Origin of the sequence: Demequina sp. NBRC 110055, from assembly GCF_002090135.1 — a bacterium.
GTDB lineage: Bacteria > Actinomycetota > Actinomycetes > Actinomycetales > Demequinaceae > Demequina.
Genome location: NZ_BBRL01000008.1, coordinates 1 through 56,375 on the forward strand (window position 1 = coordinate 1; position 56,375 = coordinate 56,375).

At 70.5% G+C, this 56,375-nt stretch carries 53 protein-coding genes and 1 tRNA gene; 21 read left to right on the plus strand and 33 right to left on the minus strand.

Annotated features, from left to right (window positions below; translation table 11 throughout):
• The first annotated feature begins 308 nt into the window (after positions 1-308).
• The 4 genes from B7K24_RS09175 to B7K24_RS09190 all read left to right on the plus strand — a co-directional run bounded on the left by B7K24_RS09175 (position 309) and on the right by B7K24_RS09190 (position 3,359).
• Positions 309-713, plus strand: a complete 405-nt coding sequence (locus B7K24_RS09175) for a molybdopterin-binding protein (RefSeq protein ID WP_084130047.1) — start codon at positions 309-311, stop codon at positions 711-713.
• Positions 714-793: 80 nt separating this feature from the next.
• Entirely contained in the window at positions 794-1,522 is a 729-nt protein-coding gene (modA, locus tag B7K24_RS09180; RefSeq protein WP_234986652.1) for a molybdate ABC transporter substrate-binding protein, read from the plus strand.
• Positions 1,519-2,373, plus strand: coding sequence for an ABC transporter permease (locus B7K24_RS09185; protein WP_084130049.1), 855 nt, complete (start codon positions 1,519-1,521; stop codon positions 2,371-2,373). Before modA ends, B7K24_RS09185 begins: the two co-directional genes overlap by 4 nt.
• Positions 2,370-3,359, plus strand: coding sequence for a sulfate/molybdate ABC transporter ATP-binding protein (locus tag B7K24_RS09190; RefSeq protein ID WP_084130050.1), 990 nt, complete (start codon positions 2,370-2,372; stop codon positions 3,357-3,359). The genes B7K24_RS09185 and B7K24_RS09190 overlap by 4 nt, the downstream gene beginning before the upstream one ends.
• Before the next feature lie 11 nt (positions 3,360-3,370).
• Here B7K24_RS09190 and B7K24_RS09195 read toward each other — a convergent pair whose 3' ends face one another.
• From B7K24_RS09195 to B7K24_RS09295, 21 genes are all read right to left on the minus strand, one after another.
• A complete protein-coding gene (locus B7K24_RS09195; protein ID WP_084130051.1) occupies positions 3,371-3,610 on the minus strand; it encodes a MoaD/ThiS family protein in 240 nt (79 codons plus the stop codon).
• Complete coding sequence (locus B7K24_RS09200) at positions 3,610-3,897, minus strand: DUF6457 domain-containing protein (RefSeq protein ID WP_144268228.1); 288 nt, start codon at positions 3,895-3,897, stop codon at positions 3,610-3,612. The genes B7K24_RS09195 and B7K24_RS09200 overlap by 1 nt, the downstream gene beginning before the upstream one ends.
• Entirely contained in the window at positions 3,894-4,484 is a 591-nt protein-coding gene (locus B7K24_RS09205; protein ID WP_084130052.1) for a molybdenum cofactor guanylyltransferase, read from the minus strand. The genes B7K24_RS09200 and B7K24_RS09205 overlap by 4 nt, the downstream gene beginning before the upstream one ends.
• A complete protein-coding gene (gene moaC / locus B7K24_RS09210) occupies positions 4,481-4,951 on the minus strand; it encodes a cyclic pyranopterin monophosphate synthase MoaC (RefSeq protein ID WP_084130053.1) in 471 nt (156 codons plus the stop codon). Before moaC ends, B7K24_RS09205 begins: the two co-directional genes overlap by 4 nt.
• The gene (gene glp / locus B7K24_RS09215; protein ID WP_084130054.1) at positions 4,948-6,135 is read right to left on the minus strand and encodes a gephyrin-like molybdotransferase Glp; all 1,188 of its coding nucleotides are present in this window, start codon (positions 6,133-6,135) and stop codon (positions 4,948-4,950) included. Before glp ends, moaC begins: the two co-directional genes overlap by 4 nt.
• Before the next feature lies 1 nt (position 6,136).
• Positions 6,137-6,856 (minus strand): HesA/MoeB/ThiF family protein, encoded by a 720-nt coding sequence (locus B7K24_RS09220; RefSeq protein ID WP_084130055.1) that lies wholly within the window; start codon positions 6,854-6,856, stop codon positions 6,137-6,139.
• Positions 6,840-7,529, minus strand: coding sequence for a sirohydrochlorin chelatase (locus B7K24_RS09225; RefSeq protein ID WP_084130056.1), 690 nt, complete (start codon positions 7,527-7,529; stop codon positions 6,840-6,842). Before B7K24_RS09225 ends, B7K24_RS09220 begins: the two co-directional genes overlap by 17 nt.
• Complete coding sequence (locus B7K24_RS09230) at positions 7,526-8,638, minus strand: uroporphyrinogen-III synthase (RefSeq protein ID WP_084130057.1); 1,113 nt, start codon at positions 8,636-8,638, stop codon at positions 7,526-7,528. The genes B7K24_RS09225 and B7K24_RS09230 overlap by 4 nt, the downstream gene beginning before the upstream one ends.
• Positions 8,639-9,868, minus strand: a complete 1,230-nt coding sequence (cobA, locus tag B7K24_RS09235; RefSeq protein ID WP_084130058.1) for a uroporphyrinogen-III C-methyltransferase — start codon at positions 9,866-9,868, stop codon at positions 8,639-8,641. It lies immediately after the preceding gene.
• Positions 9,865-10,242 (minus strand): nitrite reductase small subunit NirD, encoded by a 378-nt coding sequence (gene nirD / locus B7K24_RS09240; protein WP_084130059.1) that lies wholly within the window; start codon positions 10,240-10,242, stop codon positions 9,865-9,867. The genes cobA and nirD (B7K24_RS09240) overlap by 4 nt, the downstream gene beginning before the upstream one ends.
• Positions 10,242-12,821 (minus strand): nitrite reductase large subunit NirB, encoded by a 2,580-nt coding sequence (gene nirB / locus B7K24_RS09245; RefSeq protein WP_084130060.1) that lies wholly within the window; start codon positions 12,819-12,821, stop codon positions 10,242-10,244. The genes nirD (B7K24_RS09240) and nirB (B7K24_RS09245) overlap by 1 nt, the downstream gene beginning before the upstream one ends.
• Positions 12,822-12,945: 124 nt before the next feature.
• Entirely contained in the window at positions 12,946-13,344 is a 399-nt protein-coding gene (gene nirD, locus B7K24_RS09250; RefSeq protein ID WP_084130061.1) for a nitrite reductase small subunit NirD, read from the minus strand.
• A complete protein-coding gene (gene nirB, locus B7K24_RS09255; protein WP_084130062.1) occupies positions 13,341-15,914 on the minus strand; it encodes a nitrite reductase large subunit NirB in 2,574 nt (857 codons plus the stop codon). Before nirB (B7K24_RS09255) ends, nirD (B7K24_RS09250) begins: the two co-directional genes overlap by 4 nt.
• An 11-nt stretch (positions 15,915-15,925) precedes the next feature.
• Positions 15,926-17,386 (minus strand): FAD-dependent oxidoreductase, encoded by a 1,461-nt coding sequence (locus B7K24_RS09260; RefSeq protein WP_084130063.1) that lies wholly within the window; start codon positions 17,384-17,386, stop codon positions 15,926-15,928.
• Positions 17,383-19,557, minus strand: coding sequence for a molybdopterin oxidoreductase family protein (locus B7K24_RS09265; protein ID WP_084130064.1), 2,175 nt, complete (start codon positions 19,555-19,557; stop codon positions 17,383-17,385). The genes B7K24_RS09260 and B7K24_RS09265 overlap by 4 nt, the downstream gene beginning before the upstream one ends.
• 2 nt (positions 19,558-19,559) lie before the next feature.
• Positions 19,560-20,969, minus strand: a complete 1,410-nt coding sequence (locus B7K24_RS09270; RefSeq protein WP_084130065.1) for an MFS transporter — start codon at positions 20,967-20,969, stop codon at positions 19,560-19,562.
• 308 nt (positions 20,970-21,277) lie between these two features.
• Positions 21,278-22,576, minus strand: a complete 1,299-nt coding sequence (gene hemL, locus B7K24_RS09275; RefSeq protein WP_084130066.1) for a glutamate-1-semialdehyde 2,1-aminomutase — start codon at positions 22,574-22,576, stop codon at positions 21,278-21,280.
• Positions 22,573-23,508, minus strand: coding sequence for a porphobilinogen synthase (hemB, locus tag B7K24_RS09280; protein ID WP_084130223.1), 936 nt, complete (start codon positions 23,506-23,508; stop codon positions 22,573-22,575). Before hemB ends, hemL begins: the two co-directional genes overlap by 4 nt.
• A 41-nt stretch (positions 23,509-23,549) precedes the next feature.
• Positions 23,550-24,380, minus strand: coding sequence for a uroporphyrinogen-III synthase (locus tag B7K24_RS09285; RefSeq protein WP_084130067.1), 831 nt, complete (start codon positions 24,378-24,380; stop codon positions 23,550-23,552).
• Positions 24,377-25,297 (minus strand): hydroxymethylbilane synthase, encoded by a 921-nt coding sequence (gene hemC / locus B7K24_RS09290; protein ID WP_084130068.1) that lies wholly within the window; start codon positions 25,295-25,297, stop codon positions 24,377-24,379. Before hemC ends, B7K24_RS09285 begins: the two co-directional genes overlap by 4 nt.
• A 54-nt stretch (positions 25,298-25,351) precedes the next feature.
• Positions 25,352-26,017, minus strand: coding sequence for a copper resistance CopC family protein (locus B7K24_RS09295; protein WP_159449206.1), 666 nt, complete (start codon positions 26,015-26,017; stop codon positions 25,352-25,354).
• A gap of 117 nt (positions 26,018-26,134) precedes the next feature.
• On the opposite strand from B7K24_RS09295, the gene B7K24_RS09300 reads away from it, so the two are divergent.
• Genes B7K24_RS09300 through B7K24_RS09310 form a run of 3 tightly spaced genes read left to right on the plus strand, consistent with a single transcriptional unit; the run spans position 26,135 to position 29,273 of the window.
• The gene (locus B7K24_RS09300; protein ID WP_084130070.1) at positions 26,135-27,295 is read left to right on the plus strand and encodes a glycosyltransferase family 1 protein; all 1,161 of its coding nucleotides are present in this window, start codon (positions 26,135-26,137) and stop codon (positions 27,293-27,295) included.
• Positions 27,292-28,437, plus strand: coding sequence for a glycosyltransferase (locus B7K24_RS09305; protein WP_084130071.1), 1,146 nt, complete (start codon positions 27,292-27,294; stop codon positions 28,435-28,437). The genes B7K24_RS09300 and B7K24_RS09305 overlap by 4 nt, the downstream gene beginning before the upstream one ends.
• The gene (locus B7K24_RS09310) at positions 28,434-29,273 is read left to right on the plus strand and encodes a GDSL-type esterase/lipase family protein (protein WP_159449207.1); all 840 of its coding nucleotides are present in this window, start codon (positions 28,434-28,436) and stop codon (positions 29,271-29,273) included. The genes B7K24_RS09305 and B7K24_RS09310 overlap by 4 nt, the downstream gene beginning before the upstream one ends.
• On the opposite strand, the gene B7K24_RS09315 is transcribed toward B7K24_RS09310, so the two are convergent.
• The 3 genes from B7K24_RS09315 to B7K24_RS09325 all read right to left on the minus strand — a co-directional run bounded on the left by B7K24_RS09315 (position 29,270) and on the right by B7K24_RS09325 (position 31,541).
• Positions 29,270-29,857 (minus strand): hypothetical protein, encoded by a 588-nt coding sequence (locus tag B7K24_RS09315; protein ID WP_084130073.1) that lies wholly within the window; start codon positions 29,855-29,857, stop codon positions 29,270-29,272. The genes B7K24_RS09310 and B7K24_RS09315 overlap by 4 nt on opposite strands.
• 325 nt (positions 29,858-30,182) lie before the next feature.
• Positions 30,183-30,764: a DoxX family membrane protein gene (locus B7K24_RS09320; RefSeq protein ID WP_084130074.1), complete on the minus strand. Its 582-nt coding sequence runs from the start codon at positions 30,762-30,764 to the stop codon at positions 30,183-30,185.
• A gap of 168 nt (positions 30,765-30,932) precedes the next feature.
• The gene (locus B7K24_RS09325; protein WP_234986653.1) at positions 30,933-31,541 is read right to left on the minus strand and encodes a TetR/AcrR family transcriptional regulator; all 609 of its coding nucleotides are present in this window, start codon (positions 31,539-31,541) and stop codon (positions 30,933-30,935) included.
• 72 nt (positions 31,542-31,613) lie between these two features.
• Here B7K24_RS09325 and B7K24_RS09330 point away from each other — a divergent pair, with 72 nt between their 5' ends.
• Both B7K24_RS09330 and B7K24_RS09335 read left to right on the plus strand, forming a co-directional pair.
• Positions 31,614-33,869: a glycoside hydrolase family 3 N-terminal domain-containing protein gene (locus tag B7K24_RS09330; RefSeq protein ID WP_234986654.1), complete on the plus strand. Its 2,256-nt coding sequence runs from the start codon at positions 31,614-31,616 to the stop codon at positions 33,867-33,869.
• Positions 33,866-35,104 (plus strand): MFS transporter, encoded by a 1,239-nt coding sequence (locus tag B7K24_RS09335; protein WP_200808320.1) that lies wholly within the window; start codon positions 33,866-33,868, stop codon positions 35,102-35,104. Before B7K24_RS09330 ends, B7K24_RS09335 begins: the two co-directional genes overlap by 4 nt.
• 201 nt (positions 35,105-35,305) lie before the next feature.
• On the opposite strand, the gene B7K24_RS09340 is transcribed toward B7K24_RS09335, so the two are convergent.
• Entirely contained in the window at positions 35,306-36,934 is a 1,629-nt protein-coding gene (locus B7K24_RS09340) for a SulP family inorganic anion transporter (protein WP_084130076.1), read from the minus strand.
• Positions 36,931-37,260, minus strand: coding sequence for a metalloregulator ArsR/SmtB family transcription factor (locus tag B7K24_RS09345; RefSeq protein ID WP_084130077.1), 330 nt, complete (start codon positions 37,258-37,260; stop codon positions 36,931-36,933). Before B7K24_RS09345 ends, B7K24_RS09340 begins: the two co-directional genes overlap by 4 nt.
• A gap of 318 nt (positions 37,261-37,578) precedes the next feature.
• On the opposite strand from B7K24_RS09345, the gene B7K24_RS09350 reads away from it, so the two are divergent.
• The 5 genes from B7K24_RS09350 (at position 37,579) to B7K24_RS09370 (ending at position 41,304) form a co-directional block, all read left to right on the plus strand.
• Positions 37,579-38,766, plus strand: coding sequence for an LLM class flavin-dependent oxidoreductase (locus B7K24_RS09350; RefSeq protein WP_084130078.1), 1,188 nt, complete (start codon positions 37,579-37,581; stop codon positions 38,764-38,766).
• A gap of 7 nt (positions 38,767-38,773) precedes the next feature.
• Positions 38,774-39,259, plus strand: coding sequence for a MarR family winged helix-turn-helix transcriptional regulator (locus B7K24_RS09355; protein ID WP_084130079.1), 486 nt, complete (start codon positions 38,774-38,776; stop codon positions 39,257-39,259).
• Positions 39,256-39,933 carry a CE1759 family FMN reductase gene (locus tag B7K24_RS09360; protein WP_084130080.1) on the plus strand — a complete coding sequence of 226 codons (678 nt, stop codon included), beginning with the start codon at positions 39,256-39,258 and terminating at the stop codon, positions 39,931-39,933. Before B7K24_RS09355 ends, B7K24_RS09360 begins: the two co-directional genes overlap by 4 nt.
• Before the next feature lie 130 nt (positions 39,934-40,063).
• Positions 40,064-40,369 carry a GNAT family N-acetyltransferase gene (locus tag B7K24_RS09365; RefSeq protein ID WP_084130081.1) on the plus strand — a complete coding sequence of 102 codons (306 nt, stop codon included), beginning with the start codon at positions 40,064-40,066 and terminating at the stop codon, positions 40,367-40,369.
• Complete coding sequence (locus tag B7K24_RS09370) at positions 40,366-41,304, plus strand: pirin family protein (protein WP_084130082.1); 939 nt, start codon at positions 40,366-40,368, stop codon at positions 41,302-41,304. The genes B7K24_RS09365 and B7K24_RS09370 overlap by 4 nt, the downstream gene beginning before the upstream one ends.
• Before the next feature lie 3 nt (positions 41,305-41,307).
• Here B7K24_RS09370 and B7K24_RS09375 read toward each other — a convergent pair whose 3' ends face one another.
• Genes B7K24_RS09375 through B7K24_RS09385 form a run of 3 tightly spaced genes read right to left on the minus strand, consistent with a single transcriptional unit; the run spans position 41,308 to position 45,206 of the window.
• The gene (locus tag B7K24_RS09375) at positions 41,308-42,621 is read right to left on the minus strand and encodes a glycoside hydrolase family 43 protein (protein ID WP_200808321.1); all 1,314 of its coding nucleotides are present in this window, start codon (positions 42,619-42,621) and stop codon (positions 41,308-41,310) included.
• Positions 42,618-44,561 carry a family 43 glycosylhydrolase gene (locus B7K24_RS09380; protein WP_084130083.1) on the minus strand — a complete coding sequence of 648 codons (1,944 nt, stop codon included), beginning with the start codon at positions 44,559-44,561 and terminating at the stop codon, positions 42,618-42,620. Before B7K24_RS09380 ends, B7K24_RS09375 begins: the two co-directional genes overlap by 4 nt.
• A 9-nt stretch (positions 44,562-44,570) precedes the next feature.
• The gene (locus B7K24_RS09385) at positions 44,571-45,206 is read right to left on the minus strand and encodes an NADPH-dependent F420 reductase (protein WP_234986655.1); all 636 of its coding nucleotides are present in this window, start codon (positions 45,204-45,206) and stop codon (positions 44,571-44,573) included.
• A gap of 40 nt (positions 45,207-45,246) precedes the next feature.
• Here B7K24_RS09385 and B7K24_RS09390 point away from each other — a divergent pair, with 40 nt between their 5' ends.
• Positions 45,247-46,062, plus strand: coding sequence for an HAD-IIB family hydrolase (locus B7K24_RS09390; RefSeq protein ID WP_159449208.1), 816 nt, complete (start codon positions 45,247-45,249; stop codon positions 46,060-46,062).
• A gap of 157 nt (positions 46,063-46,219) precedes the next feature.
• Positions 46,220-47,683 carry an MDR family MFS transporter gene (locus B7K24_RS09395; RefSeq protein WP_084130086.1) on the plus strand — a complete coding sequence of 488 codons (1,464 nt, stop codon included), beginning with the start codon at positions 46,220-46,222 and terminating at the stop codon, positions 47,681-47,683.
• A 90-nt stretch (positions 47,684-47,773) separates the two neighbouring features.
• On the opposite strand, the gene B7K24_RS09400 is transcribed toward B7K24_RS09395, so the two are convergent.
• Both B7K24_RS09400 and B7K24_RS09405 read right to left on the minus strand, forming a co-directional pair.
• Positions 47,774-48,295: an NUDIX domain-containing protein gene (locus B7K24_RS09400; protein ID WP_084130087.1), complete on the minus strand. Its 522-nt coding sequence runs from the start codon at positions 48,293-48,295 to the stop codon at positions 47,774-47,776.
• 101 nt (positions 48,296-48,396) lie between these two features.
• Entirely contained in the window at positions 48,397-49,167 is a 771-nt protein-coding gene (locus B7K24_RS09405) for an SGNH/GDSL hydrolase family protein (RefSeq protein WP_084130088.1), read from the minus strand.
• Positions 49,168-49,264: 97 nt separating this feature from the next.
• Here B7K24_RS09405 and B7K24_RS09410 point away from each other — a divergent pair, with 97 nt between their 5' ends.
• The 5 genes from B7K24_RS09410 (at position 49,265) to B7K24_RS09430 (ending at position 55,498) form a co-directional block, all read left to right on the plus strand.
• Positions 49,265-50,650 (plus strand): sorbosone dehydrogenase family protein, encoded by a 1,386-nt coding sequence (locus tag B7K24_RS09410; RefSeq protein ID WP_084130089.1) that lies wholly within the window; start codon positions 49,265-49,267, stop codon positions 50,648-50,650.
• 10 nt (positions 50,651-50,660) lie between these two features.
• Positions 50,661-51,143 (plus strand): glutathione peroxidase, encoded by a 483-nt coding sequence (locus tag B7K24_RS09415; RefSeq protein WP_084130090.1) that lies wholly within the window; start codon positions 50,661-50,663, stop codon positions 51,141-51,143.
• A 102-nt stretch (positions 51,144-51,245) separates the two neighbouring features.
• Complete coding sequence (locus B7K24_RS09420; protein ID WP_084130091.1) at positions 51,246-52,292, plus strand: LLM class flavin-dependent oxidoreductase; 1,047 nt, start codon at positions 51,246-51,248, stop codon at positions 52,290-52,292.
• Entirely contained in the window at positions 52,289-52,951 is a 663-nt protein-coding gene (locus tag B7K24_RS09425; RefSeq protein ID WP_084130092.1) for an NADPH-dependent F420 reductase, read from the plus strand. The genes B7K24_RS09420 and B7K24_RS09425 overlap by 4 nt, the downstream gene beginning before the upstream one ends.
• 153 nt (positions 52,952-53,104) lie before the next feature.
• Entirely contained in the window at positions 53,105-55,498 is a 2,394-nt protein-coding gene (locus B7K24_RS09430; RefSeq protein WP_234986656.1) for a LamG-like jellyroll fold domain-containing protein, read from the plus strand.
• A 68-nt stretch (positions 55,499-55,566) separates the two neighbouring features.
• Here the strand turns inward: B7K24_RS09430 and B7K24_RS09435 are convergent, their stop codons facing one another.
• Together B7K24_RS09435 and B7K24_RS09440 are read right to left on the minus strand one after the other, a co-directional pair.
• Entirely contained in the window at positions 55,567-56,109 is a 543-nt protein-coding gene (locus B7K24_RS09435) for a GNAT family N-acetyltransferase (RefSeq protein WP_084130093.1), read from the minus strand.
• A gap of 90 nt (positions 56,110-56,199) precedes the next feature.
• Positions 56,200-56,272 (minus strand) — tRNA-Ala (locus B7K24_RS09440).
• Positions 56,273-56,375: the final 103 nt, after the last annotated feature.

The window sequence follows — 56,375 nt, forward strand, 5'->3', positions numbered from 1 at the left end:
GCGGCAAGGTTTGTTCGAGACTGAAGGCTTCACGCCGCCACAGTCTCGCCACCATTTCTCGACCGTCTTGAACGGCACGCCGACCTCGACGGCCACATCACGGACACGACGCCCTGCACCCATCAGCACCAGAGCTTGAACACGAACAGCACGCGGATACGTCATCCGCCACCTCCGAAAACAGAGGTGTTGCACTGGAAACTAGAACCCAAGCGCGCGACAAGCCGCAAATGCGGCCATTTGCGCCACAGGGGTCGCGGGCGTTACCGGCTTGTTTCTTCCGCAGATGCGCTACTAACGTGTCAACCATGCCGCATCTGCGTATTAGCGAGGCCGCGAACCTCCTGGGAGTGTCGGACGACACGGTCCGCCGGTGGGTCGACGCCCGCAACGTCGCCACGGTCAAGGACGCGGCCGGGCGGCTGCTGGTCGACGGCGTCGACGTCGCCCAGTACGCCTCCGAGCGCGCGGTCGGCAACGACGACGACTCCCCCACGGCGCGATCGGCCCGCAACCAGTTCGTCGGCATCGTCACTCGCGTGACGGCGGACGCGGTAATGGCGCAGGTCGAACTGCAATGCGGCCCTCACCGCGTGGTGTCCCTCATGAGCGCGGAGGCCGTGCACGACCTGGGCCTCGAGCCCGGGGTCGTCGCCACCGCCGTGGTCAAGGCCACGACTGTCATCGTTGAACGCTCCCGCGAGCGCGCATGAGCCGCGGCGGGACTCGCGCCAGCCACGCCGTCGGCGCGTGCCAACGTGGCCGCATCTGGCTTCTGGGGACCGTCGCCGTCATGAGCCTCGCGGCGTGTGCGAGCGATGCGGACGGCGCGGGCGAGCCCCAGGTCCTCACGGTCCACGCCGCGGCGTCGCTGACCGAGGTGATGGAACAGATCGGGGCCGACTTCGAGGCCGAACACGCGGGCGTCGAGGTGCGACTCAACCTGGGCGGCTCGTCGGGCCTCGCCACCCAGATCGTCGAGGGCGCGCCGGGTGACGTGTTCGCCTCGGCCGACCTGGCGCAGATGGGGGTGGTCAGCGACGCCGGCCTCGCGCCGGAGCCGCTCGCGTTTGCCGCCAACGCGCTCACCATCGCGGTGGCGCCAGGCAACCCGCGCGACATCACGGGGCTGCAGGACCTCACCGACCCCACCATCGACCTGGTGGTCTGCGCGCCGCCGGTGCCGTGCGGAGCGGTGTCCGCGGCGGTCGAAGACGCCGCAGGGGTGACCTTGTCTCCCGTCAGCGAGGAGCTGTCCGTCACCGAGGTGCTCGCCAAGGTCACCTCGGGCCAGGCCGATGCCGGGTTGGTCTACGTGACCGACATCGCCCGCTCACACGGCGAGGCCGAGGAGGTGCCCCTGGGCGGTGGCGACGAGGTGGCAATCGCGGCGAGCACTGAGTATCCCATCGCGACGCTCACGACCGCCGCGGACGCGGTGCTCGCGGACACCTTCGTGGCCCACGTGTTGTCCGAGTCGGGAAGACAACGTCTGGCCGCGGCCGGGTTCGGGACACCATGACCGCGCCCGCGCCCGCGGGGACCCGCACGCGCGACGGCGCGGCGAGCGTGCCGCGATGGCTCGTCCTCCCCGCGCTCGTGGGCGCCGGGCTCATCGTGCTGCCCCTGGTGGGCCTCGCGGCGCGTGTCGAGTGGGGCTCGCTTCCCGCCCTCGTCACGAGCGAGTCTGCCCTGGCCGCACTCGCCCTGTCGGCACGCACCGTCGCCGTGTCGACCCTCATCGTCGTGGCGCTCGGGGTTCCCCTCGCCTTGATGCTCGCACGGCTCGATTTTCGCGGCATGGTGGTAGTGCGCACGCTCGTCCTCGCACCCCTGGTACTCCCCCCGGTCGTGGGGGGCCTGGGCCTGCTGTACGCGTTCGGCCGTGGCGGGCTGCTGGGCGACACCTTCACGCTTTTAGGGCTCGATGTCGCGTTCACCACCGCTGCGGTCGTTCTCGCGCAGACCTTCGTCGCCCTGCCCTTCCTCGTGCTCGCGCTCGAGGGCGCGCTGCGCGCCGACGGCACCCGCTACGAGGCGGTCGCCGCCACGCTCGGGGCCGGCCCGTGGACCACGTTTCGCCGCGTCACCGTGCGCCGGGTCTGGCCCGCGCTCGTGGCAGGCACCGTGCTCGCGGCCGCTCGCGCCCTGGGCGAGTTTGGCGCCACGCTCACGTTCGCAGGCTCGCTCGAGGGCGTGACCCGCACCGTCCCTCTTGAGATTTATCTGCAGCGTGAGATGGACGCCGACGCCGCCGTGGCGCTGTCGCTGCTGCTGATGCTGGTGGCTCTCGTGGTCGTCGCCGCGGCCTACGGGGGCACCACGCGCGCCGCGCGCGCACGGACGTCGAGCACCTCTAGGGGAACGTCGTGAGGCTCGACGTGTCGGCGAGCGTTCCCGAGCGCGGCATCGCGGCCCGCCTGGTCGCCGATCCTGGCCGCACCGTCGCCCTGCTGGGACCCAACGGTGCGGGGAAATCGACCATGCTCGCGGTGGCGGCCGGGCTCCTGCGCCCTGACGACGCTCACGTCCGGCTCACGGGTGACGCGGAGCTCGTATGCCAGGACCAGCGAGCCTGGGTGCCGCCGCACCGCCGTCCACTCACGCTGCTCACGCAAGACGCGAGCCTCTTCGCGGGCATGAGCGTGCTCGACAACGTCGCCTTCGGGCCGCGCGCCGAGGGCTTGAGCCGCCGCCACGCACGCGCCGCCGCGCGCGACTGGCTCGATGCGGTGGGTCTCGCCGGCCTCGCTTCCTCCCGAGCCGAGACGCTCTCGGGGGGACAGGCGCAGCGCGTCGCCCTCGCACGGGCCCTCGCCACGGCACCGGCGGTGCTACTGCTCGACGAGCCCTTTGCCGCGCTCGACGTGGACGCGGCCGGAGCCATGCGCGCGCTCCTGGCTCAGCTGCTGCGCGACGTGACGGTCGTCATGGCCACCCACGACCTCCTCGACGCGGCGATGCTCGCCGACGATGTCGTGGTGATGCACGACGGGGCGGTCGCGGAGCGAGGGCCCCTGTCCGAGGTCCTCGCGCGACCGCGCCACGACTTCACCGCGTCCCTCGTGGGACGCGGCCTGGTGCGTCGCGATGACGGCACCTCGATTGCCCCCCGCCCGTCGCAGGTGCGGGTCACCACGGCCCATGCCACGCTCGCCTCTGGAGGCGGAGTCACCGGAGCGGTCAGGCGCGTCGAGGCGCACGCCGACGCCGTGCGCATCTGGGTGGAGGTGCCCGGCGGACGCCTCGGCGCGGACGTCGACCCCCTCACCGTCGACCCGAGGGTGCTGACGCCTGGCACCACCGTGACGTGCGTGGTCGCGGACGGCGTGGAGTCGTACGGCTCCTCGGCGGCGTGAGTCCGCGGCGATCAGCCCCCGGCGAACGGAGGGAGGACGTCGACCAGACTGTCACCGGCGACCGCGGCCGCGTCGTCGGCGCGCACGCGGTCCACGACGATCGAGCACTGGCGGAGCACCCGCGCAAAGTCCTCGCCCCAGCGCGCGGCAAGGTCCTCGCGCAGCTGACCGACCGTGCCGGGAGGCGCCAGCGTGAACTCGTCGACGCCGGCGGCCTCCGCGGCGGCGGCAAACAGCCGGACTCGCACCATCAGCCGGGCATCTCCTCGGTCCACGACGTCGCGAGCTGCGTCGCGACGGCAGTCGCGTTCTCGAAGGCCTCCTGCGCGGCGCCCTCGTCGAAGCCGTCCTCGCCGATGGCCGCCTGACCGACGGCGTACCCCACCAGGAAGGTCGTGAGGGGCGCGCTGGGACGGGCGACCGCGTGAGCCGCGTCCCGCGCGACGTCCAGAAGAGCCTGCACATCCACCACCGCGGTGTCGATGCCCAACTCCCCCGCGAGCGCCTCGACCCACACGTCCAGCTGCGTATCCGTCATGACATGTCCTCTCCCAGACTCCTCACATCGTCCCAGGTGTCGGCGTCCCGCGCGGCCCGAACCACGGGCACGTCCCCCATCTCCAACCGATGTGTCAGGTGGCGCATCGACGCGCCCACGGGCGTCTCCAGCGCGCTCAACGCCCGCTCGAGCGACTCGCGCCGGTACAACGCGAGGAGCGGTTGCGTGCGCCCGCCCTCGTCGACGGCCCACACGCCGTCGCCGGACGGACCGACCCTCACACTCGACTCGACGAGATCGTCCACGGCCTCGGCGGCGAACGGCATGTCGCACGCGAGCACCAACACCCACGGCGACGCGGGCCCCGGCAGCGCGGTCAGCCCGGCTGCGATCGCGGCCACGGGCCCCGACAAGGGCGGCTCCTCGCGCGTGCTCAGCATGTCCTGTGGCAGACCATGGGACGGTCCGACCACGATCGTCACCCGCGCGCGGCTCGCCGCGTCGACCGCACGGTCGAGCAAGGGCGCTCCACCCACCTCGACCGCGCCCTTGTCGACGCCACCCAAGCGAGATCCGCGACCGCCGGCCAGGACGATGGCGTCATAGGCGAGGCCAGCCGCACTCACGGCCGCTCCCAATCCCCCGACTTGCCGCCACGCTTGGACAGGAGCCGCACCTCGCGGATCGAGGTGGCCTTGTCCAGGCCCTTGACCATGTCGACGACGTTGAGGGCCGCGACCGAGGCGGCGGTGAGCGCCTCCATCTCGACACCTGTACGGTCCGCCGTGCGGCACGTCACCGCGATCCGCACTCCCGCGTCCTCCACCGCGGCGTCCACGGCGACCCCGTGCACCCCGATGACGTGCGCCAAGGGCAAGAGCTCGGGCGTGCGCTTGGCCGCCGCGATCCCCGCGATGCGCGCCACCGCAAGGACGTCCCCCTTGGGCACCGCACCGTCGCGTAGCGCGGCCACCACGGGCGCGGAGCACGCCACGAACGCCTCCGCGGTCGCCTCCCGCACCGTGGGCTGCTTGGCGGTGACGTCGACCATGCGCGCGTGGCCTGCGTCATCGAGATGGGTGAAGTCGCTCACGCGAGAATCTCCAGGTGGCTCATCATGAAGCCCACGGTATCGCCGGGCAGGACCTCGTCGACGTCGGCCGGGACGACCGCGAGCACGCGCCCCTTGGCGAGCGACGCGACCAGGTGCGACTGCGACCCGCGGACGGTCGCGGGGCGCACGGTCCCGTTGGGGTCGACCACGGCGGGCACGAACTGCGTCCGCCCATGCGGGCTATGCCACCCCACGGACGCGACCGCGCTCGTCATGATCGGCTCGGGCGCCTGCAGCATCGCCCGCAGCATCGCGCCCACGACGACCTGGAACGTCACCGCCACCGAGACGGGGTTGCCCGGCAGGCACGCGATCGGGATGCCGCGATAGACGCCGAGACCCTGGGGCTTACCCGGCTGCATCGCGACCGCATGAAAGGTGACGCCGCGGTCGCTCAGGGCGGCCTTCACCGGGTCGTAGGCGCCCACCGACGCGCCGCCGGCGGTCACAATGAGGTCGGCCTCGACTCCGTCGAGGGACGCGAGCACCGACTCGGGGGTGTCGCCCGCACGGGGCAGGACCACCGGCACTCCCCCGACGCCCAGCACCATGGCGGCGAGCAGGGTGGAGTTCGAGTCGACGATCTGTCCGGGACCCGGCACGGTGCCGGGGTCCACGAGCTCGTCGCCCGTGGTGAGCACCGCGATGCGCGGCGCACGGCGGACGTCGACGGTGGCGACGCCCGCGGACGCGGCCCCCGACAGCTGCCACGACCCCAGCTGCACCCCCGCCGCCACCACCACGTCGCCCGCGGTGACGTCCTCGCCGCGACGCCGGATGTGTGCGCCTGGCATCGGCGCGACATCGATGCGCACGGTCTCGAGTGCCCCGTCCGTCTGCTCGACCGGCACGATAGCGTCGGCGCCGGCGGGCACGGGCGCGCCCGTCATGATGCGTGCGGCGGTGCCCACGGCCAGCGGCGCGGGCAGGCCCGAACCGGCCGGGATGTCCGCGGCGACGGGCAGGACCGAGCCGGCCACGGCATCGGCCACCCTGACGGCGTAGCCGTCCATCGCCGAGTTGTCGAACGAGGGTCCGTCGAGCGTCGCGATCACGTCGCGCGCGAGCACACGGTTCATGCCCTGAAGGAGCGGGACCGTCTCGACGGCAAGGGGCGTCACCAGCGCGACGGCCTCGGCCAGGTGCTCGCTGAGCAGGCGCATGTCACCTCCCACTGTCGTGGGGCGCGAGCGCCACGTCGCGCCACCGTCCGGTCCTGCCATCGACGATAGCGAGGGTGCCGGCGAGGGTGCCAGGCAGCCCCGCGGCGAGTCGCGCCGCCTCGCTCGCCATCGCGGTGCCCACCTGCCCGCACAGCGGCCCCCACACCGCTCCACCGTCGCACGTGTCGAGGTCGACCGCATCGGGACCAGGAAAGACGTCGTCGAGCCGGTGAGCGGCGTCGAACACGGTGACCTGCCCGTGCCAGCCCAATACCGCGCCCCACGCGACCGGAAGACCCAGGGCGTGCGCGGCGTCCTCGATGACGCGGCGCACCGGCATCGTGTCCGTCGCGTCCACGACCACGTCGTGGCCATGAAGGAGGGCCGATGCCGTGGCTGAGTCGATCCTGTCCTCGACCGCGGTCACGGTACAGCCCGGAGCGAGGCGTGCCAGCGCATCGCGCGCGGCCTCGACCTTGAGACGCCCAATGTCATCCGGGCCGAATAAGATCTGGCGGTGCAGGTTCGTCACGGACACGTGATCGGCATCGATCAGCGTGAGCCGGCCGATGCCCGCCGCGGCCAGGTACTGCGCGACGGGGCACCCCAGTCCCCCGACACCAACAACGACGGCACTGGCCCCGGAAAGCGTGCGCTGCCCGTCGTCACCGAAGCCGCTAAGGCCCCGCTGACGCGTGAAGGGATCAGGTGTCGAGGACATCGGCAAAGCGGTCGGCGATGATTTCGAGCAGCATGGGGTGCGGCGCGAGGGGTCCGGTGACGTAGTCCGCTCCGGCCTCCTCGAGGCGACGCTGGAACAGCCCGGGTGCGAGGAGGTACGAAGCGACGGCCACCACCCCATCCTCGCCGTTGACGCGTGCCTCCGCTACAGCATCGGCCACCGACGGCTTGGGGCCCGCGGCGAAGCCCACCCGCACCGGACCGCCCCAGCGCTCCCGGAGCAGCTCCGCGGCGGCGGCCGTGTCGGCCTGGCTGCGAGGATCGGACGAGCCCGCGGCGGCCAAGACGACGGTCGCGTCCTCGGGCACTCCCTGCTCCTCGAGGCGCTGGTGGACGATGTCGAGCAGGCGCCCATCCGGGCCCAGCGCGTGCGCCGCGAGCACATCGGGGCGCTCCTCCACGGCGTCCGCAATGTCCACGTACACGTGATAGCCGCCCGCGAGCAGCAGCGGCACCACGACCGCGCTCACCCCGTCGCCCGCCTCGATGGCACCCACCACGTCGGGCAGCTCGGGGCCGTGCACGTCGACGTAGGCCTCGCGCACGTCCAGTCCGGTCGCCTCGCGCAACTGGTCGATGACGGTCGCGATGGTCGCGCGGCCTTCCTCGGAGCGGGTGCCGTGCGCGCAGGCGATGAGGATCGGGGAGGTCATGCGGTCACCGCCAGGGCGTAGCCGCGCTTGACGACCGTACGCACCAGGGCGCGGGACCCGGCATTTTCGCGCAGTCGATTGATCGCGGCCTCGACCGCGTGAGGCCCGGCCTGTGCGCCCGGGAGCAGGTCACCCAACTGATCGCGGGTGAGGACGTTGCCGCGTGCGGCGGCGAGCGCCTTGAGGATCTCGAGGCCCGTCGGCGTCAGCGGCAGCACGCGACCGTCGAGGATCGCGGCGGTCGCGCGGATGACGAGCGGGCCGTCGGGGGTCTGGAGTGCTGCGGTGTTCTCGCTGTAGTGCTTGACGAGCTCGCGCACGAGGGCACCCAGCCGCCAGCGGTCGGGCCAGTGGGCGGTGAGGCCCGCTTCCGTCAACGGCGCCGCCGTGATGGGTCCCACGCACGCGAGCACCAGCTCACCCGTCGCGGACTTCGCGGCGATGCGGTCCAAGACGCCCGCCTCGCGCACCCCGTCGAGCCAGGCGGAGGCGCCGGGAGCAGACGTAAACAGGACCGCGTCGGCGCAACCGTCCGCGGCCGCGACGATCATGTCGTGGTGAGGCACGGGGTCCAGCGGCGGGCCCCAGCCATAGACCACGAGGCTCTGCACCCGTGCGCCGGCGTTCGTGAACGCCTCGTCGAGCCCGTCCGAGCCGTTGCCGTGGTGCTGGACGGCGATGGTGAGCCCGGCGACGCCCTCGGCGAGCAGGTAGTCGCGCAGCTCCGCGGCCGTCTCCGACTCGGCCACCCAGTCCGCCTCGAGGCCGTTTTGCTGGATGGCCCCGCGCGCCTTGGGTCCGCGCGCGATGATGCGCGCGCCACGCATCGCCTCCAGCAGATCCTCGGCGAGCCCGGCGGCATCGGCCGCCTCGACCCAGCCGCGAAAGCCGATGCCTGTGGTCGCGACCACCACATCCGGCGGGTCGGCGATCACGGCCTGCGTGTCGGCGAGCAGTTGCGCGTCATCCAGGTGAGGGATGGTGCTGAGCGCCGCGGCATGGCGCACCGTGGCGCCGCGCCTTTCCAGGGCTGACGCGAGTTCGCGCTTGCGCCGATCGGCGGTGATGACCATCACGCATCCGGTCAGCGGCTCCCCCGCGTCGGTCATTCAGTCCCCCTTCGGCTCGGGCGTCGCGGCGACGGCCGAGGCCAGTAGGCCCGGTGTCGCGACGTCGCCCACGACGATAATCGCCGGAGGTTTCACCCCTGTTTCACTCGCAATACGGCTAATGTCCTCGAGCGTGCCGCGGGTCACGCGCTCGCGTGAGGTGGTCCCGTTCTCGACGATCGCGACCGGCAGCGACGGGTCGCAGCCGGCGCTCAGCGCCGCCTGAACGATGTCGGGCAGGGCGCTGACACCCATCAAGATCACCACGGTGGCGCCGGCGGCCATCGCGGCGCGGGCGGCGGGGTCTGCCCCCGCGTGACCCGTCGTCACCAGCAGCGACGTGGCAACGCCGCGCTGCGTCACCGGGATGCCCGCGAGCGCAGGCACGGACAGCGCGCTCGTCACGCCGGGCACCACCTCGACGTCAACGCCCGCCTCGACGCAGGCGTGCACCTCCTCGCCGCCGCGGCCGAACACGTACGGGTCGCCTCCCTTGAGGCGCACCACCGTCTTTCCCGCGAGCGCACGGTCCACGAGGATCGCATTGATCTCGTGCTGCGGCACGGGATGGTGGGTGGGGCTCTTGCCGACGTTGACGACCTCGACGTCGTACGGCACCGTCACCAACAGTTCGGTGGCACCCAAGCGGTCGGTGACCACGACATCGGCCTCCGCCAGGGCCTGCCGGCCGCGCACGGTAATGAGGCCGGGATCGCCGGGGCCCGAGCCGACCAGGATGACGCGCCCCGCGCCAGCACGCTCGCGCCGCATGTCCATCTCTCCCGCGTCCAGCCGCGCGGCGATCTGGTCGCGCACCTTGCGAATGCGTCCGGGATCGGGCGCACCGGTGGACAACACGCCGATGCTGACCTCGCCGTGGCGGCTCATCGCCGCCTGGCGCGCGGTGCCGCGGGAGGCGTCCGAGGCGTCGATGCACCACACGCGGCGGTCCTCGGCCCATCCGGCCACGGTGTCGTTCAGCGCCTTGTCATCGGTGGCGGCCAGCACGAACCAGGCCTCATCGAGGTCGGCGGCTTCGACGCCGCGGCGCACGAGCGTCACGTCGCCATGGAGCGCGTGACGCTCGAGGTCCTCGTCGATGTCCGGCGCCACCACGGTGACCAGCGCGCCCTCCGTCACGAAGCGACGCACGCGGCGCGCGGCCACGCTGCCGCCTCCCGCGACGACCACGCGACGCCCGCGCAGGTCGAGGCCGAACAGGGCAGTCACGCGGCGCTTACCAGGTCGATGATCACCTGCCCATTGTCGACGGTGACGGGGTAGACGGCCAAGTCGGCGGCGTGTCCCGCGCGCGGCTGCTTGTCCATGGTGACGAGGCACTCCCCTGTGATCAGCGAGAACACCTGCTTGTAGATGGGCGACGCGATCGTGGGCACGTCTCCTCGCGACCCCGTAATGCCGCGGCTCATGACGTGAGCGTCGGAGAACGGGTCGAGGTTCTGCACGGCGCGCACGGAGCCGTCGTCGAGGCGGAACAGCGCGACCTGGACGCCACCCACGAGGGCGGCGACACCGAGGTCGGGGGTGAGGTCGTCGTAGGCGCACACGACGGTACGGGTGGCGATGGCCGATGCGGGGGTCATCAGTTCTCCTCGGGGTGGGTGGTGGCGGTGGCGGCGCCGACGAGCTGAACCTTTTCCGATGCCGTGGCGGGGCGACGCTGGCCGCGCTCCTCGACGTAGGCGAGGGACGGGTCGGCGGTGTCGGGGGCGTTGACGAAGCTGGTGAACTGCTTGAGGCGGTCGGGGTCGGCCAGCACCGCGGCCCATTCGTCCTCGTAGGTGTCGAGGTGGTGGACCATGTGGGCGTCGAGGTCCGCGCAGATGCCCAGCGAGTCGTCGAGGATGACCTCGCGGATCGCGTCGAGCCCGCCCTCGTACTCGGCCTGCCACGGGGCCGTGCGCTGCAGGCGGTCCGCGGTGCGGATGTAGAGCATGAGGTAGCGGTCGATGGCGCGGATCGCGGTCTCCTCGTCCGCGTCCTCGACGAGCAGTTGCGCGTGCACCGGCGCGAAGCCGCCGTTGCCGCCCACGTACACGTTCCAGCCCTTCTCGGTGGCGATGACGCCCACGTCCTTGCCACGCGCCTCGGCGCATTCGCGTGCGCATCCCGAGACGCCCACCTTGATCTTGTGGGGACTGCGCAGTCCGCGGTAGCGCTCCTCGAGGCGGATCGCCATACCGGCGGAGTCCTGGACGCCGAACCGGCACCACGTGGAGCCCACGCAGCTCTTCACGGTGCGCAGCGACTTGCCATAGGCGTGGCCGGACTCCATGCCGGCGTCCACGAGCCGCTGCCAGATCTGCGGCAGTTGTTCGAGGCGCGCGCCGAACAGGTCGATGCGCTGGCCGCCGGTGATCTTCGTGTACAGGTCGAAGTCCTTGGCCACCTGCGCGATCACCAGCAGCTTGTCGGGGGTGATCTCGCCGCCGGGGATGCGTGGCACCACGGAGTACGTGCCGTCCTTTTGCATATTGGCCATCACGCGGTCATTGGTGTCCTGCAGTGCGGCACGGTCGTCGGCCAGGACGTGGCCGTTGTAGATCGAGGCGAGAATCGAGCCGATGGTGGGCTTACAGATGTCGCAGCCGTGGCCCGTGCCGAAGCGCTCGAGGATCTCCGAGAAGGTCGTGAGCCCGGCCACCTGGATGGCGCTGAACAGCTGCGCACGCGACAGCTCGAAGTGCTCGCACAACGCCTGGGACACCTCGATGCCGGCCTTGCCCAGCTCGGTGGTGAGGATCTTCTTCACCAGCGGCAGGCACGAGCCGCAGGCGGTGCCTGCGGTGGTGCACGCCTTCAGCTCGCCCAGGTCATGCACGCCGTCCTCGTTGACCGCGTGACGAATGGTGCCCGCGGTGACGTTGTTGCACGAGCACACCGTCGCCTCGTCGGGCAGCTCAAGTTCGGGGCGCGGGGCGGCTCCCTCGGGAAGGATCCAGCTGCTGGGGTCGCCGGGCAGCTCCGCGCCCACCATGGGGCGCAGTTGGGCGTACGCCGAGGCGTCGCCCACGAACATGCCGCCCAGCAGTGTCGAGGCGTCGTCCGTCATGACGAGCTTCTTGTAGGCGCCGGAGAACGGGTCCGAGTAGACGACCTCGAGCGCCCCTGGCGTGGTCGCGAACGCGTCGCCGAAGGAGGCGACGTCCACGCCGAGCAGCTTGAGCTTGGTCGCCGTGTCGGCGCCGAGGTAGGCCTCCTCGCGGCCGAGCAGGCGGTGTGCGGTGACGTCGGCCATCGCGTTGCCGGGTGCGATGAGGCCGATCGACAGGTGGCCGTCGGCCGCGGCCGCGGCGCATTCGCCGATGGCGCTCACGCGCGGGTCCTCGGTGAGGCACGTGTCGTTCACGACGATGCCGCCGCGCTCGCCGACCGCCAGGCCGGCACCGCGGCCCAGGTCGTCGCGCGGGCGAATGCCGGTGGCGAACACGACGACGTCAACGAGTTGCTCGGAGCCGTCGGAGAACCTCAGTGTGCCCGCGCGCCCCTCGGCATCGGCCACCACCTCGGTGGTGGCGAGCGAGGTCTTCACCTTCACGCCCAGTCGCTCGATGAGGCTCTTGAGCGCCTCGCCGCCGGACTTGTCGACCTGCAGCGCCATGAGGCGGTCGGCGAATTCGACGACGGTCGCGGTCGCGCCCATGGACTGCAGGGCGCCAGCGGCCTCGAGGCCCAGCAGGCCGCCGCCAATGACGGCGCCACGGACCGGGCGACCCACGACGGCCTGGCGCTCACGCACCCACGCCTGCATCCCCGCGACGTCGTCGAGGGTGCGGTACATGAACACGCCGGGCAGGTCGATTCCTGGCAGCGGCGGTGCCCACGCGGACGACCCGGTCGCGAGGACCAGGTGGTCGTACGTGAGGCGTTCGCCGGTGTCGAGGCTGACGGTGGCGGCCTCGCGGTCCACCGCGGTGGCGCGGGTCGAACGTCGCAGCGTCACCGCGGGGTCGTCCCACAGCGCCTGGTCGCCGAGCAGCAGGTCCTCGGGCCCGGCCTTGGAGAAGAAGCTCGTGAGCGCGACGCGGTCGTACGGGGCGAAGGTTTCCTCGCCGATGACGTCGATGGCGTAGCGGCCCTCAGCGTCCCCGGCTCGCAGGGACTGCACAAAGCGCTGGGCGACCATACCCGCGCCGACGACGACGACCTTCTCGGCACCCATCGGGGCCCTCCTTCCCCGGAGACCTCGCGGGAACGGCCGGGCCGCATGCGACGCGCGGCTTTCGCGCGTGTCCGGGTACGTCGAGACTAAGCGCGGGACGCGGCCACATGCCGTGACCTTGTCCCTACATCGCGCCTGGCACATCGACGTACACGAGCCCGTCGTGCACGGTCACCGCGAACACGGTCAGGCGTGGGTCGAGGCCCTCGCGCGGCGCCTTGTCCATGGTGACCAGGCACTCGCCGCTGAGCAGGGAGAACACCTGCTTGTACAGGGGCGAGGCGATGGTGGGCTCATCGCCCCTGGTGCCCGTAATGCCGCGACTCATGACGTGAGCCCCGGAGAACGGGTCGAGGTTCTGCACCGCGTGCACCGTGCCGTCCGCGAGGCGGAAGATGGCGACCTGGACGCCGTCGATCAGGGCCGCCACCCCCAGGTCCGCCGTCAGCCGGTCGTAGGCGCAGACGGCCGTCCGGTCGGTCGATGCCGTGGGCACCGCGGCGCGCTGACTCACCGTGGTCATGAGCGCACCTCCAGTCGAGTCGGGGCGATCAGCACCGCGGTGTCGCGGCGCTCGGATTCCGTGGCCGGCCGGCGCTGGCCGCGCTGCTCGACGTAGGCTAGGGACGGGTCGGGGTCGTCGGGGGCGTTGACGAAGCTGGTGAACTGTCGCAGCCGCTCGGGGTCGTTCAGGACGGCCTTCCACTCGTCCTCGTAGGAGTCGATGTGGCGTGCCATGTGCGCGTCGAGGTCGTCGCAGATTCCGAGAGAGTCGTCCATGATGACGGCCTTGATGGCCTCAAGCCCGCCCTCGTGGTCCTCCTGCCACGGCGCCGTCCGCTGCAGCCGGTCCGCGGTGCGGATGTAGTACATGAGGTAGCGGTCGATGACCTTGAAGACGGTCTCATCGTCCACGTCCTCGACCAACAGCTGGGCGTGCCTGGGGGTGAAGCCGCCGTTGCCGCCCACGTACACGTTCCAGCCGTGGTCGGTGGCGATGACGCCCACGTCCTTGCCGCGCGCCTCCGCGCACTCGCGGGCGCAGCCGGACACTCCCAACTTGAGTTTGTGGGGGCTGCGCAGGCCGCGATAGCGCAGCTCGAGCGCGATGGCCATGCCCACCGAGTCCTGCACGCCGTACCGGCACCAGTCGGAGCCGACGCAGGACTTCACGGTGCGCAGGCTCTTGCCGTAGGCGTGGCCGGACTCCATCCCGGCGTCGACGAGGCGCTGCCAGATCTGCGGCAGCTGCTCGAGGCGCGCGCCGAACATGTCGATGCGCTGGCCGCCCGTGATCTTCGTGTACAGCCCGTAGTCCTGGGCGATCTGGCCGATGAGGATGAGGTGCTCGGGAAGAATCTCGCCGCCGGGGACGCGCGGCACCACGGAGTAGGTGCCGTCCTTCTGCATGTTCGCCATCACGCGGTCGTTGGTGTCCTGCAGCGCGGCGCGGTCGGCCGCGAGGACGTGCTGGTTGTAGATCGACGCGAGGATGGACCCGACGGTGGGCTTGCAGATGTCGCAGCCGCGGCCGGTGCCGAAGCGCTCGATGATCTCGGAGAAGGTCTGCAGTTCGCTGACCTGGATGGCGTTGAACAGTTGCGCGCGCGACATGTCGAAGTGCTCGCACAGGGCGTTCGACAGCTCGATGCCGGACTTCTCCAGTTCCGAGCCGACGATCTTCTTCACCAGGGGTAGGCACGAGCCGCATGAGGTGCCGGCCTTGGTGCAGGCCTTGACCTCGCCCAGCTCATGACAGCCCTGCTCGGTGACCGCGTGACGGATCGCGCCGGCCGAGACGTTGTTGCACGAGCACACGCCGGCCTCGTCGGGCAGTTCCACGTTGGGGCGCTCGATGGAGCCCTCGGGCAGCAGCCACGCGGCGGGGTCGCCGCCGAGTGCCGACCCGACGAGCGGCCTGAGGCTCGCGTACGCGGAGGCGTCACCGACGAGGATGCCGCCGAGCAGCGTGCGGGCGTCGTCCGTGACGACCAGCTTCTTGTACACGCCCGCGACAGGGTCGGCGTAGGTGAGTTCGAGCGCGCCGGGGGTGGTCGCGAACGCGTCGCCGAAGGAGGCCACGTCCACGCCGAGCAGCTTGAGTTTCGCGGCCGTGTCGGCGCCGGGGAAGGTCGCTTCTCCGCCCAGCAGGCGGTCGACGGCGATCTCCGCCATGGTGTTGCCCGGAGCGATGAGGCCGATGCACGCGCCCTGAATGCAGGCGACCTCGCCGATCGCGCTGACGGCGGGGTCCTCGGTGAGGCACGTGTCGTCGACCACGATGCCGCCGCGCTTGCCGATCGTGAGACCCGCGTCGCGGCCCAGCTCGTCGCGCGGTCGCACGCCCGTGGCGAACACCACGACGTCGACCAGCTGCTCGCCCTTGTCGGCGAACTTCAGCGAACCCACGTGGCCGTGCTTGTCGGGGCGGATCGCCTCGGTCGCGGTGTTGCAGCGCACCTTCACGCCGAGGTTCTCGATGAGGCGGCTGAGGGCCTGGCCACCGCCCTCATCCACCTGGAGGTTCATGAGGCGATCCGAGAACTGGATGACGGTGCTGGTGGCGCCGAGCTCCTGCAGGGCGCCGGCGGCCTCGAGGCCCAACAGGCCTCCGCCGATCACGGCGCCGCGCACGGACCGGCCCAGCTCCTTGCGGCGGCGCTCCACATAGATGCGTAGCGCGGCCACGTCGTCGATGGTGCGGTAGACGAAGACGCCGGGCAGGTCCGCGCCCTTGACCGGCGGAGACCACGCGTAGGAGCCGGTGGCCATGATGAGGTGGTCGTAGGGGTGGACCACGCCGTGGGCGTCCGTGACCTCGCGTGCGTCACGGTCGATGGCGACGGCCTTCGCGTCGCGCCTGAGCGTGACGAGGCCGTCCTCCCACAGGGCGGGATCGCCCAGCGCCAGGTCCTCCGGGTCCTTGCCGGTGAAGTAGCTGGTGAGCGCCACGCGGTCGTAAGGGGCGCGCGGCTCCTCCGCGAGCACCGTGACGCTGTAACGGCCGTCGGTGTCGCGGGCACGCATGGCCTCGGTGAAGCGGTGGGCGACCATGCCGCCGCCGACGACGACGATCTTCTGAGTGTCGGTCATGGTGATCCTCCTCAACCCGCGAGCGCGGGAACCTTGGTGTCGTGGGCGGCTTCGATGAGCCGGGTCACGTTCGTGCGGCAGTCGCCGCAGCCCGTGGATGCGCGGGTGGCCTTGGCGACGTCCTCGACGGAGTCGCAGCCCTCGGCGATGGCGGCGCAAATACGCCCCTTGGTGACGGTGTTGCATTGGCAGACGGTGTCGGCGTCGTCCATGTCCTCGACGCTTGCCGCAGCCACCGGTCCGGCGCCCGCGAGGGGCCGGATGATGAGGTGGGCGGGGTCGGCGGGCACCGGGGTCATGCGGGTGTACATCGCGGACAGCTGCGCGGCGCAGTCCTTGTCCCCCACCACGGTCGCTCCCACCAGCAACCCGTGCGAGACGACGACCTCGACGAAGCGGCCGATGCTGGGGTCGGCCAGCCGCACGGCGCGCAGCTCCCGCTCGCCGTGGTCGAACTTGCCCGACAGTCCCATGGTGACGACCTCGAGACCGGAGGCCTTGACGCGCACGATGCTCGTGGGGTCGTCGGCGGCGGGCCGCGTGACCGGCACCGACGCGCCGGTCCAGCCGTCGACCAGGCGGGTGGCCTGGTCCCAGCCCTGGGCCACCAGCCCGGATCCGCCCTCGGGCGGCTGGGCGCAGTCGCCGATGGCGAAGATCGCGGGGTCGGTGAGGCTCGCGAGGTCGTGGCCGACGACGATGCCGCGCTCGCAGGTCAGTCCCGCGCGACGGGCGAGCGTCGCCTCGGGGATGGTGCCCGCGCACATCACCAGCAGGTCGGTGAGCACCTCGGAGCCGTCAGTGAGCCGGACCGCGCTGAGCTGTCCGCGCCTGTCGATCGCCTGCGCCACGGAGACGCCCGTCACCACGTTCACACCCAGGCGGTGCAGCGATCCGGTGGCGATCTGCGCGGCGGCATCGCCGAGCTGACGCTCCATGACGCGGTCGGAGTGGTGGACGAGCGTCACGCTGAGGCCCCGAGCTGCCAGGCCCGTGGCGACCTCGAGGCCCAGCACGCCGGCGCCGAGGACCACCGCGCGGCGTGCCTTCGGAAGCCTTGCCAGGATGCCCTCGGCATCGGCCAAGTCCTTCAGCACGCTCACGCCGGGCACGAGCCCGCGGTCGGTGGCGATGCCGTGAATGTCCGGGATGCGGGCGGCCGAGCCGGTCGCGAACACCAGCCGGTCATATCCGTGGACGTCTCCGCGCGAGTCGGTCACGGTGCGGGCGGCACGGTCGATGTCGATGGCGTGGACGCCGTCCAGCACCTCGGCACGCTCGGAGTCGACGGCGCTCATCGCGAGCATCGCGGGGTCGGATTTTCCCGCCACCACGCTCGACAGCAGCACGCGGTTGTAGGGCCCCTGCGGCTCGCGACCCAGGATGGTCACGTGGGCGTCCGCGTCGCGGGCGATGAGGTCTTCCACGAACCGCGAGCCGACCATGCCGTGTCCGATGACGACGATGTTCATGCGAGGGCTCCTTCCGTCACGCGCGCGGGCGCGATGGACACGGCGGTGACCTTGAACTCGGGCATGCCGCTGATCGGGTCGGTGGCGTCGTTGGTGAGGCGGTTGGCGCTGCCCTGGCCGCCCCAGTGGAACGGCATGAAGACCGTGTCGGGCCGGGTCGCCTCGGTCACCCGCACGGCCGCGAATCCCTCGCCGCGCGCGGTGGTGAGCACAGCGACCTCGCCCTCGGCCAGCCCGAGGCGGTCGGCCAGGAGGGGATGCATTTCGACGAACGGCTCGGGCTGCGCGGCATTGAGCTCCGCGACCCTGCGGGTCTGCGCGCCGGACTGGTAGTGCTGCAGCACGCGGCCGGTAATGAGGTACAGCGGCCAGCCCGCACGGACGTCGTCGTGGGGCGCGTGGTGGTCGACGGCGATGAGCCGCGCCTTGCCGTCGGGGGTCGGGAAGCCGTCGAGGAACACCCGCGGCGTTCCTGCATGACCTGCGCCGCGCACGGGCCAGTACAGCGCCTCGTCGCGGTCCAGTCGCTCATACGTCACGCCCGAGTAGTCGGCCTTGCCGCCGGCCGATGCCGCCGCGAGCTCCGTGAACACCGTCGCCGCGTCCGTGGGGAACCCGCGCTCCACGCCCAGGCGGGCGGCGAGTCGGTTGAGGATCCACAGTTCCGACCGTGACTCGCCGGGTGCCTCGACGGCCTGGCGGCGGCGAATGATGCGGCCCTCGAGGCTGGTCATGGTTCCCTCCTCCTCCGCCCACTGGGTGACGGGGAGGATGACGTCCGCGAGCAGCGCGGTCTCCGAGGGGACGAGGTCGGCGACCACCAGGAGGTCGAGGCGGCCCAGGGCCTCGCGCACCTTGTCGGCGTTCGGGGCCGAGACGACGATGTTGCTGCCGTGGACCAGGAGGGCCTTGGGGCCGTCCGCGGTGCCGAGCGAGTCGAGCAGCCGGATCGCGGGCACGCCGGGGCCGGGCAGCGAGTCGGGGTCCACTCCCCACACCGCGGCCACATGCGCGCGGGCGGCGGGGTCCGTGATCATCCGGTAGCCGGGCAGCTGGTCCGACTTCTGGCCGTGCTCGCGCCCGCCCTGGCCATTGCCCTGGCCCGTGACGGGCCCGAATCCCGAGCCCTCGCGGCCGATCAGCCCCAGGAGCAGCGCGAGGTTGATCGCGGCGGTCACGCCCGCGGTGCCCTGGCTCATCTGCTCGAGCCCGCGTCCGGTAAGGACGTAGGCGCCGCGTCCGCCGTGCGAGGGCGAGGCGGCGGCGAGCAGGCGCGCCGTGCGGCGCAGTTCGTCGGCGGGGATGCCGCACACCTGCTCGGCACGCTCGGGCCACCAGGCAGCGACCGAGCGGCGCACGGCATCGAGCCCCGTGGTGCGTGCGGCAAGGTAATCGGTGTCCTGGAGACCCTCGGCGAGCACCACGTGGGCCAGGGCGAGCAGCACCACGAGGTCGGTGCCGGGCACGGGCGCGAGGTGGATGCCCTTGTCCTCGTGAGTGAGGCGTGCGGTGACGGTCTCGCGGGGATCGATCACGACGAGGCCGCCGCGCTCGCGGGCGCCGGCGAGGTGCTGCACGAAGGGCGGCATGGTGACGCCCATGTTGGAGCCCACGACGAGCACGGCATCGGCCCCACCCAGGTCAGACAGCGGGAAGCCGAGCCCGCGATCCAAGCCGAGCGAGCGGTTGGAGGCCGCCGCGGCCGACGACATGCAGAAGCGACCGTTGTAGTCGATGTACGGCGTACGCAACACGGTCCGCGCGAACTTGCCCAGCGCATACGCCTTCTCGTTGGTGAGGCCCCCGCCGCCAAAGACCGCGATCGAGTCGCGGCCGTGCGCCGCCTGTAGCGCCGTGATGCGGCCGGCCACGAGGCCGAGCGCCTCGTCCCAGCCAGCCTCGCGGAAGCCGCCATCGGCGGTGCGGATCATGGGCGAGGTGATCCTGTCCTTCGCCCGCAGGACCTCGGCCGAGGTCCAGCCCTTCTGGCACAGCCCGCCCCGGTTCGTGGGGAATTGGCGACCCGAGACCTCGACCGGAAGCGCGGCATCGGCCGTCGTCCTGGTGAGCGTCTGCGCGCACTGCAAGGCGCAGTACGGGCAGTGGGTCGCGACCGCGCCGCCCGAGGGGACGAGCCCCTCGGGCGACGTGGTGCCGTGCGATGCGGGCACGTTCAGACTCCCTGCATCCGCGCGCCCTTGCGCAGGTAGAACACCCACGTGAGCGCGGCCATGACGAGGAAGACGCCGATGTAGATCTGGAGGGCGGGGACGATGGAGCCCTCGAAGGCCTCGCGCGACCACTTGTAGACGAAGGGGATCGCGAAGCCGCCGAAGGCACCCACAGCGGAGATGATGCCGACGGCTCCCGCGCTTTGACGCTTGAAGTCGAGGTTTGACTCCTCGGAGCCATCACCCTTGTCGTCACGAAGGCGGTTGAAGATCGACGGGATCATCCGGTACGTCGAGCCGTTGCCGAGCCCGGTGATGAGGAACAGCGCCATAAAACTCACGAAGAACAGCGGCAGGTTCTCGCCCTGCACTCCCTGGACGGCGCTCCAGCCGGCGACGGCCATGAGGACGAACGCCGCAACCGTGATGATCGAGCCGCCGAAGCGGTCGGCAAGCTTGCCGCCGTAGGGGCGGGCGAGCGAGCCGAGCAGCGCGCCGAGGAAGCCCCACGCCAGCGCGATGTCGGCGCGGTCGAACACCACCGTGAGGAGCGTGGGGAACGCGGCCGAGTAGCCGATGAAGGAGCCGAAGGTGCCGACGTACAGGAAGGACATCAGCCACGTGTGGCCGTGGCGCAGCGAGCGCACCGTCGGCTTGGGGTCGGCCTTCGCCTCGCGCAGGTTGTCCATGAAGACGAAGGCGAGGACGGCGGCGATGACGGCGAGCGGCAAGTACACCAGGCCCGCCATCGCGAGCCCGATGCCGCCGATGCCGATGACGATCGGCACCAGCTTCTGGGCCACGGCGACGCCGATGTTGCCGCCCGCGGCGTTGAGCCCGAGTGCCCAGCCCTTGGCCTTGTCCGGGTAGAAGAAGGTGATGTTCGACATCGACGAGGCGAAGTTGCCGCCGCCGAAGCCCGCGGTCGCGGCGATCGCGACAAGGATGCCGAAGGATGTGTCGGGCCGGCCCACCACCCACGCGAGGCCCGCGGTGGGGATGATCAGCAGCAGCGCCGAGATCACCGTCCAGTTGCGACCACCGAAGATCGGCACCGCGAAGGTGTACGGGATGCGCAGGAAGGCGCCGACTCCAGAGGCGACCGCGAGGAGCGTCAGGCCCTGCTCGGCGGTCAGCGCCCAGCCATTGGCGCCGGTCGCGACGAGGTTGCCGGCGTCATCGAACGTGCCGTACATGCGCACGACGACGATGGACCACAGCATCCAGATGGAGAAGCCGATGTGCTCGGCCACGATAGAGAAGATGAGGTTGCGGAAGGCGATCGCCTTGCCCTTGGCCTCCCAGAAGACGTCGTCCTCCGGGGTCCAGCGCTCGATCCATCGGCCCTTGCCGATGATTCCGGGCTCGACGGATGCGGATGCTGTCTGGTCCTGCCGGTCCTGAACAGTCATGACCCCTCCCCAGGGTTCCTTGAGTGATGGATGTCCGGGCCTTCGTCGGCTCCGATCGCCCCGCATCGGCGATCTTTCGGACATTCATCACAATAGGGAGGGGATGTTTCACCGCCGGTCGGCTTGTGTGAAACGTGGAGAAACTCTTCCTCACCTCACGGGAGGGGCCGGTGTGAGGTGAGGTCGCGGGGCCGGTGCGCGGGCAGCTCGGCCCGCCCGATGCCCACCCGCGTCCTACGAGCCACTCAGTGTCCGGATTCCGCGAAAAGCGGGCACTGAACGACTCCTGCGGCGCAGGCCGGAAAGGCTTAGCGCCGGTTCGCCCAGGCGCTGGCCGCGGCGATGATCGCGTCGACGTCGGCCTCGGTGTGTTCGTTCGACAGGAACCACGTCTCGAAAGCGCTCGGCGGCAGGTAGACGCCGGCGTCGTGCATCCCGTGGAAGAACGATGCGAACGCCGCGGTGTCCTGCGCCGCCGCCTGCTCAAACGTCACCGGCGGCTCCGAGAGACCCAGGAAGAACGAGAACAACGTGCCCGCGCGACCCACGGCGTGCGCGACTCCCGCGGCCTCGAACGCGCCGGACACACCAGCAATAAGCCTGTCCCCCAGCGCGCTCAGGTGTGTGTACACGTCGTCGGTGAGCAGGCGCATGGTGACGAGGCCAGCCGCCACCGCGACCGGGTTACCCGACAGGGTGCCCGCCTGGTACACCGGCCCGAGCGGAGCGAGCTGCTCCATCAGGTCCGCGCGGCCACCGAGCGCAGCGACGGGCATGCCGCCGCCAATGACCTTGCCGAAGGTCACGAGATCGGGCTGCCACGGCTCCAGGCCCGCGGCAAGGTCCGCGTCGCGCTCCACACCCCAGTACCCGGCGGGCCCGGCACGGAAGCCGGTCAAAACCTCGTCGACGATGAACACGGCGCCCTCGTTGCGGCACAGGGTCGCGATGAGGCGGTTGAAGCCGCGCGGCGGTGCGACGGTGCCCATGTTGGCGGGAGCGGCCTCGGTGATGACCGCGGCGATCGACTGGCCATGCTCGGCGAAGGCGGCGGTGAGCGCGTCCTCGTCGCCGTAGGGCAGCACCAGGGTGTCGACGGCGGCGCCCTTGGTGACGCCCGCCGAGTCCGGCACCCCCGCCGTGGCAAGTCCCGAGCCCGCGGCCACCAGCAGCGAGTCGGAGTGACCGTGGTAGCAGCCGGCGAACTTGACGATGACGTCGCGACCGGTCGCGCCGCGAGCGAGGCGGATCGCGGTCATGGTCGCCTCGGTGCCGGTGGAGACCAGGCGCACGCGCTCGGCGGGTGCGTAGCGGCCGCGGATCTCCTCGGCGAGCTCCACCTCGTGCTCGGTGGTGGCGCCGAACGAGAGCCCGCGCGCGGCGGCCTCCTGGACCGCCTGCACCACGGTGGGGTGGGCGTGGCCCAGGATGGCGGGGCCCCAGGAGCCGACCAGGTCGATGTACTCGCGGCCGTCGGCATCCGTGACGTGAGCGCCGCGAGCCGAAGCGATCGGCACGGGCTCGCCGCCCACGCCGTTCCAGGCGCGCACGGGCGAGTTCACGCCGCCGGGCAGGATGGCCGCGGCGCGGTCGCTACGGATACTCACATGTCCTCCTTGAGCCAGCCGGCGACCTCGAGGGCCGCGTAGGTCAGCACGATGTCGGCTCCGGCGCGCACGATCGACGTCACGGCCTCGAGGTGTGCGACGCGCCGGTCGATCCAGCCGCGCTCGGCGGCCGCCTCGATCTGCGCGTACTCCCCCGACACGTGATACGCGGCGACGGGAACGGCCGATGCCGCGGCGACGTCCGCGAGCACGTCAAGGTACGGCAGGGCCGGCTTCACCATGACGATGTCGGCGCCCTCCGCCTCGTCGAGCGTCGACTCCACAAGTCCCTCACGCCGGTTGGCCGGGTCCATCTGGTAGGCCTTGCGGTCCCCGACGAGCTCGGACTCGACCGCGTCGCGGAAGGGCCCGTAGGCCGCGGACGCATACTTGGCGCTGTAGGCCAGGATGCTCGTGGACGTGAAGCCCTCGGCGTCCAGGGCCGCCCGGATGACGGCCGTCTGGCCGTCCATCATGCCGCTGGGCGCGACCACATCGGCGCCCGCGCGCGCCTGCGATACCGCCATCACGGCGTAGACCTCGTTGGTCGCGTCGTTGTCCACCGTGCCGTCCGCGGCGAGCACACCGCAGTGGCCGTGGTCGGTGAACTCGTCCAGGCACAGGTCCGCCATGACGACCACGCGACCCTGGGCGGCCTCGGCGGCGCGCGCGATCGCACGATTCAGAATGCCGTCGGCGGCACACGCGGCGGTGCCGGTCGCGTCGCGCGCCTCGGGGATCGCGAACAGCATCACGGCGCCGATGCCCGCCTCGGCGGCCGCGTCGATCACCCCAGGAAGCGCGTCGAGCGAGTGCTGCTGCACGCCCGGCAGCGACTCGATGTCGCGCGAGTCCTCGAGGCCCTCGCGCACGAACACGGGCAACACCAGCTGCGCGGGGTGGACCCGCGTCTCGCGCACCAGGCGGCGCATCGCGGGGGTGGTGCGCAGGCGGCGCGGGCGGCGCGTGAGGCTCACTGGTGTTCCTCCTGGGCGACCTCGTCGCCCGGCTCAGGCACGGCATCGGCCGTCTGAGAAGGCCCTTCGAGGGCCTCGATGAGCCCCGCGAGAATGCCGTCGTAGGACGGCGCCTGGGAGGTAGCGGCGATCGACAGGCCCGCCCCGCGCGCGGCGGCGGCGGTCATGTCGCCGATCGCGATCAGCATGACGTCGGACGAGATGTCGGGCACGGTCGCGGCGAGGCGCTCGGCGACGGAGCCGGAGGTGAGCAGGACCGCATCGATGGTGCCGTCGGCGAGCATCTGGCGCACGTCGGGGTCGGGGCCGTCGCCATCGACCGTGCGGTAGGCCTCGACGACGTCGACGGTCCAGCCCTTGCGGGCCAGCCCGCGCTCGAGCACCGGGGACGCGAGATTACCGAGCGGGGCGAGCACCTTGCCGGAGCCCTCGGGGAACTCGGCGACTATGCCGCGCGCGTTCTGCTTGTCGGTCGGCACCAGAGTGATCTCGAGGCCGAGGTCGGCGCACACCGACCGCGTCGCCTCCCCCACGGTCGTCACCTTCGCCTCGGGCTGGGCATTGCTCAGCGAGGTGCCGCGCCTGCGAGCGATACGGTCCATGGCGAGCACCGCGTTGCGGCTCGTGACGGCCATCCAGTCGTAGTCGCCGGCGCACCACGCGAGCACGGCCTCCTCGAGCCGCTCGGGCTCGGACGACTCGGCGATCGCGATGAACTCGACCTCCTCGACGATCGCGCCGGCGGCGGCGAGGCGCTCGGCAAGATGGCGACGCTCGGCGGTCACCGGAACCAGCAGGCGCTTGCCCTCCAGGATCGACAGGTTCACTTGGTGCCTCCCATCAGGCGCGCGGCGCCACGGCCGAGCAGGGTGTGTCCGGTGGAGCGTCCGAGTGCCGCGGCCTGTGCGGCCGGTCCGGACGTGGTCTCGTTGAGAGCGAGGGTGCCTGCGGTGTTCACGACACGGGCGCGCAGGGTGAGGGTGCCGTCCACCACGGTGGCGTAGGCCGCGACCGGTGCGGCGCAGCCCGCCTCGAGGATCTGCAGCATGGTGCGCTCCGCGGTCACGGCCGCGCGAGTGGCGAAGTCGTCGAGCGAGCGCAGCACGTCCGCCCACGCGGGGTCGGCGTCGGGGCGGATCTCGACGCCCAACGCTCCCTGGCCGGGGGCGGGCACCATCGCCTGGGGATCCAACAGCTCGGTCGCGTCGTCCAGGCGACCCAGGCGCGACAAACCAGCCGCCGCGAGGACAACGGCGTCGAAACCGTCGTGGAGTTTGCCCAGGCGCGTGCCGACGTTGCCGCGGATGCCCTCGACCACGAGGTCGGGTCGGAGCGCCAGCACCTGGGCCCCACGGCGGGGCGATCCGGTGCCCACGCGCGCACCAGCGGGCAGTTCCTCAAGTGTGGCCCCGAGCGTGCACAGCGCGTCGCGCACATCCTCTCGCTCCGGCACGGCGGCCAGGTCGAGCTCAGGATGAGGCTCGACGGGCATGTCCTTGAGCGAGTGGACGATCAGGTCGCATTCGTCGGCAAGCAGGGCATCGCGCAGGGCGTTGACGAAGACACCGGTCTGGCTCAGCCCCACGAGCGAGGCACGATTGACGTCGCCCTCGGACGTGATGTGGACCAGCTCGACCTCGAGATCGATCCCCCGCTCGGACGCCGCACGCTCCAGATCGCGCGCGACCATGCCCGACTGGGTGGTGGCGAGCTCGGAGGCCCGCGTCCCGAGGCGAAGCTTCATGGGTTCAACTCTTTCACAGGTGGTGGGGGCCGATGCCGGCCGTGGGTGTCCGCCCTACGCGTCAGTGGGGCGGCGGCGCACCGCCATGGCGATGGCCGATGCCGCACCGCCGATCACGACGGCGCCCACCACCCACCACAGCCAGGCGGGGTTGTCGGCGTCCGAGCCGGCCGCGGCGGAGGCGCTGGGGCTGGGCGACGGCGTGGCCGATGACGACACGGTCGACCCCGCGGACGGCGCGGCGGTGGGCTCGTCGCTGGGCGAATCCGTGGGCGACGGCAAGGGAACGGCCGAGGCGGACGCCGAGGGGCTGACGCTCGGAGCGGGGACGGTACCGTCCTCAGGGGCAAACGTGAAGTCGATGACCCCCTCGATGGGGTGCCCATCCTCAGCGACCACGCGCCACACGAGTTGCGCCGGACCGGGTGCGAGATCCGACTCCACCGCGGCCGCGACGGTGTCCTCCGCCGGGAAAGTGGGGTCGAGCGCGGTTGTCGTGCCCTCGGCGTCGACCAGGCTGAGCTCCGTGCCGATGTCGAGCAGGCTGCTGGTGAACTGCAGCGACACCTCGTCGAGCGTGGCGACGCTGTCGCCCTCCGCGGGGGTCGACGAACGTAGGTCGGTGTGGGCGTGCGCGGCGGTGGCGGGCACGACCGCGAACACGATGGCGATCGCCGCGGCGAGGGCGAGGGACAAGCGGAAGCGAGCGGCGACAGGCATGGTCGCCATTGTCCCACGCTCCCTCGCCCCCCCCTTCACGGTCCGGCCACCCAAGGTTCACCCGTGTTTTGCCTGGACTTCGCCCGGGCGGCGCCGCGCCATGGCCACCATGGACACGTGAGAGTCGCGCTGGTTGCCGAGTCCTTCCTGCCGCACGCGAATGGGGTCACCCACTCGCTGATGCGGGTCATCGAACACCTCACCGCGCACGGCCACGAGGCGTTGGTCATCACCCCGGATCCGCGCGGCGGCCACGGCCCCGTCCGCTACGGGGTTGCTCCCGTGGTGCGACTGCCGTCGGTGGGGTGGCCGGGCTACCCGGAGGTCCGCGTCTCGGTCGCGACGGTGGGCCGCGTCACACGACTCCTCGAGGACTTCGCGCCGGACGTCGTGCATCTCGCCTCTCCCCTCATGCTCGGCTGGACCGCCGTGAGGGCGGCCGATGCCTTGGGTCTGCCGAGCGTCGCGATCTACCAGACCGAGGTGCCCAGCTATGCGGCGCGCTATCGGGCTCCCTGGGGCGAGCAGATCCTGTGGAACCGGGTGCGGGACCTTCATCGCCTCGCCGACCTGACGCTCGTGCCGTCGACGCATGCGCACGAGCAGTTGGCGGCTCACGGAGTGCCGCGCCTGCGCCGGTGGGGCCGCGGAGTCGACACGCGCCGCTTCGACCCACGCAGGCGCGACGACGCGTTGCGTGCACGGTGGGCACCACGCGGCGAACGCATCGTGGGCTACGTGGGACGGCTCGCACCCGAGAAGCGGGTGGAGCATCTCGCGCAGTTGGCGGCGGTCGACCATGCCCGCCTCGTCATCGTCGGTGACGGGCCCAGCCGCGCCGCACTTGAGCAGGCCGTGCCCGACGCCGTCTTCACGGGGTTCCTGGGCGGCGACGCCCTGGCCACGGCGATGGCATCGTTCGACGCCTTCGTGCACTGCGGCGATCTCGAGACGTTTTGCCAGACCATTCAGGAGGCACACGCGTCGGGCGTGCCGGTCGTGGCGCCACGGCGCGGCGGCCCCATCGACCTGGTCGACGAGGGCGTGACCGGCTACCTCTATGACCCGGCACAGCCTCAGAAACTCGTCGCGCACGTGCGGGCTATCGTCGCTGACGACGAGTGGCGCGACCGCGCCGGCGCACACGCCCGCGACGCGGTCCGCGAGCGCACCTGGGACCGGGTGTGTGCCCAGCTGCTGAACTATTACGACGAGGCCATCGCGGCCCGGCGCGGCGCACCCGGTCCCGGGATCACCGCGGTGAGGGCACCCGCATGAGGATCGCGCACGTCGCCAACTTCTATGGCCCTCGCTCCGGCGGTTTGCGCACCGCGATGCATGCCCTCGGCGCCGGATATCGAGCCCGCGGCCACGACGTGGCGCTGGTGGTCCCCGGTCCGCGCGACGCCCGCGAGTCCACGCCGTGGGGGACGCGCATCACGGTGGCGTCCCCGGTGGTGCCCCGCACGGGCGGCTATCGCGCCATCGTGAGGCCCGCCCGGGTGCGTGCCGTGCTCACCGCGTTCGCTCCCGATGTCATCGAGGTCTCCGACCGCACCACCCTGCGCTGGGTCGGCCCGTGGGCGCGCGGGCGGTCCATCCCGACCACCTTCTTCGCCCACGAACGCGCCGACGGCGTGCTGCGTGCGAACCTGCCGCATACCTGGGCCGCGTCGCCGTGGCTGCGCGCCGCGATCGACCGCCACAACGCGGCGACCCATGCCGCGTTCGACACCGTGGTGTGTACCACCGACTTCGCCGCTGGGGAGTTCACCCGGCTGGGCCTCGCCACCACCACGGTGCCCCTCGGCGTCGATCTCTCACGCTTCCATCCCTCTCGCCGCGACGGCGCGCTGCGGACCCTCATCGCGGCGCCCGACGAAGCCGTACTCGTCCTTGCCTCGCGACTGTCGCCGGAGAAGCGACCCGACCTGGCGATCGATGCCGTCCGGGTCCTAACCGCGGCGGGCGTGAGGGTGCGCCTCGTGTGCGCTGGCTCGGGCGTCATGGAGGCGTCACTGCGCCAGCGCGCCACCGGGCTGCCGGTCGAATTCCTCGGCTTCGTCGATAACGCCGAGCGATTTGCCGCACTGCTGGCCAGTGCCGATGCCGTCCTCGCCCCTGGACCCATCGAGACGTTCGGCCTGGCCGCCCTGGAGGCGCTCGCGTCCGGCACTCCGGTGATCGCGCATGCGGAGTCGGCCCTGCCGGAGGTCATCGGCGCCGGCGGCGTCGCGTCACGCGGCACCGCCGGAGATATCGCGGCCGCGGTACGGACGATGCTCGCGAGGGACCCCACCGCGCGCCGCGCGGCCGCTCGCGCGCGTGCCGAATCCCTACCCTGGAGCCGCACCGTCGATCGACTCGAGGAGCTCCACCAGGACTCCGTCGTGGGGACGCGGGTTGTGGAGGCGGCGTGACCGGCCCACGGGTCGTCGCCATCGGAGACTCGATCACGCTGGGCGTGGGCGACGGGCTCGAGGAGGCCTGGGGGCGTGTGGGATGGGCCGCGCACGTCGCGCATGCGACCGGCGCCTCGGAGTTTCTCAACCTCGCTGCGAATGGGACGAGGGCGCGCGACCTTGCCACCCAGGTTCCTGACGCCCTCGCGGCACGGCCCGACATCGTGCTGTGCACCGTCGGCGGCAACGACGCACTACGCGGCGACTTCGATGCCGCCGAGGTCGAAAGATGCACCCAGGACGCGCTGAACCGGCTGGCCTATCCCGGGCGCACAGTGGTCATCGCCACCATCGACCGCATCGGCCTCTTCGACCTGCTCCCTGGCGCCATCGCGACAGTGATGGCACGCCGGGCGGGCGCCGTGAACGAGGCGCTGCGCGCCGCGGCTCGCGCCACCTCGGCCACGCTGCTCGACGGGTCGGTCATCTTCGACGCCGTCGGTTCACATGCGTGGCACATCGACCGCATCCACCCGTCACCCTGCGGCCACCGCGCGCTCGCGGCCGCGGCGCTGCCTCCTCTCGCCCCTGCCTGGCCGCAGCGACGGGTCATCGCACCCGCGGCCCATCCCCCGGGCCTGCCCTCTCGCGTGTGGTGGCTCGCGCGACGCGGCGCGCCCTGGGCCGTGAGGCGCAGTCGGGACCTGCTCCCTCAGGTCATCGGCGTCGTCGCCGCCGAACTGAGGAAGGCCCCGGCGACAGCGGCGACCACGGCATCGACCCCTCGCCCACACACCACAACGGCGGGGCGACCCGAGGGCCACCCCGCCGTCCGCGGGTCGTCGTTGACCTAGATCAGCCAGCGGTTCTTCTTCACGATGTCGAGGCGCTTCCACCACGATCCGAGGCCGATGGCCTGGTAGCGAACCTCAAGCAGCACGGCGGCCCAGACGGCGATGATCATGATGATGTGGTCATCGAGGAAGGGGTTCGTCGACAGCGGGATCTGGGTGGTGTACATCATGAGCAGCATCGCCGAGGCCGAGATGGCGCCGATACGGGTGCCAATGCCGAGCATGAGCGCCAGACCGACACCCAACAGGCCGAGCATGAACGGGATGTCCGTCCAGGCCTGACCACCCAGGTTGACGTAGAAGTCATTGAAGGGGCTCTGCGAGTTGCCGCCATAGACCAGGTATCCCTCGGTGATGCGCGAGCCGTGGATCCACGCGCTGTCGCAGAAGGCGTCGATGGTGAATGAGCCATCCTCGGCGGTGGTGCGGCACGTTGAGAAGCCCAGTCCAAAGGTCTTGTCGAGGAAGGCCCACAGGAAGTAGAACCCGATCGCAAGGCGCGAGATCGACAGGAAGACCCAGCCGGCCTTCGAGCCGACCGGACCCGCGACGGTGGTCTCGGCGGGGACTGTTGCAGTGGACATGGCGTTCTCTCCTTGTGGGCTGTGATGTCCGAATGATTGAGGCTTCCCGGGTGGGCTTTGCCTCACCTCAAACGTAGCCACAGATGACCCCTCCGATGCCACAAAATCCCAGGTTGATTGACGTTCGAGAGCGTTTTCCATAACGCTCGTGACAAGGGCACTTTTGGGACCTTGTTCTCACGTTTTTCGCCACTTTCGCCGAGCCTCGAGGCAACGACACCGTCGCAACCGGGTAGGACCTTCGGCCCGATGGGGTGCGCGTCCCGGACATGCCAACGGCGGAGCGGCCGTGTGGCCACCCCGCCGTCCGCGGGAGTAGAGATCCCTAGATGAGCCAGCGCTGCTGCTGCACCACGTCGAGGCGCTTCCACCACTCGCCCAGGCCCACTGCCTGATAGCGGACCTCCAGGAGGACAGCCGCGATGATGGCGACGATCATGATGATGTGGTCGTCGACGAACGGGTTGGTGGTGTTGCCACCCTCGCCCGGCCACGAGTGCGAAATCCACATCATCGCGAGCATGATGACCGCGGAGACCATGCCGACGCGCGTGCCGATGCCAAGCATGAGGGCCAGGCCGATGCCGCACAGGCCGATCATGAACGGCCAGTCGGTCCACGCCTGGGTGCCGAGGTCGGCAAAGAAGTCGGCGAACGGACCGCTCGATGAGCCGAGGTAGCCCTCGGTGATGCGCGCGCCGCTGAGCCAGGCACGGTCACACATGACCTCTACGGAACCGTCCTCCTGACGGCACGTCGAGAATCCCAGGCCGAACAGCTTGTCAATGAAGGCCCAGAAAAAGTAAAAGCCGATCACGATGCGCGTGATCGACAGAAAGATCCAGCCGGCGCGGGAGCCGACTGGTCCCGGCGCCGCGGCGTCGGTGGGGACGGGTGTTGCGGACATGGCGATCCCTCCTGATGCGCTTGCAGTCCTTCACTGTGAGGCGTCCGAGGCGTCTCATTCATAAAGTAGCGCTCAGCCCCGCTCGGCGCGCGGTGAAAGTGCAGGTCCTTGCCACGTTGTCACATCAGTCACAGGCGCCCCGGCGTCGACGGAAGGCGCGACCGACTGCTACATATCGCGGATCAGCGAAGCGAAGTGGTCACGCATGGCGTCCCCCATCGACATGTCCGTCGATCCGAGCAGCCACTGCACCTGCAGGCCATCCATGACGGCAACGGACCGCACGGCGGCGGATGCGGGATCGACCCCCTCGCGCAAGGCGCCGTCGGCCGCAACCTTCTCGAGCGCCTCGGTCAGCCGTGCCACGAGCGAGCGATACCTGTCGATAAAGAACCCATGAGCGGGGTGGTCGGGCGCGGTGGCCTCTGCCGACACGGCAGCAAACAGCTCGACGACACCGCGGTGGGACTCGTTGCGGTAGGCCGAGGCGATGAGGTTCTCGATTGCCAGCATGCCGTCCTCGCCGCGCACCGGGGTGAGCTCGCCGTCCACCTGATCGCGCCGCTCGAGCACCGCCATGAGCAGGGCTTCCTTGGTCGGGAAGTGATAGAGCAGGCCCGGATGCGACATGTCCGCGCGCTGCGCGATGTCGCGTAGCGAACTGCCGCGATAGCCCACCTCGGCGAAGTGGTCACGTGCCACATCAAGCAGATGGGCCTTGGTCGCCCGCCCGCGGGCGTATGTACGATCCTGACCGGCGGTCGATTCCTGGCTCACGTGCCTTAACTTACCACACGGTAGAAATTGCGTTACTGTAGGCCGCATCGGCCCTATCGAAAGGATTCGTGCGTGACCACCGCCGCTTACCTCGACCCCTCCCTCACGACCCCTGAGCGCGTCGCCGACCTCCTCGGTCGCATGACGCTGCAGGAGAAGGTGGGACAGATGATCCAGATGCACACCTACGACGGTGTGCCGCATCTCATCGACGAGATGCACGTCGGCTCGATCCTGCACGCCTCTCCCGAGCGCCTGGCCGAGGCCCACGCGCTGAACTCCCGCACGCGCCTCGCGATCCCGCTCCTGATCGGCGAGGACTGCATCCACGGCCACTCGTTCTTCGAGGGCGCCGAGATCTACCCCACCCAGCTCGGCATGGCAGCATCGTTCGACGCCAACCTCCTGGAGCGGGTCGCGCGGGCGACGGCCGTCGAGGTCGCCGCGACCGGCATCCACTGGACCTTCTCGCCCGTGCTGTGCATCGCACGCGATCTTCGCTGGGGCCGCGTGTCCGAGACCTTCGGGGAGGACCCCTACCTGCTGGGCGAGCTGGGTGCCGCCATGGTGCGCGGCTACCAGGGCGACGGCCTCGAGGACCCGACCGCCATCCTCGCCACCTCCAAGCACTTCGCCGGCTACTCCGAAACCCAGGGTGGACGCGACGCCTCCGAGGCCGACATTTCCCGCCGCAAGCTGCGCTCGTGGTACCTGCCCGCCTTCGAGCGCGTGGCACGCGAGGGCTCGGCCACCTTCATGCTGGGATACCAGGCCACCGACGGCGTGCCGATCACCATCAACACGTGGCTGCTGAACGACGTGCTGCGCGGAGAGTGGGGCTACACCGGCACGCTCATCACCGACTGGGACAACGTCGGCAACCTCGTGCGCGAGCAGCGCCTCTTCCCCGACTATGCCCAGGCATCGGCCGCCGCGGTCAACGCCGGCAACGACATGATCATGACGACGCCCGCGTTCTTCCAGGGCGCCCAGGATGCGGTGGCTCAGGGGCTGCTCGACGAGGCACGCATCGACGAGGCCGTCTCCCGCATCCTCACGCTGAAGTTCGACCTGGGCCTGTTCGAGGACCCCCGCCTGCCCGACGTCGAGCGCCAGCGCGAGGTCATCGCCTCCCCCGCGCACCGCGACCTCAACCTCGAGGTCGCGCGCCGGTCGCTGGTGCTCCTCGAGAACGACGGCACGCTTCCCCTGGCCGCGGAGCGCCCGCTGCGCCTCGCGGTCGTGGGCCCCAACGCCGACGATCCGCACACCACACTGGGCGACTGGGCCGGCGCCTCGGGCCAGGCCGACTGGCTCATGCAGGGTCACCCACGAGACATGATCACGACGGTCCTCGACGGCGTGCGTGCCGTGGCACCTGCCGGCTCTGAGGTGACCTACGCGCGTGGCGCCGAGATCATCACCACGGGCCCCGACCCCAAGGGTGCCTTCTTCCCCGACGGGCAGCCGCGCCCCCACATCGCGTTCCCCGTGGAGCCCGACCAGGCGATGATCGACGAGGCCGTCGCTGCCGCGCGCGGGGCCGATGCCGTGGTCGCCGTCCTCGGAGACCGCATCGAGCTCGTCGGCGAGGGTAAGTCGACCGCGACGCTCGAGCTGCTGGGCGGTCAGGTGGCCCTGCTCGACGCGCTCGTCGAGACCGACACCCCCGTGGTGCTCGTGGTGCTCGCCTCCAAGCCGCACGTGCTGCCACCCTCCGCCGCCAAGGCATCGGCCATCATCTGGGCGGCGAACCCGGGCATGGCAGGCGGCCGTGCGATTGGCGAGTTGCTGCTCGGGGCGATCGAACCCAGCGGACGCCTGCCGATTTCCTGGCCGCGGCACGTGGGCCAGCAGCCCACGTTCTACAACCAGATCGACGCCCAGCATGGCTACCGCTATGCCGACCTCACCCAGGAGCCCCAGTGGGTGTTCGGCGACGGACTGTCGTATTCGTCCGTCGAGTACGGCGAGGTCGACCTCGAGTCGGCGTCGGTCGCCATGGACGGCACTGTGCGCGCCACCGTCACTGTCACCAACACCGGCGGACGCCCCGTGCTCGAGACGGTGCAGGCGTACGTGCGCGACGACGTCACGTCCGCCACGTGGGCCGACCGCGAACTGAAGGCGGTGACGCACGTAGCGCTTGAGCCTGGAACATCGGCCTCCGTGACTGTCGAGGTGGCCGCGAGCGCGTGCTCGATCGTCAATGCCACCGGCGAACGCGTGGTCGAGCCCGGCGAGTTCACGCTGCTGGTGGGGCCGTCCTCGCGCCTGGCCGACCTGCACTCCGCCGCGTTCACGATCACCGGCGAGGAGTCGGCGTGACGTCGTCCCCCCTCGCCCCCGTGGCGCCGCACCTGCGGCGCGCTCGCGTGGGCGTCGCCCTGATCTTCTTCACGAACGGCATCGTGCTGGGCGGCTTTGCCCCGCGCGTGCCGGAGATCAGGGCCACCCTCGGCATCTCCTACGGAACGCTCGGCGTGGCGATGGCGATGTGGTCCATCGGCGCGCTTGCCTTGGGCCTGTTTGCGGCCGCGCTGATCCGCCGCTTCGGCTCGGGGAAGGTGGCGACGCTGACCATGCTCGCCTCGGCGGGTGCGATGCTCGCCGCGGGTGTAGCACCGAACGTGTGGCTGTTTGGCGCGGCGCTGTTCCTGGTCGGCGTGACGGACGCGTGGGTCGACGTCGCCCAGAACGCGCACGGCCTGCAGGTGCAGAAGCTGTACAAGCGATCGATCCTCAACGCGTTCCACGGGCTGTGGTCCATCGGAGCGGTCACGGGTGGCCTGATCGGCGGACTCTTCGCCGGCCTGGGATGGGCCGTGCCATGGCAGTTCGCGCTGTCACTCGTCATCGTCATCATCGTCAACCTCGTGGCGTACCCGATGCTGCTCAAGAAGGACGTGGCTGGTGAGGGCGATGTCGATGAGGCCGCGGCCGAGTCCGCCGTGCCGCAGCACACGCCGCTGCGCAAGATCCCGGTGCGCACCTGGGGCGTGCTCCTGGCGCTCACCATCATCGCCATCGGCGGCGGCTGGGCCGAGGACGCCGCGGCAACCTGGTCGGCCTCCTACATGCAGGACCAGCTCCTGGCCGGCGCGGGCCTCGCCGCCTTCGCTTTCATCGCCATGCAGGGCTGCCAGTTTGTCGGCCGCATGCTCGGCGACGGCATGGTGGACCGCTGGGGTCAACGCGCCGTCGCGCGCTTCGGCGGCATGCTGGTGGCGCTCGGCATGGGACTCGCCCTTGCCTTCCCGTCGCCGTGGGGCACCATCGCCGGATTCGGCGCGGCCGGCTTTGGCGTCGCCACCCTCATCCCCGGCGCGATGCACGCCGCGGACGAGATCCCGGGCCTGCGTGAAGGCACCGGCCTGACGATCCTGTCGTGGTTGCTGCGGCTGGCGTTCTTGATGTCGCCGCCCGTCGTGGGGTGGATCGCGGACGCCACCTCGCTGCGTGTGGGCCTCTCGCTCGTGCCCGTCTTCGGGGTGCTCGTGGTGCTGCTGGCTGGCGTCATGGCGCCGCGCAAGGCACGGCGTACGGAAGTCTCCACCTCGTAGCTCGCTCTCCCGCGCACCCGCTCGGGGCGCTCACCGAGGCCCGGCCTGCCGCGCTCTCCAGCCCGCAAAGAATTCCTTGAGGCTGTGATGGTCACTCGGCCCAGAGGTGACACTCTCGGCCTCCACGGAGTCGCCAGCGTGGGTCGCAAGCGTGGGTCGCAAGCGTGGGTCGCAAGCGTGCTGGGCGATCGTCGCGCGCCTCTACCGTCCCGCGACCACCTCGCGCCCACGCGCGACGGCGGCGTCGAGGTCCGCAATGAGATGCGCCTGGTCGGTCAGGGCGGCGATCGCGCCGGCGTGCTGGAGCAGCGGGAGGTGGCGAGGCTGCACGCCCTTGATCAGCACGGTCACTCCCCGCTGCTCAAGCGAGCCGACCACCTCACCCAGCACCTGAGCGCCCGTCGCATCGAGGAGATCGAGTTGCGACATGCGCAGGATGACCACCTCGACGTGGTCGATCCTGGCGACCCGCTCGAGAACCCGATCGGCGGCGCCGAAGAACAGCGCACCGTCGAGCCTCAGGAGCGCGATGCGTTCGTCGCCCTCGACCGCAGCGCCCGGGAGCTCCTCACGGTGCACGCCGGCGGCGTTGGCGACCGAGCGCAGCGCGAGCACCGCAGCCACGGCGACACCGATCACGATGGCATAGATGAGGTCCACGCTCACGGTCACGACGGCGGTAAGGACAAACAGGATGGCGTCGCCGCGGGAGGTCCTCACCACGGAGCGCACGATCGCGGGCCGCACCATCGTGACAGCCGTCACCATCAAGACGCCCGCGAGGGCCGCAAGCGGCACCCGTCCCACGACGGAAGCGGCGACCAGCACAATCACGAGCAGGATCAGCGCGTGGACGATCGCCGCCACACGCGTGCGCGCACCCGCCTTCACGTTCACGGCCGTGCGGGCGATGGCACCGGTCGCGGGCATGCCGCCGAACAGGCCCGATGCTACGGAGGCCAACCCCTGACCCACGAGTTCGCGATCGGCGTCGTATCCATCCACGCCCGGGTACGTGCTCGCCACCCGCGCCGACAGGAGCGACTCGATCGCGGCGAGAGCCGCGACGGCGACGGCCGGGCCCGCAAGGGCGACCACGGCATCGGCCGTCACGACGGGCAGCTGCGGCGCGGGCAGGCCTGCGGGAAGCTCGCCGATGGCGGGCACCTCCCACGCCAACGCGGCCACTGCACCCGTTGCCAGCACGATCGCGACGATCGCTCCCGGCACTGCGCGCGTCACGCGCGGCCACACCACCATGACCGTCGCCACGCTCGCCGCGAGGACGAGGGGGCGCCACGCGGTCGAGAAGTCAACACCGACGACGGCATCGACGGCCGCACGCCAGGCCTTGGCCCCGTGCGCCGACGCCTCGACGCCGAGCGCGGCTGGCACTTGCTGCAAGAAGATGATGATCGCGATACCCACCGTGAAGCCCTCGATCACTGGCCAGGGAATGAGGCCGACCAGCCGTCCCAGCCGCGCCGCGCCAGCAGCGAGCACCAGGACACCCGCCATCACGGTGACGAGCGCGAGAGCCTCGAGTCCGCGCTCGGCCAGGATGGGCGCAAGAACGACGACCATCGCGCCCGTCGGCCCGGAAACCTGGACGGACGACCCGCCCCAGATAGCCGCGACGACACCGGCGACGATCGCCGTGACGAGGCCCGCCTCGGCACCCGCACCGGAACTGACGCCGAAGGCAAGCGCCAGCGGCAGCGCCACGACGCCTACGGACAGCCCCGCGAGCGCGTCGACCCTCCACGATCGCGCTAGGCCCACATAGTCACGTCGACCCGGCAGCAGGGCGCGCCAGGAAGCTACCGTCATGCCGAGACCTCGGCGAGCCGGCCACGCTCGTCGATCACGTCCCGCAGCAGCACGCGGGCGGCAGCGAGAAGCCCGGCGACCGAAGGGTGCGCGAGGCGATACGACACCGAACTACCCGAGCGCTCGGACACCACCAGCCCATAGCCGCGCAGGACTCGCAGGTGCTGCGACAGGTGCGACGCCTCGAGTCCCGTGTGCTCGAGCAAGTCCGCGACGGTGCGCGCGTCAGCCTCGGCGAGTAGCTCGAGCACGCGGATACGAAGCGGGTGCGCAAGCCCCTTGAAGAGGTCCGCCTTGATCTCGTTGAGCGGAGCGGAGTGGGGCATGGACACATCCCAGGTCGGAGGGGTCGACTCAGCGTCTATTTGATGAATTCATCATGCCATCATCTTGGCCCATCGACACGCTCGCTCTCGCCGCGCGGGATCACCGCGTATCGAAGTGACGGTGATCTGGCCGACACGCCGGCGCACACCCACCATCGCCGGAGTGTCGCCGCGATGACCGTCACTTCGTGACGCCGCCGTGGGCGCGGGAGCGCGCGGCGCACACCCCGCGGGAATGATCCGCCGCCCCTGGCGTTATTACATGCAAACGCATATATTAGGACGCAGGTCCTAGCCTTCATACCCCAGGAGCACACCATGCAGTTCGGCATCATGTCCGTCTCGGACATCACCCGCGACCCCGTCAACGACTACACCCCCTCCGAGGCCGAGCGCATCCGCGACCTGGTCCGGATCTCCAAGAAGACCGAAGAGGTAGGCCTCGACGTTGTCGCCGTGGGCGAGCACCACAACCCCCCGTTCTTCTCCTCCTCCCCCACCACGTTGCTGGCGAACATCGCCGCGCAGACCGAGCGCCTCACGGTGACGACGAGCACCACGCTCATCACGACCAATGACCCGGTCCGCATCGCCGAGGAGTACGCGATGCTGCAACACCTGTCGGGCGGCCGCATGGACCTCATGCTGGGCCGCGGCAACACGGGTCCCGTCTACCCGTGGTTCGGCCAGGACATCCGCCAGGGCCTGCCGCTCGCGCTCGAGAACTACAACCTGCTGCACCGCCTGTGGCGCGAGGACGTCGTGGACTGGGAGGGCTCGTTCCGCACCCCGCTGCAGGGCTTCACCTCCACCCCGCGCCCCCTCGACGACGTCCCGCCGTTCGTGTGGCACGGCTCGATCCGCACCCCAGAGATCGCGGAGCAGGCCGCCTACTACGGCAACGGCTTCTTCGCGAACCACATCTTCTGGCCCAAGGAGCACACCAAGCGCATGGTGCAGTTCTACCGCCAGCGCTTCGAGCACTACGGCCACGGGACCGCCAAGCAGGCGATCGTGGGCCTCGGCGGCCAGACCTTCATCGGCAAGACCAGCCAGGAGGCGCGCGACCGCTTCCGCCCGTACTTCGACAACGCGCCCGTGTACGGGCACGGGCCGTCGCTTGAGGACTTCTCGACGATGACCCCGCTGGCGGTCGGCTCCGTCCAGGAGGTCATCGACAAGATCATGGGCTTCCGCGAATACGTGGGCGACTACCAGCGCCAGCTCTTCCTCATCGACCACGCCGGCCTTCCCACCGACATGGTGCTCGAGCAGCTCGACCTGCTCGGCGGCGAGGTGGTCCCCGTGCTGCGCAAGGAGCTCGAGTCCAAGCGCGACCCCGAGGTGGCGGCCAACCCGCCCAGCCACGCCGACCTGGTCAAGGCCAAGTACGGCGACGCCGAGCCGCGCCAGCCGCGCCCCAACGCCAACCGCGGCGACAACGTCACCGGAGCCAGCCCGTACCAGGACTCCGAAGGTGCCGAAGCCGTCTACCCGGTGCTGTGAGGCGACCATGACCGCCAGCCCGGCCACGGCATCGGCCCCCAGGACTCGCACCCGGCTCGCCAACGAGTCCTGGGAGGCGGCCCTGCGCGCCCACGCCGTCCTCATGCGCCGCTTCGCGGAGCAGGACGTCTGGGAGGGCCTGTCCATGCGCGAGTACGACGTGCTCTACACGCTCGCGAAGGCGGACCATCCGCTTCGCCTGCGCGACCTGGGTGAGGGCGTGCTGCTGAGCCAGCCCGCCCTGTCCAGGCTGGTCGACCGCCTGGTGCAGCGGGGCCTCGTGTTCCGCTGCACCAACCCCGACGACGCCCGCGCCCACCAGCTCTCGCTGACCGACGAGGGCGCCGCCCTCCAGCGCACCGTGGGCCGCGCGCACGGTACCGCCGTCGCCGAGGCCGTCACCGCGGCCCTCACCGACGACGAGATGCGACTCCTCGAGTCCCTCTCCCGCAAGCTCGCCAGTCCCCCGCCACTCGTGAAGGAGCAGTCATGACCCACGACCCGTTCCGCCTTGTCGTCGTCTCCGCCGGCGCCTCGGACCCCTCCTCGACCCACCTCCTCGCCGACCGCACCGCCCAGCGTGCCGTGGCGCTCGCCCGCGAGCACGGCCGCGACGTCCAGCTGAGCGTCATCCAGGTCCGCGAGCTGCTGCCCGAACTCCCCCAGGCCCTGTCCAGCCAGTTCATGGGCCCCAAGTTCCGCGCCGCGATCGACACCCTCGTGGCCGCCGACGGCATCATCGCCGCGGCGCCCGTGTACAAGGCCGGCGCCTCCGCGGCGTTCACGGGCTTCTTCCAGGTCCTCGACAACGACCTGCTCATCGGCAAGCCCGTCATCCTCGCCGCCACCGCGGGCACCTCGCGCCACGCCCTCGTGGTGGACGAGGAGATGCGCTCGCTCTTCGCGTATCTGCGCACCCTGCCCGTCCCGACCGGGCTGTTTGCCGCCCCCGAGGACTTCTCCTCGACCGCGCTGACGCAGCGCATCGACCGTGCCGCCAAAGAATTGGTGCTGCTCATGGAGTCCGGCTTTGCCCGCTCCGTGCGCGAGGACTCGTGGGGCTCGTACCAGCACGAGTATGGCTCGGCAGGCGGCACGGAGGTGGGCGTCAACTTCGACACCGATCTGATGCGCCTGGCCACCGGCGGCTCGCACCGCCCCTCGTAAGAGGCGGATGGCCGATGGCGTGGCGGGCCGGGAGTGCCCGCCCTCTCCTCGGCGTTACCCCTGGCAATCCCGTCGACGTCTAGCGGATAGCGACGAGGATCGTCGATACTGACCCACACGAGAGGACACCATGACCGACTCGCACGACATCCAGGTTTCCAGGGACGATGCTGCCCATCGCTACACGGTGAGCGTCGCCGGCGAGGATGCTGGGTTCATCGACTACATCGAGGGAGACGGCACCCTTGCGATGACCCATACCGAGGTCTTCGAGCGCTTCCAGGGCACCGCGACCGCACGCACCCTGGCCGGCGAGGCCCTCGCGGATGTCGCCGAGCGCGGCCTCGCCGTCATTCCGCTGTGCCCCTACATCGCCCGCTACCTTGACCGCCACGAGGTCGACGGGCTCGAGGTCATCCACCCCGAGCGCTCATGAACCGGCCGGGGCCGCGCCTGATCGCGCTCGAGGCCCGCGAGGTGCCGCTGGGCGGCCTTCGCGACATGAGCGTCCAACGCGTGCTGCCCTCGCGAGACCTGCCGACCATCGGCGCGTGGTGCTTCCTCGATCGCTTTGGACCGCAGCGCGTGACCATGCGCGTGGAGCCTCACCCGCACACGGGTCTGCAGACCGTGACGTGGCCGCTGACAGGCCGCATCCGCCATCGTGACACGCTGGGCTCCGACGTCATCCTCGACGTGGGCCAACTCAACCTCATGACCGCCGGCGACGGCGTGGCGCATTCCGAGTACTCACTGGGCGCCGACGACGACCTCCTCGACGCTCTCCAACTGTGGATCGCGCTGCCGGACGGCGCCAGGACCGGCTCCGCGGGTTTCGAGAGCCACGTCACGTTGCCCGTCGTGACGGTGCCTGCGGTGCGGGGCGCCGATGCGACGGCCACCGTGGTGATGGGTGGTTTCGCGGGCGTGTGGTCACCGGCGACCACCTACTCGCCGCTGGTCGGCGCGCAAGTATTTCTCCCTGCCGGTTCCGTCGTCGACCTGCCCCTCGACCCCGCCTGGGAGCACGGGTTGGTCCAGGTGCTCGGCGATGTGACAGTCGAGGACGGCGCGGTCCCCCTGCCCCAGCGCGGGCTGATCTATCTCGGCGACGGACGTGCCAGCGTGCGCGTGGCCACCGAGACCGACGCCACCGTCTTCGTTCTGGGCGGCGAGCCCTTCGGCGAGGACCTCGTGATGTGGTGGAACTTCATCGGACGCACTCACGAGGAAATCGTGGAGGCGCGCGAGGACTGGGAGGCGCGCTCGGAGCGCTTTGGAACGGTCGCCGGGCACGGGGATGTGCGCATCCCCGCTCCCCCGCTTCCGGGAGTGCGTCTCACCCCTCGACGCCGCCGCGCCTGGAACTGAGCTCTACTCGACGGTGAGCGACGCCGTGAGTTCGATCGCCGTCGCCGAGCGCGGAGCCTTCCCCGGCGCATCCCAGGCGCGCGACCCGTCGGCCGCGACCCAGTCGTTGGCGTTGCTTCCAAGGGCGCCGCGCAGGACACCGGCCACTCGATGCTCGCCGGCGACCGATGTGTCGAGATCGTCGAGGTCCCAGTCGATCGCGAACGCGGCCGTGCCGCCGCCGTGGAGCGTCGCCTCGGCGGTCGCGGGAAGGGCCGCGAGCACCGCGGCGCGGTCCGCACTCGCGGCAACCACGGCATCGGCGACATGCGAGCGGACGGGGGCCGCCGCATCGGCCGCGCGCAAGGCGTCGTACCGCGACCGGGTCAGGGGGATGACCCCGCCATGCTTGGTGGCGCGGGCAAGGTCAAAGGCGGAGTCGTCGACGTAGGCCCATGGCTCCGGCGCGTCGAGGTCCGTCGCGATCATGGGCCGGTAGCCGACGTCGGGGATGACGTCCACGAGCAGGTACCAGCGGTCCTCGTCGCGCACGCGGAACATGGCGGGGCCCTCGACGAGACCGGGGTCGCCGCCGGAGTACGCGGCGCCGATGTGGGTCTGCGTCTGAGTCCACACGGCCTCGGGTAGCCACCAGCGGGCGTCGTCCGAGTGCTCCATGAAGAGCCCCCGCGCCGTGCCGTTGTCCTTCGTCACCCGGTAGGTGCGGGCACCGCGACGGATCATGGTGGTGTCGATGACGTCGCCGGGCGCGTCGATGAGCACACCGCCGGTCACCCAGCCTGCCTGTGTGAAGTCCCTGGTGGCACCCCACAGGATGCGCTGACGGCCGTCGGCTCCCGAGGACGCCCAGTAGACGACGAATGCCCCGCCGGCCTCGTCGTAGTCGTCCACCCACAGCGCCTCGGGCGCCCACATCATGCCCATGTGCGGCGCGTCGGGAGCGGGCGAACCGTCCGGGCCGCATGCCACGTCGATCTGGCGCTGCGGACCCCAGTGGATGAGGTCGTCGGACTCCCACACGTTCATCGTGGTCGCGTAGTCGGTGGCCCAGGCCTGCCAGCCGGCGTCATCGGCACCGAACACCCTGAGGTCCGTCGCGATCAGGTAGTACCGCCCGGAGTCGGGGCGGTGCAGCAGGTACGGGTCACGCACGCCGGTGGTGCCCAGATGCGAGGCGAGGATGGGCTCGCCGCCGTTCAGCCGGTCCCACGCGGTGGGGTCGTCGCCTCGCGATAGGGAAAAATGCACCTTCTCGCGATACCCGTGCGGGTCCTCGACGAAATGGACCATCAGGTAGCCGTAAGGTTCGTCGCTCATGCGCGTGCCTCCACCCTCACGCGCACCGCAACTTCCCGAAATTCCGGGGCCAACTCCTCCCCGGTCTCCATGTCGAGCCGCGGCAGGCCGTCGGCGGCCCAGTGGACCCGGCGCACGAAGGTGTCGCGCCCCGTGAGGCCAAGGTGATCGGTGCGGGCGTGGAACACGTACAACTGATTGCCGTCCTCGTCCCAGGACCACATGCCGTGACCCGTGCCCAGCTGGTATTCGCCGTTGTAGGGGCCCGACTTCTGTAGCGGCCTGTTCAGTCGGGTCCAGGCGGTGGGGTCGGTGAGGTCCGCGCCCGACTCGGCGATCGCGAGACCCGTCGTGTACCTGTCGCCCACGGTCGAGCCCGAGTAGAGCATGAACACGCGCCCGTCGCGGATGTGCAGGTTGGGGCCCTCGGCGATGGTGTTGTCCCACGCGTAGACGGGCGCGAGGATGCGCACGGGTTCGCTGGTCAGGCGGGTCGGCTCGGCGGGATCCATGGTCGCGATGAAGATCGATCCAAGCATCTGCCAGGCATAATAATGCGTGCCGGCGTCCTCGAGGTAGGTCATGTCGAGCGAGATCCCGGCGCGGTCATTCAAGGCCGAGCCGTCGGCACGCGTCACATGCTGAGCCGCGGTCCAACTCGCGGGGTCGGTGGGGTCGAGATGGCGACCCTCGGCGTCGCGGCGCAGTTGGATGATGCTCGCGCGGCCGGTCCACATGTTGGTGCGGCCGTCCTCACCGTCGTAGGACGGCATGAACAGGATGGACAGCTCGCCACCAATCTCGTGAATCTCGGGCGCCCAGAAGCACCCGGTCATGACGCCGCCGTGAGCGTCGACGTCGCCGGCGACCAACACGTCGCGCTCGAGGGCCGCACCACCGTGCGGGTCCGCGAGGGCCTCGATCGAGTCGGCCATGCGGATCGGCATGCCGATGGGCCCGCCGTCGTTCGCGATGGGGTCGAGGTTGAGGTCCTTGGTCGCGATGGACAGGAACACCCGGCGCCCGTTGTAGTCGAACGGGACGATGCTTGGGTCGGCTCGCTCATCGGCAAACGGCGTGGGGTAGACCGGCTGACGCATGGTGCCGGTGATCAGGTACTCACCCGGCGCCGACGTGTCGAGCGTCGCGATCGCGCCCTCGTCCCACGCGATCGCGAGCGAGCCGGTCGAGCCGTCCGAGTACGTCAGTCCACGGCGGGCCGGCAGGTCCGCGGCGCTCAGCGTCGCGCCGACGCTCACCACGACGTCGGGGAGGTTGGCGGCGCCGGTGTTCACCACGGGCCCCAGGCGCTCACGAAGCGAGGCGGCGAGCGCCGCCGGGATCGCGATCGTGTTTCCCGAGCGCAGGTTAGGGATGGCCGATGCGAGGGTTGAGTCCGCGTCCACCTCACCGTCGATCGGGACGTCGCCTTGCACGGGCTCGCTCACGGCGGCGTCGGTCGCGAAGCGGTCCAGGCGCGCGTGCCACGCGGCACCGGTGTCGTCGTGCCAGCGCAGCACGTAGCCCTCGCCCGCACCACTAAGCGCGGGCGAGCCGACGCCGTGCGTGACGCCCAGATCGAGCAGACCCAGTTCGGTGTAGGTGACGAAGTCCTCGGTGCGCAGCAGCAGCACCGACGATGCGCGGCTGCCGTCGTCGCCGCCACCGCGCGCGGTGCGGGTCGCGACGATGCCGTAGCCGCCATCGCGCAGGACGGCGACGTGCGGGTCCATGAGGCCGCGCAGGTCGGGGTCGAAGGTGCCGTCGGGACCGGGCGTCTGGGCAACGCCGGCGAAGCACACGCCGTAGTTGTCGAACAGCGGCACGCCGTCGAGCGCGAGGTGGACGCTGAGCGCAATGTCGGCGTTGTTCGCGTCGGCCTCGGAGGTCGGCACCCGGTCATAGGCGATCAGCGTCACCATGGCGTCGCTCGCATCTTCTACATCGTTGTAATCAAGCACGGGACGAGCCTACCGTGAGCCGCGCGCGCGAGCGACCACGCGTCCTCGCTGGGTGTTCCAGAACCGCTCGAGCATGTCGCGCGCCTCCGCGGCCGTGGCATCGGCCCCAAAGAGCTCTGTACCAGGCTCGAAGCGCATCCCCTCGGCCAGGCCCCCGGCGACTACTGGGTCGTAGCCCAGCGCGTCCACGAGCACCTCCACGAGTTCCAGCGCGCGGCGGTCGTCGCTGGCGACTGCCACCGCGATGCGGTCGGGGTCGCCGGCGGGTCGAGCGAGCTCCTCCAGCGCGTAGCCGGAGAGGTGGTTGAACGCCTTCACCACCCGCGCGCCCTCAAGGAACGCCGCGACGGTCTGCGACGTGGACGTGGTGGGATCGTCGAGGTCGGGGCGCGCGCCGTCGAGCTCCCACCAGTAGTTCATGGCATCGACCACGACGCACCCCGCGAGGTGTCCGGCCGGCAACGTACGGAACTTGCCCAGCGGGACGGCGAGGACCACCGCATCGGCCGCCACCACCTCGTCAACGGGTTCCCCCGAGCCCACCATCGCCACCTCGAGCCCCGCACGCCGGGCGAGGACGGCGATCGCCTTGCCCACGCGGCCGGCTCCCAGGATCCCTACCTTCTGCACCCTCAGACTCGCCACGGGACGTACCGTACGCGACGGCGCGGTTAGGCTGGCGGGCGTGAGCGTGATTTTCCTGGATATCGACGGTACTTACGCCTCCCATGGCGAGGTTCCTCCGGCTCACGAGGAGGCGGTGACGCGGGTGCGCGACAACGGCCATCACGTGCTCCTGTGTACGGGTCGCTCGCGCGCGTCGATCTCGGAGCGCATGCTGGCCGCGGGCTTCGACGGCATCGTCGGCGGCGCGGGCGCGTACGCGGAGGTCGGCGGCGAGGTCATCCACGACGTGTCGTTCCCGCGCGAGCTCGCGGACCGCACCATCGACGTCCTGATGGACCACCGCGCGCAGGTGCTCGTCGAGGCGCCCGAGGCCATTTATGTGCTTCCCGAGGCCGCGGCACTCATGGACCGGCGCGCTCCCGGCGCGGACGCGACGGGAGCGCAGGTGGCCGTCTGGGAAGACCTGCTTGCCGCCCGGCGTGTGGTCGACGACCTCCACGGCCTGGACTTCGCGAAGATCGTCACGCTGTCCGCCGGACGGGATCTGAGCGACATCGTGCCGCTCATCGGCGACGAGGTGGCGGCCGTCGAGACGTCCATCAAGGACCTCGGACGCGGCGCCGGCGAGGTCTACCTCGCGCACATCACCAAGGCCGTCGGCATCCAGGCCGTTCTCGACCACATGGGTTTGACCGCGGCCGATGCCGTCGGGGCGGGAGACGGCCCCAACGATCTCGAGATGCTCGCCATGGTCGGCACCGCCATCGGCATCGAGGGCGGGCATCCCGGCGTCATCGCCGAGGCCGACATCGTGGTGCCGGGTCCCGAGCGGTCGGGTCTGGTGCAAGCCTTTGCCCGGCTCGGCCTCACCTGACATCGACGGGACACTCGCCTGGCCCGCGCCTGGTGTCTCACACTTGCCCTGACCGATGTCGGGGGCTAGTGACACAATGTCATTTGTCCCCGCACCGCTGCGCGCCGTCTGCGTGCCCCCTGTCGCGCCCACGCGCGGTGCCTAGAAAGGCCTCCGCATGACCCAGTCCCCCGCCCGCGCCGCCGCGCCTCAATCCGTGAGTGCGCGCGACGAGCTCGTGATCCGCGTCCTCATCGTCTCCGCGTTCACCGTGATCCTCAACGAGACGATCATGGGCGTCGCGATCCCGCACCTGATGGCGGACCTCGGCATCACCGCCGTCCTCGCACAGTGGCTGACCGCGGCCTTCCTGCTGACGATGGCGATCGTCATCCCCATCACCGGCTTCCTCCTGCAGCGCTTCCCCACGCGCCCGCTGTACATCGTCGCGATGTCGCTGTTTGCCGCAGGCACGTTGCTGGGGGCGCTGGCACCGGGGTTCGAGGTGCTGCTGGTCGCCCGGGTCATTCAGGCGTGCGGCACCGCCGTCATGCTGCCGCTGCTCATGACGACCGTGATCTCGATCGTGCCCGAGCGCGAGCGCGGCCGGCGCATGGGCACGATCGGCATGGTGATCTCGGTCGCGCCCGCCGTCGGACCGACCATCTCGGGACTGATTCTCGCGGTGCTGCCGTGGCGCTACCTGTTCCTGTTCGTGCTGCCCGTGGCGCTCACGGTCCTCGTGTTCGGCATCCTCAAGATGCGCTCGACCAACGAGACCCGTGAGACTCGCATGGACGTGCTGTCCGTGATCCTCTCGGCGTTCGGCTTCGGCGGCATCGTGTTCGGCCTGTCGCGCATCGGCGAATCCGCAGAGTCCGGCGTGGGCTCGGCGCTCGTCGCGGTCGCCGTCGGCGTGGTGGCGCTCGGACTGTTCGTCTGGCGCCAGCTGGTGCTCCAGCGCACCGACTCCGCTTTGCTGGACCTGCGGGTCTTCCGCTCGCGCACGTTCGCCATCGCGTGCGCCATGTTCGTGGTCTGCATGATGGGCCTGTTCGGCGGCATCATCCTGTTGCCCCTGTACACCCAGGGGGTGTTGGGGCTGTCCGTGCTTGCCTCGGGACTCATGCTGCTGCCCGGCGGTCTCGCGATGGGACTGTTGGCGACGCCGATTGGCCGGGCCTACGACCGCATCGGGCCCCGGCCTCTGCTCATCCCCGGCACCGCCCTTGTCTCGGCCGCGCTGTGGATCCTCGCGCTGTCGCTGACCGCCACCACGCCATGGTGGGTGGTGCTTGCCGCACACGTGGTCTTGAGCCTCGGCCTCGCGCTCGTGTTCACGCCGCTGTTCTCGGCGTCCCTGGGATCGCTGCCCAAGAAGCTGTACTCGCACGGCTCCGCGATGGTGTCCACGCTGCAGCAGGTCGCGGCCGCCGCCGGCACCGCGCTCTTCGTGTCCACCATGTCGGCCATCGCCCTGACGCGCCTCGACGAGGGTGCGACCGAGATCGTCGCCCAGGCCGCCGGCATCCGCACCGCGTTCATGGTGGGTGCGATCCTCGCGATGGGCGGCATTGTGCTGGCGATGTTCGTCCAGCGCCCCGAGCACTCCGACGGCGACGCTCCCGTCGCGGCGCACTAACCCCCTTGCGCGACGGGGATCCACTTCGCTGCTCTCAGGCCCTCGAGCAGCAATAACGCACCTCCAGGGCGTCGCGACGGCGGGCGTGGCTCAGAACTCGAACTCGGCCACGTCATCGCCTCGCAAAGCCGCGGCCACCCGCACCGTCATGTCCTCACTCATCGTGGGCATAGCGGTGACGGGGAACCATGCGGCCTCGAGGTTCTCGCCGTCGGCCGGGTGCGGCTCTCCGCTGACGTAGGCGAAGCGGAACGTCAGGTCGAGGTACTGCGAACGGTCGCCGTTGTCGTAGGTGATCTCTGGCGTGACTCCCACGCGCACGAGAGCCTGCGGCACGGCGACGACGTTTGCCTCCTCGAGCACTTCGCGCGCTCCCGCCACGGCCGGGTGCTCACCGGGGTCGATGATCCCGGTGACGGGCGTCCACGCGCCGGTGTCGGCGCGGCGCACCAGCAGGATTTCGCGGGAGGTCGGCGCGTCAGGCGCCGCCGACCTCCCGTCGGCCCCAGCGGATGCCGCATCTCGAAGAACCACCGCGGTGACGCCGGAGAGCCACAGCATCTCGGTCCCGATCTTCTCGCGCAGGGACAGGATGAAGTCGGGGGTCGCCATGCGCCCAGGCTAGCGGCGAGTTCCGTTCATGGGACATGAGTGTCGTTCTCGGGCGCTTTCCGACCCTCATCTCCCGCCAGGAGGCGCAGGCCACCCACGCGCTAAGCCTGCTCGACGGCTTCCGGCTCGATCCGCACCCAGTCCGCGAACTTGGCAGAGCGCCCGTCGCCGGACGAGCGCCGAGTCAGACGCCGCCCGATCCACGGCAACACATAGGTCGCGTAGTAGCGCGCCTCGACCAGCACGCCGGTGGGCGCCTGGTGATCGGCCTCAAGCGACGGCAACTCCGTCGGCACGCCGAGTGCGGTCAGCAAGCGCGCTGCCACGCGGCGGTGGCCCAGCGCATTGAGGTGCAGGCGATCAGGCGCCCAGTAGCCAGCCCGCCGCATCTCCTCGTCCCCGTAGTTGTTCACGAACGTGACGTGCTCGTACGTGGCCTCGAGCTCGGTCAGCATGTCCGTGAAGACGCTGACCCGCGAGCGCAGCATCTCGCCGCGCGGCAGGCCCGCCGTGGGGTCGGCGCCGGTCTGCAGCACGAGCTTGACGCCCTCCTGCTCGGTGCGTGCCACCACACGGTGCGTGAGCCGCACGATGTCGTCGCGGTCAAAGCCGGGCCGCATCATGTCGTTGCCGCCGCCGTTGAAGGCGAGGACGTCGGGCCGGGGACTGAGCGCCAGCGCGGGCTCGAGTTGCTCGTCGACGATGGGCCGGATGAGCCGGCCCCTGATGGCAAGGTTGGCGTAGTCGACGTCCTCGTTGAGTCCGGTGGCCAGTCCGGCGGCCACGAGGTCCGCCCAGCCGCGCACCGCGCCGCCGTCGAGTTCGTCTCCCACTCCTTCGGTGAAGCTGTCACCGATCGCCACAAAACGCATGACTCTCACCATAAACCCGCAGGACAGCACCCCTCAGCGTTGACCGGGGTCCTGTCCGGACCACCCAGGCTTCGCGGGGTTCACGTACGGTCAGTCAATGGCACGATTCCCGCTCCGCACGGCCGTCCTGATCTCTGCCGTCGCGCTGACCGCCTGCACGGGAGGCAATGACACACCCGTCACGACGGCCGATGCCACGGGGCAGCCGTCAGCGACCTCGCCCTCCGCCGCCGCACCCACCGGCGCGCCGACGGGATCGCCGACCTCCTCACCGTCGACGTCGGCGCCCGAACTTTCCCGCCTGGCATCGACGCCACTGAGCGCGGCCGGTGACGTGAACGCCGGCGATGCCGAGGGCCGAGAGGTCACGATCCCTGAGGGGTGGACCGCCGAGGTCTGGGCGGATGTCCCCGGTGCGCGGCTCGCAGCCTGGTCGCCGGACGGGCGACTTCTGGTCTCCACGGGTGATCGCGGCGATGTCGTCGCTCTCACCCCCTCGCGCGGCGCAGCTCCCACTCAGACGACCGCCCTGGAGGGCCGCGACAACCCGCAGGGGCTCGCGTTCGCTGAGGTCGGCGGGCGCGAGATGCTCGTCCTGGGCGAGCGGACCAGGATCGTCGCCTTCGACTACGCGAACGGAACAGTTCGGGACGAACACACCCTCACCGATGGACTGCCGGGCACGGGTCACGGCTCCAAGGCGGTCGTGGTCGATGGCGACCACGTGTTCTTCAGCCTAGGCTCGGAGTCTAACCGCGACCCCGCCGACCGCGAGGGCGACCCCGAACGTGCCGTGATCGCCAGCGTGCCCCTCGCCGGCGGCGAGCACAGCGTGGTGGCCCGCGGCGTGCGCAACGGCTTCGGGCTCGACGTCGCCCCCGACGGGTCCCTGTGGACCGCCGTGAACCAGGCGGACAACCAGCCCTACCCCTTCGAGGGCGACGCGTACGGCACCGTGGTGCGCGACTACGTCAACGAGAATCCGGTCGAGCAACTCACGCGCATCGACGAGGGCACCGACCTCGGCTGGCCCTATTGCGTGCCCGACTCGCGCGACGGGACGACGGCGCTCCCGTATGTGAATGATCCCCAGCACAACTCCGACGGCGAGCGCCTCGACTGCGCCTTACTCGCCCCGACTGCGGTGGGACTGCCCTCCCACAGCGCACCCCTCGGCCTGGCCTTTACCCAGGGCACCTCCCTCGAGAACACCATCGGTACGGGTGCGCTCATCGCCATGCACGGATCGTGGAACCGCGAACCCCCGCGCGAGCCGTCGGTGGCCTTCTCAGCATGGGACGCCGCCACCGCGACCCTCGCACCGCCCACCACCCTCATGTCGGGCTTCCAAGACGACGACGGCTCCCGCTGGGGCCGCCCCATCATGGCCGTCCCCGGTCCGGATGGCGCGATCTACGTGACAGACGACCAGGCGGGGCTGGTCTACCGCATCGGCCCTGGGCAAGGCGCCGACGGCATGTGAGGATGACCTCATGCCTACGCTCACCGACTTTTCCGCCACCGCCCTCGACGGCTCGGAGCACGACCTCGCGCAGCACGCGGGCGAGGTCGTGCTGGTGGTCAACACCGCGTCCAAGTGCGGCTTCGCTCCGCAATTCGCGGGGTTGGAGAAGCTCCACCGCCAGTTCGCGGACCAGGGCTTCTCGGTGCTGGGCTTCCCGAGCAACCAGTTCAAGCAGGAGCTCGCGGACGCGGACCAGGTGGCCGACTACTGCCAGAAGAACTACGGCGTCACGTTCCCGATGTTCGCCACGGTCGACGTCAACGGGAAGAACGCGCACCCCGTGTTCCAGTGGCTGCGCTCGGAGGCCGGCGGCGCACTCGGCAACGCCGTGAAGTGGAACTTCACCAAGTTCCTGGTGGGTCGCGACGGCCACGTCATCAAGCGGTACGCGCCGGCCACGGAGCCCGAGCAGATCGCGGCGGACATCCAGGCGGCACTGTCCGCCGAGTAGGCCGGCGTTGCCCCGACGAGAGGCGCCGGGAATACATCGCGCGCCCGGTACGCTTCTTAGTTGACGCCTCAACAACCAGGCGTCGGCGAGGAGCACCATCCCATGACTGACGTGCAGTTCGGCATCGAGACGTTCGGCGACATCGCGAGCCACGACTCGGGCGAGACCATGTCGCACGCGGCCGCCATCCGCCAGGTGGTCGAGGAGGCCGCGCTGGCCGACCAGATCGGCATCGACGCCGTCGCACTCGGCGAGCACCACCGCTCCGACTTCGCCATCTCGTCTCCCGAGATGGTGCTCGCGGCCATCGCGTCGCGCACCGAAAAGGTGTCGCTTGGCTCCGCAGTGACGGTGCTGAGCTCGGACGACCCCGTCCGCGTCTTCCAGCGCTTCTCGACCCTCGACGCAGTGAGTAACGGGCGCGCCGAGGTCATCCTGGGCCGTGGCTCCTTCACCGAGTCCTTCCCGCTGTTCGGCTACGACCTCGCGGACTACGAGGTGTTGTTCGAGGAGAAGATCGACCTCTTCTCTCAGCTCCTCACCGAAAAGCCCGTCACGTGGGAGGGCACCAAGCGTGCCGCGCTGCACGAGGCCGACGTCTACCCCAAGACCGACTCCGGCTCCCTCACCACCTGGGTGGGCGTGGGCGGCTCCCCCCAGTCGGTGGTCCGCACGGCGCATTACGGCTTCCGGCTCATGCTCGCGATCATCGGCGGCGCCCCCGAGCGCTTCGCACCCTACGTGGACCTGTACCGGCGCGCCACCGAGCAGTTCGGCACCACCGCCCACCCCGTCGGGATGCACAGTCACGGCTTCATCGCCGCCACCGACGAGGAGGCGCGCGAGTCCTACTTCCCCGGCTACAAAGCCATGCGCGACCGCGTAGGCGCGGACCGCGGCTGGCCGCCCATGACACGCGCCGAGTTCGACGCGGAGGTCGAACACGGCAGCCTGTACGTGGGCTCGCCCGGGACGGTCGCCGCCAAGATCGCCGCGGCCATCCGCGCCGTCGACGCCGGACGTTTCGACCTCGTCTACACCGGCGGCGGGGCGATGCCGGCCAGCCAGCGGATGCGTGCCGTCGAGCTCTACGGCACCACGGTCATCCCGCGCGTGAAGGACCTGCTGGCCGAGGGAGGCGCCCGATGACCCCGCTGCAGGTCCGCACCGTCGGCATCCTGGGTGCAGGCAAGCTCGGCACCGTGCTCGCGCGCCTGGCGGTGGCCGCGGGCTACGACGTCCTCATCGCCGGCTCGCGCGACGCGGAACGCATCTCGCTCACCATCGACGTCCTCGCCCCGGGCGCGATCGCGACGACGGCCGATGCCGTGGTCGCCGAGTCCGACCTCGTCATCCTCGCGCTTCCCTTGGGTCGCTTTCACGAGCTCGACCGTGACGCGCTGGCGGGCCGCATCGTCGTCGACGCGATGAACTACTGGTGGGAGGTCGACGGCGAGCGCGCGGACCTCACCGACCCGCGCACCACGTCGAGCGAGATCGTCGCGCGCCACCTCCCCGGCGCCAAGATCGTGAAGGCCCTCAACCACATGGGCTATCACGACCTCGACGAGGGCCACCGGCCCGCCGGTGACCCCGCACGCACCGCGATCGCCATCGCGGGTGACGACGACGTCGCCGTCACCACCGTCGCACGTCTCGTCGACTCCCTCGGCTTCGAACCCCTCCGCATCGGCGGCCTTCACGCGGGGCGTGCGCTGCAGCCCGGCATGCCGGCCTTTGGCGCCAACACCGACGCGCGTGCGCTGGTGGGATTGGTCGAGGCCGCGAGCCAGACGCAGCCCGCCTAACAACGCCACCAGGGGGGAACCCCCGAGAGTTGCACCTGAGTTTTACATCGTTGTACAGTCCCGCTTGAGGCATGTCGAGGAGAGGTCGACCGTCTTGCGAGCGCATCGCCGCGTTCGCGCCTAGCACTGTCCAATGATGAACAGGAGACCCTCGTGGCCATCCCACGTCTCACTCGCCCCGGCGCCCTCGCCGTGGGCGCCTCCACCGGCCTCGTGGCGCTTGGCGCCGCGGCCCTCTTTACCGGGGCGACCGCGGCATCGGCCGCACCCAAGGGCGACCCCGCCTCCCCCACCTACACCGACGTCACCGTCCACGACCCCTCGGTCGTCACCGACGGCGACGACGTGTGGGTCTTTGGCTCGCACGGGGCGTCGGCGCACACCACCGACCTCATGAACTGGACCCAGCACTCGATCGACCTGTCGCAGTCCAGCAACAACCCGCTCTTCGACGACGTCGACGCGGAGCTCGCCGAGACCTTCGAGTGGGCGCAAACCAGCACGCTGTGGGCCGCGGACGTCATCGAGCTGCCCGACGGCACCTTCGCGATGTATTACAACGCGTGCAAGGGCGACTCGCCGCGCTCGGCGCTCGGCCTTGCCACCTCGGACACCGTCGACGGCGGCTACGAAGATCAGGGCATCCTGCTGAAGTCCGGCATGTGGGACCAGGAGTCGGAGAACCCCGGCGAGATCTACGACGCCACCGTCCACCCCAACGCCGTGGACCCTGACGCGTTCTACGACGGCGAGGGCCACATGTGGATGGTGTACGGCTCGTACTCGGGCGGCATCTTCATCCTCAAGCTCGACCCCGAGACCGGCGTGCCGCTGCCTGACCAGGGCTACGGCAAGCACCTCGTCGGCGGCAACCACTCGCGCATCGAGGCGCCGACCATCCGTTACGACGAGACCACGGGCTACTACTACCTGTTCCTGTCGTTCGGTGGGCTCGACGCGAACGGCGGCTACGACGTGCGCGTGGCCCGTTCGACCAGCCCGGACGGCCCCTACCTCGATGCCGAGGGCAACGACATGGCCGAGGTCGCTGGCGCGGAGGGCACCATCTTCGACGACGCCTCAATCCAGTCCTACGGCGTGAAGGTCATGGGCGGCTACGAGTTCCCGCGCGAGCTAGGCGACCCCGGCACGGGCGACGGCACCGGCTACGTCTCCCCCGGCCACACCTCCTGGTATGACGACCCCGACACGGGCCAGTCGTACATGGTGTTCCACTCGCGCTTCCCCGGTACCGGCGAGATGCATGAGGTCCGCGTGCACCGCATGGAGATGACCGAGGACGGCTGGCCGGTGGTGCTGCCCACGCGCTACGCGGGCGAGTCCGTCACCAAGATCACGCGCGCCGATGTGGTGGGCGACTGGCAGGTCGTCGATCTCGGCAAGGACATCACCGCCGAGCCTGCACTGCCCACGAACGTCCACCTCTCGAAGAACGGCACCCTGTCGGGCGGCCTGGTGGGCGGCTGGAAGCTCATGGGTCACGACCGCGCACAGCTGACGACGGCTGAAGGCACCCTCGAGGGCGTCTTCGCGCGCGGCTGGGACGAGGCCACCCAGGAGTGGACCACCACCTTCTCGGTCCTCACCGACAATGGCGCCTCGCTGTGGGGCCGCCAGGTGGACACCGTGGATGCGGCCGATGCCGTGGCCGCCGTGATCGCCGACCTCACCTTGGGTGACACGTCAGCCGTGGTCGCCGACCTCGACCTGCCCACCACCGGCACGTCGGGCACCACGATCGCTTGGGTCTCCTCCGACCCCGCCATCGTCACCGCCGAGGGCGACGTCACGCGTCCTGCTGCGGGGTCGCCCGACGCGGTCGTCACGCTCACGGCCACGGTATCCAACGGCGACGTGGTCGACACGGTCGAGTTCGAGGTCACCGTCACAGCGCGTGCCCTCGGCGGCACCGTCGGCACCTGGTCCTTCGAGGACACCCTTGCCGACAACGCGGGTGCCCTGGCCGAGCCCACCGTCACGGGCAACCGGGCCGACACCACCGGGGGTGCGGTGTCTTACGTCGCCGACGGCGTGAGCGGCTCGGCACTGCACCTGGACGGCACGGCAGGGGTGCGTCTTCCGGATGGCCTGGTTCATCAGGGCGACACCTACTCGGTGAGCCTGTGGCTTCGCCCCGAGGCACTGACGCAGTTCACGTCGGCGTTCTTTGCCGGCAGCACGGCGAGCCAGTGGTTCTCGGTCATGCCGCGCAATTGGGACAGTCAGACCATGCTGTGGACCGACATGAACGGGGTCCGCTACAACGGCCTCACCGGCCAGTCGATCCCCATCGGCGAATGGACCCACGTGGCGGTTACGGTCGACCAGGGAGAGGTCGCCGTCTACCTCGACGGCGAGCTCGTTCATCAGGGCGCCGACTTCCCGAACGTGCTCACCAGCCCCTCCGCGTTCTTCGCGCTGGGCGTCAACTTCTGGGACGCCCCGTTCCAGGGAGACATCGATGAGCTGACCGTGACCACGGCGACGCTGACCGCTGAGGAGGTCGCGGCGCTCGCGGGCGCCTAGGCGCCACCACGCACGAGGCACCGGGGGTCGGTGCGGTGGACGACCACCGCACCGACCCTCCGCCTGTCCTAGTCCTCGAGCAGGCGTTGGAACAGCACGTGGTCCTGCCATCGTCCGGCGATCTGCAGGTAGCGCGGCGCGAGGCCGATGCGCTCGAAGCCGGCGCGTTCCAGCACCCGTTGCGACGCGCCGTTGTGTACGAGGGTCGCCGCCTGCAGCCGGTGAAGGCCGAGTGCGTCACGCGAGAAGTCAGCAATCGCGCCGACCGCGGCGCTCATCAGTCCGTGGCCCGTCCACCCGGCATCGAGCCAGTACCCCAGATTGGCGCTGAGAAACGGTCCGCGCACGATGTGAGAGACGGTGGCCTGGCCGATGATCTCGGCACCAGCCACGAGCACGAACGCGGCGGCGCTATTCGTGGACCATTGGGCGCGCATCTCCGCCACGAAGGCCTCTTGACGTACCGGCGTGGTGTGGTCGGGCTCACGCACGGGGTCCCAGGGCGCGAGGTGCTCAGCGTTGAGCGCGAGTGCTGTAGCAAGCGCCTCGCCGTCACCGGGCTCCACCAGGCGCAGGCTGACACCGTGAGCGAGCGTGATGGGGGTCGTCATGGGGCGATCGTAACGACCCCTGGCACCGCCAACAGAAGCGAAAAGCCGCCCCGAAGGGCGGCTTTTCTACGATGCTGTCTCAACACATCGTGGAGCTGAGGGGACTCGAACCCCTGACCCCCTGCATGCCATGCAGGTGCGCTACCAGCTGCGCCACAGCCCCGTGATCTTGCGATCCCGTGCCCCTGAGGGCGAATGAAATACTAGCCCAGATCTCGACAGAAACCTAATCCGTCCCCTGGGCCACGGCATCGGCCCCGAAAACC

What these genes read in the sequence shown, in the direction of transcription:
- B7K24_RS09175 (WP_084130047.1), top strand. Translation starts at nt 309, where the DNA reads ATGCCGCATCTGCGTATTAGCGAGGCCGCGAACCTCCTGGGAGTGTCG.
- modA (WP_234986652.1), top strand. Translation starts at nt 794, where the DNA reads ATGAGCCTCGCGGCGTGTGCGAGCGATGCGGACGGCGCGGGCGAGCCC.
- B7K24_RS09185 (WP_084130049.1), top strand. Translation starts at nt 1,519, where the DNA reads ATGACCGCGCCCGCGCCCGCGGGGACCCGCACGCGCGACGGCGCGGCG.
- B7K24_RS09195 (WP_084130051.1), bottom strand. Translation starts at nt 3,610, where the DNA reads ATGGTGCGAGTCCGGCTGTTTGCCGCCGCCGCGGAGGCCGCCGGCGTC.
- B7K24_RS09200 (WP_144268228.1), bottom strand. Translation starts at nt 3,897, where the DNA reads ATGACGGATACGCAGCTGGACGTGTGGGTCGAGGCGCTCGCGGGGGAG.
- glp (WP_084130054.1), bottom strand. Translation starts at nt 6,135, where the DNA reads ATGCGCCTGCTCAGCGAGCACCTGGCCGAGGCCGTCGCGCTGGTGACG.
- B7K24_RS09220 (WP_084130055.1), bottom strand. Translation starts at nt 6,856, where the DNA reads ATGTCCTCGACACCTGATCCCTTCACGCGTCAGCGGGGCCTTAGCGGC.
- B7K24_RS09225 (WP_084130056.1), bottom strand. Translation starts at nt 7,529, where the DNA reads ATGACCTCCCCGATCCTCATCGCCTGCGCGCACGGCACCCGCTCCGAG.
- B7K24_RS09230 (WP_084130057.1), bottom strand. Translation starts at nt 8,638, where the DNA reads ATGACCGACGCGGGGGAGCCGCTGACCGGATGCGTGATGGTCATCACC.
- nirD (WP_084130059.1), bottom strand. Translation starts at nt 10,242, where the DNA reads ATGACCCCCGCATCGGCCATCGCCACCCGTACCGTCGTGTGCGCCTAC.
- nirB (WP_084130060.1), bottom strand. Translation starts at nt 12,821, where the DNA reads ATGGGTGCCGAGAAGGTCGTCGTCGTCGGCGCGGGTATGGTCGCCCAG.
- nirD (WP_084130061.1), bottom strand. Translation starts at nt 13,344, where the DNA reads ATGACCACGGTGAGTCAGCGCGCCGCGGTGCCCACGGCATCGACCGAC.
- nirB (WP_084130062.1), bottom strand. Translation starts at nt 15,914, where the DNA reads ATGACCGACACTCAGAAGATCGTCGTCGTCGGCGGCGGCATGGTCGCC.
- B7K24_RS09260 (WP_084130063.1), bottom strand. Translation starts at nt 17,386, where the DNA reads ATGAACATCGTCGTCATCGGACACGGCATGGTCGGCTCGCGGTTCGTG.
- B7K24_RS09270 (WP_084130065.1), bottom strand. Translation starts at nt 20,969, where the DNA reads ATGACTGTTCAGGACCGGCAGGACCAGACAGCATCCGCATCCGTCGAG.
- hemB (WP_084130223.1), bottom strand. Translation starts at nt 23,508, where the DNA reads ATGCGCCGCCTGGTGCGCGAGACGCGGGTCCACCCCGCGCAGCTGGTG.
- hemC (WP_084130068.1), bottom strand. Translation starts at nt 25,297, where the DNA reads ATGAAGCTTCGCCTCGGGACGCGGGCCTCCGAGCTCGCCACCACCCAG.
- B7K24_RS09295 (WP_159449206.1), bottom strand. Translation starts at nt 26,017, where the DNA reads ATGCCTGTCGCCGCTCGCTTCCGCTTGTCCCTCGCCCTCGCCGCGGCG.
- B7K24_RS09305 (WP_084130071.1), top strand. Translation starts at nt 27,292, where the DNA reads ATGAGGATCGCGCACGTCGCCAACTTCTATGGCCCTCGCTCCGGCGGT.
- B7K24_RS09315 (WP_084130073.1), bottom strand. Translation starts at nt 29,857, where the DNA reads ATGTCCACTGCAACAGTCCCCGCCGAGACCACCGTCGCGGGTCCGGTC.
- B7K24_RS09320 (WP_084130074.1), bottom strand. Translation starts at nt 30,764, where the DNA reads ATGTCCGCAACACCCGTCCCCACCGACGCCGCGGCGCCGGGACCAGTC.
- B7K24_RS09340 (WP_084130076.1), bottom strand. Translation starts at nt 36,934, where the DNA reads ATGACGGTAGCTTCCTGGCGCGCCCTGCTGCCGGGTCGACGTGACTAT.
- B7K24_RS09345 (WP_084130077.1), bottom strand. Translation starts at nt 37,260, where the DNA reads ATGCCCCACTCCGCTCCGCTCAACGAGATCAAGGCGGACCTCTTCAAG.
- B7K24_RS09350 (WP_084130078.1), top strand. Translation starts at nt 37,579, where the DNA reads ATGCAGTTCGGCATCATGTCCGTCTCGGACATCACCCGCGACCCCGTC.
- B7K24_RS09355 (WP_084130079.1), top strand. Translation starts at nt 38,774, where the DNA reads ATGACCGCCAGCCCGGCCACGGCATCGGCCCCCAGGACTCGCACCCGG.
- B7K24_RS09360 (WP_084130080.1), top strand. Translation starts at nt 39,256, where the DNA reads ATGACCCACGACCCGTTCCGCCTTGTCGTCGTCTCCGCCGGCGCCTCG.
- B7K24_RS09365 (WP_084130081.1), top strand. Translation starts at nt 40,064, where the DNA reads ATGACCGACTCGCACGACATCCAGGTTTCCAGGGACGATGCTGCCCAT.
- B7K24_RS09370 (WP_084130082.1), top strand. Translation starts at nt 40,366, where the DNA reads ATGAACCGGCCGGGGCCGCGCCTGATCGCGCTCGAGGCCCGCGAGGTG.
- B7K24_RS09375 (WP_200808321.1), bottom strand. Translation starts at nt 42,621, where the DNA reads ATGAGCGACGAACCTTACGGCTACCTGATGGTCCATTTCGTCGAGGAC.
- B7K24_RS09395 (WP_084130086.1), top strand. Translation starts at nt 46,220, where the DNA reads ATGACCCAGTCCCCCGCCCGCGCCGCCGCGCCTCAATCCGTGAGTGCG.
- B7K24_RS09400 (WP_084130087.1), bottom strand. Translation starts at nt 48,295, where the DNA reads ATGGCGACCCCCGACTTCATCCTGTCCCTGCGCGAGAAGATCGGGACC.
- B7K24_RS09405 (WP_084130088.1), bottom strand. Translation starts at nt 49,167, where the DNA reads ATGCGTTTTGTGGCGATCGGTGACAGCTTCACCGAAGGAGTGGGAGAC.
- B7K24_RS09410 (WP_084130089.1), top strand. Translation starts at nt 49,265, where the DNA reads ATGGCACGATTCCCGCTCCGCACGGCCGTCCTGATCTCTGCCGTCGCG.
- B7K24_RS09415 (WP_084130090.1), top strand. Translation starts at nt 50,661, where the DNA reads ATGCCTACGCTCACCGACTTTTCCGCCACCGCCCTCGACGGCTCGGAG.
- B7K24_RS09420 (WP_084130091.1), top strand. Translation starts at nt 51,246, where the DNA reads ATGACTGACGTGCAGTTCGGCATCGAGACGTTCGGCGACATCGCGAGC.
- B7K24_RS09425 (WP_084130092.1), top strand. Translation starts at nt 52,289, where the DNA reads ATGACCCCGCTGCAGGTCCGCACCGTCGGCATCCTGGGTGCAGGCAAG.
- B7K24_RS09435 (WP_084130093.1), bottom strand. Translation starts at nt 56,109, where the DNA reads ATGACGACCCCCATCACGCTCGCTCACGGTGTCAGCCTGCGCCTGGTG.